Here is a 57,671-nt window from a genome sequence, read left to right on the forward strand (position 1 = left end):
CGGTGCGCGTTCTCGCGTATACCGCGTTGCCTTCCAGGCAGTTATCAAAGCTGGTCAGTATGCTTACCGTGACCGTCGTCAACGTAAGCGTCAGTTCCGTCAACTGTGGATTGCGCGTATCAACGCAGCAGCACGTCAGAACGGTATTTCTTACAGCAAATTCATCAACGGCCTGAAAAAAGCCTCTGTTGAAATCGACCGTAAGATCCTGGCTGATATCGCCGTATTCGACAAAGTCGCGTTCACCGCGCTGGTTGAAAAAGCGAAAGCAGCTCTGGCATAAGCCAGTGAAAAGAGGGAGCCTGGCTCCCTCTCTTTTATTTACTGTTCAGTGAGTTGACAATTGACCTGTAACCCTTTTCAATAAAGGATATTCGGTTTTACCACATAAGGTAACGCAAGCATGAACGCTGCTATTTTCCGTTTCTTTTTTTACTTTAGCACCTGATCCCAGGAGGCTAGCGCGTGAAAAACGAAACGAAAAACAGCGCAAAAAAGCCTCCTGATGGAGGCTTTTTTTGTATCTGAAATCGAGAGATTACGTCCAATGAACCGGTGTCTTCACCGACACAATGAGGAAAACCATGTCACATCTCGCAGAGCTGGTTGCCAATGCAGCGGCCGCCATTAACCAGGCGTCAGATGTTGCCGCGTTAGACAATGTACGCGTCGAATATTTGGGCAAGAAAGGGCATTTAACCCTTCAGATGACGACCCTACGCGATCTGCCGCCGGAAGAGCGTCCGGCAGCCGGGGCAGTCATTAACGCCGCGAAAGAGCAGGTACAACAGGCGCTTAACGCGCGTAAAGCCGAGCTGGAAAGCGCAGCGCTTAACGCCCGTCTGGCCGCTGAAACCATCGATATCTCCCTGCCGGGGCGCCGTATTGAGAACGGCGGTCTGCATCCGGTCACGCGTACCATTGACCGTATTGAAAGTTTCTTTGGCGAGCTTGGTTTTACCGTGGCGACTGGCCCGGAAATCGAAGATGACTACCATAACTTCGATGCGTTAAACATTCCGGGTCATCATCCGGCCCGCGCCGATCATGATACCTTCTGGTTTGACGCGACCCGTCTGCTGCGGACCCAGACGTCTGGCGTCCAGATCCGGACGATGAAAGCGCAGCAACCGCCGATCCGTATTATTGCGCCGGGCCGTGTATACCGTAATGACTACGACCAGACGCATACTCCGATGTTCCATCAGATGGAAGGTCTGATTGTTGATACCAACATCAGCTTCACCAACCTCAAAGGTACGCTGCACGACTTCCTGCGTAATTTCTTTGAGGAGGATCTGCAGATTCGCTTCCGTCCTTCTTATTTTCCGTTCACCGAACCTTCTGCGGAAGTGGATGTGATGGGTAAAAACGGCAAATGGCTGGAAGTGCTGGGCTGCGGGATGGTGCATCCGAATGTGCTGCGTAATGTCGGTATCGATCCGGAAATCTATTCTGGCTTCGCTTTTGGTATGGGGATGGAACGTCTGACCATGTTGCGTTACGGCGTCACCGACCTGCGTTCATTCTTCGAAAACGATCTGCGTTTCCTCAAACAGTTTAAATAAAGGCAGGATAAAACAATGAAATTCAGCGAACTGTGGTTACGCGAGTGGGTTAACCCGGCAATTGATAGCGATGCGTTGGCTAACCAGATTACGATGGCTGGCCTGGAAGTAGACGGCGTTGAGCCGGTCGCGGGAAGCTTCAATGGCGTTGTGGTTGGGGAAGTGGTTGAGTGCGCCCAGCATCCGAACGCTGACAAATTGCGTGTAACGAAAGTCAACGTCGGCGGAGAACGCCTGTTGGATATCGTCTGCGGCGCGCCAAACTGTCGTCAGGGGCTGAAAGTAGCGGTGGCCACCATTGGCGCCATCCTGCCGGGCGATTTCAAAATTAAAGCGGCGAAACTGCGCGGCGAACCGTCTGAAGGGATGCTGTGCTCCTTCTCCGAACTGGGGATTTCCGACGATCACAGCGGCATTATCGAACTGCCGGCGGATGCGCCGCTGGGTACCGATATCCGTGAATACCTGAAGCTCGACGACAATACCATCGAAATTAGCGTCACGCCGAACCGTGCGGATTGCTTAGGTATCATCGGCGTTGCGCGTGATGTGGCGGTACTGAACAAAGCGCCGCTCCAGGAGCCTGAAATGGCGCCGGTTACGGCAACCATCAGCGATACGCTGCCGATTACGGTAGAGGCCGCTGATGCGTGTCCACGCTATCTGGGCCGGGTGGTAAAAGGCATCAATGTTAACGCGCCGACGCCGCTGTGGATGAAAGAGAAACTGCGTCGCTGCGGTATTCGCTCCATCGATGCGGTGGTTGACGTCACCAACTATGTGCTGCTCGAACTGGGTCAGCCAATGCATGCTTTCGATAAAGATCGCATTGATGGCGGTATTGTCGTGCGGATGGCAAAAGAGGGTGAAACCGTCGTCCTGCTGGACGGTAGCGAAGCGACGTTAAATGCGGACACGCTGGTGATCGCCGATCACCATAAGGCGCTGGGGATAGCCGGTATTTTTGGCGGCGAACATTCCGGCGTGAACGGCGAAACGCAAAATGTGCTGCTGGAGTGTGCGTATTTTAATCCGCTGTCTATCACCGGTCGCGCTCGCCGCCACGGTCTGCATACCGATGCGTCTCACCGCTACGAGCGCGGGGTAGACCCGGCGCTGCAATATAAAGCGATAGAGCGCGCTACTCGTCTGCTTCTTGATATCTGTGGCGGTGATGCGGGTCCGATAATTGATGTGAGCAACGAAGCAACGTTGCCGAAACGCGCCACCATTACGCTGCGTCGCAGTAAACTGGATCGCCTGATCGGGCATCATATTGCGGATGAGCAGGTCAGTGATATTCTGCGTCGTCTGGGCTGTGAAGTGACCGAAGGGCAGGACGAGTGGAAAGCCGTGGCGCCGACCTGGCGTTTCGATATGGAGATTGAAGAAGATCTGGTGGAAGAGGTGGCCCGCGTTTACGGTTATAACAATATTCCGGACGAGCCAATCCAGGCCGGTTTAATCATGGGGACGCACCGTGAAGCCGATCTGTCGTTGAAGCGGGTTAAAACCATGCTGAACGACAAAGGCTATCAGGAAGTGATTACCTATAGCTTTGTCGATCCTAAAGTACAACAGCTTATCCATCCAGGCGCAGAAGCGCTGCTGCTGCCAAACCCTATCTCCGTTGAGATGTCGGCGATGCGTCTGTCTCTGTGGAGCGGATTGCTGACGACTGTGGTCTATAACCAAAACCGCCAGCAGAATCGCGTGCGTATTTTTGAAACCGGTTTACGTTTCGTTCCGGATACACAAGCCAATCTGGGTATTCGACAGGATCTGATGCTGGCTGGCGTGATTTGCGGCAACCGCTATGATGAGCATTGGAACCTGGCAAAAGAGACCGTTGATTTCTATGATTTGAAAGGCGATCTGGAAGCGGTATTGGATTTAACCGGCAAACTGGGTGATATCCAGTTTAAGGCGGAGATGAATCCGGCTCTGCATCCGGGACAGTCTGCGGCGATTTATCTGAAAGATGAACGTATTGGTTTTATTGGGGTTGTTCACCCTGAACTGGAACGTAAGCTGGATCTGAATGGTCGTACGCTGGTGTTTGAACTGGAATGGAATAAGCTCGCAGACCGTATCGTGCCGCAGGCGCGGGAGATTTCACGCTTCCCGGCCAACCGTCGCGATATTGCGGTTGTTGTTGCAGAAAACGTTCCCGCAGCGGATATTTTATCCGAATGTAAGAAAGTTGGCGTAAATCAGGTAGTTGGCGTAAACTTATTTGACGTGTACCGCGGTAAGGGTGTTGCGGAGGGTTATAAGAGCCTCGCTATCAGCCTGATCCTTCAGGATACCAACCGTACACTCGAAGAAGAGGAGATTGCCGCTACCGTCGCCAAATGTGTAGAGGCATTAAAAGAGCGATTCCAGGCATCATTGAGGGATTGAACCTATGGCGCTTACAAAAGCTGAAATGTCAGAATATCTGTTTGATAAGCTTGGGCTTAGCAAGCGGGATGCCAAAGAACTGGTTGAACTGTTTTTCGAAGAGATCCGTCGTGCTCTGGAAAACGGTGAGCAGGTGAAACTCTCTGGTTTTGGTAACTTCGATCTGCGTGATAAAAATCAACGTCCGGGGCGTAACCCGAAAACGGGTGAAGATATTCCTATTACAGCACGGCGCGTGGTGACCTTCAGACCCGGGCAGAAGTTAAAGAGCCGGGTCGAGAACGCTTCGCCCAAAGAAGAGTAATCAGATCCAGGCATAACATCCATCAGGGTGTATTGCGGCAGATACGCTGCCATCCCGAAAGTAGATCAGCGGGATGACAGCGTATCTGTTAGCCTGAAAGATGACTCGTATAACTAAAAAGGCCGCATTGCGGCCTTTTTTCTTTCAAGTAAAGGATACCCACCGTAAAATCACGCTACCTCTTTTCAGCTGAATGGATAACATGCTGACTTTTGCCCGCCAACAACAGCGACGAAACGTTCGCTGGCTTCTGAGCCTGTCACTGCTGGTGCTACTGGCTACATTTCTGAGCTTATGCGCAGGCGAACAGTGGATTGCCCCCGGTGACTGGTTAAGCGCCCGGGGAGAACTGTTTGTCTGGCAAATTCGTCTTCCCCGCACGCTTGCGGTATTGCTGGTTGGCGCTGCGCTGGCGCTATCGGGCGCTGTGATGCAGGCGCTGTTTGAAAACCCACTTGCTGAACCGGGCCTGCTCGGCGTTTCGAATGGGGCCGGTGTTGGGCTTATTGCCGCCGTCTTACTGGGGCAGGGGCAACTGCCTGGATGGGCGCTGGGACTGTGCGCTATAGCCGGCGCGCTCATTATTACGTTAATCCTGCTGCGTTTTGCGCGCCGCCATCTCTCTACCAGCCGCTTGTTGTTGGCGGGCGTCGCGCTGGGCATTATCTGTAGCGCGCTGATGACGTGGGCTATCTATTTTTCCACCTCTTTCGATCTGCGGCAATTAATGTACTGGATGATGGGAGGATTCGGCGGCGTTGACTGGCAGCAGAGCTGGCTAATGATTGCGCTCATCCCGGTACTGATCTGGATATGTTGCCAGTCGCAACCGCTGAATATGCTGGCGCTAGGGGAAACCTCGGCGCGGCAGCTTGGCCTGCCGCTGTGGTTCTGGCGCAATTTGTTGGTCGTCGCCACCGGCTGGATGGTGGGCGTCAGCGTGGCGATGGCGGGGGCGATTGGTTTTATCGGTCTGGTTATTCCGCACATCCTGCGCTTATGTGGTTTAACCGATCACCGGGTTTTACTTCCCGGCTGTGCGTTGGCCGGGGCTATCGCCCTGCTATTGGCTGATGTGATCGCCCGACTGGCGCTGGCGTCGGCTGAACTGCCTATCGGGGTGGTCACCGCCACATTGGGGGCACCAGTGTTTATCTGGCTGCTGCTCAAATCCGCGCGTTAGCGCATCGGTAAACAACTGCTTTCATCATTCGCAGTCTATGATTAAAGGCTAACGATGAAACCCGCTATTCTACCGACATCAGGGAGACACCATGCAAAACTCGCTTCTTAATACTCACGTTACGACGATTGATGGAGAGGTCACTACACTTGAAAAATACGCCGGAAAAGTGCTGCTCATTGTAAACGTCGCCTCCAGATGTGGTCTGACGCCGCAATATGAACAGCTGGAAAATATCCAGAAGGCGTGGGCAGATCAGGGGTTTGTCGTGTTGGGTTTTCCCTGCAACCAGTTTATGGGGCAGGAGCCAGGCAGCGAAGAGCAGATTAAAACCTATTGTGCCAGCACCTGGGGCGTCACGTTCCCGATGTTCAGTAAAATTGATGTGAATGGCGACGCGCGTCATCCGCTGTATCAAAAACTGATAGCCGCTGCGCCAACGGCAGTCGCGCCGGAGAAGAGCGGCTTTTACGAACGGATGGTAAGCAAAGGGCGTACGCCACTCTATCCGGATGATATTCTGTGGAATTTTGAAAAATTTTTGGTAGGCCGGGATGGTCAGGTGGTACAGCGTTTTTCGCCGGATATGACGCCTGAAGATCCTATTGTGATGGAAAGCATAAAAATCGCGTTGGCAAAATAATGTCTCAATTGATGCAATTAAAGGACGTCGCCGAGAGCACCCGCCTGGGGCCGCTTTCCGGCGAAGTAAGCGCAGGAGAGATCCTTCACCTTGTCGGGCCGAACGGCGCCGGAAAAAGCACGTTGCTGGCGCGTATGGCGGGGTTAACCTCAGGCGAGGGGAGCATCAGGTTTGGCGGAGCGCCGCTGGAGGCATGGGCGACGGCAACGCTTGCCCAACACCGCGCTTATCTTGCGCAACAGCAAAATCCGCCGTTCGCCATGCCGGTCTGGCATTACCTGACATTGCATCAACCGGATAAAACGCGAACCGGGCAGCTTAACGAGGTGGCCGATATGCTTGGATTGGGCGACAAACTGGGGCGAAGCGTGAATCAGCTTTCCGGTGGCGAGTGGCAGCGTGTTCGCCTTGCTGCCGTTGTACTACAAATTCATCCCAACGCTAATCCGGTCGGTCAATTATTGCTGCTTGATGAGCCGATGAACAGTCTCGATGTTGCGCAACAAAACGCTCTGGATCGGGTATTACATCATTTATGTCAGGCAGGAATTGCGATTGTGATGAGTAGCCACGATCTGAACCACACGCTGCGGCATGCGCATAAAGCCTGGTTATTAAAGCGCGGTAAACTCATCGCTTGCGGCCGCCGGGAAGAGGTGCTCACCCCCTCTTATCTGGCGCAAGCCTACGGTCTGCGCTTTCGACGACTCGACGTCGAGGGGCATCCAATGCTCATTTCGGCCACTTAAGTAAAATCGTTTCTTGAAAAGCAGGTAATTTCGACGCTAAATTAATACCAAAATAAAAACAGAGGATTGTTGCGGCATGCGTTTTTGGCTTCTTGTTATCACAGCATTGTTCCTGGCAGGATGCAGTACTCATCGGGCACCGGCGCCAAACGCCAGATTATCAGACTCCATTACCGTCATTGCGGGTCTGAACGATCAGTTGCAGTCCTGGCGCGGTACGCCATACCGTTACGGCGGCATGAGTCGCAGAGGCGTGGACTGTTCCGGCTTTGTGGTAGTCACTATGCGCGACAAGTTTGATTTGCAGTTGCCTCGTGATACGCGTGAACAATCAAAAATCGGCACCAGAATCGATAAAGATGAATTGCTGCCTGGAGATTTGGTTTTCTTTAAAACCGGTTCGGGCGAAAGTGGTTTACATGTTGGTATTTACGATACAAATAATGAGTTTATTCATGCCTCTACCAGTCGTGGCGTGATGCGTTCATCGCTGGATAATGTGTACTGGCGAAAAAACTTCTGGCAGGCACGGCGAATTTAACCTCGCAGACGATATAAATTTTATAGTCTATTTTTAACATACCGTCGGTTGAACTTATGACATCTGTTGTCATCATATATAATGATATAACCGTAGCATTTACAAACGTACTTTTATTAAAAACGGGCGTGCTCACGCCCTGTTAAAAGTACAACATTGGATATTGGTTTATAATCAGAGTAAGTTAAAAAAAGGAACCGGTTTACCGGTAAACAAGAAAAATGATGACGCTTCAATTAGTATCTGAAGTTACGTCTGTTTCCGTCCGTAGTGACTGGATGGCGAATAGCGCCCTAACCATGGGACTGGCGTAATGATTGCTTCACTTGATGAGCTTTACCATTCCGAACTCTTTTTCCTTCCCGTCATGGATGAAAACGCTCGGCTTGTTGGTTTAGAGATTATTGCAACGTTTGCCGCTGAAGACGGCGCCGTGCGGATGCCGACTGAGTTGGTAGCGCCTCGCCTTTCGGTGGAGGAACAATACTGTCTGTTTGTTGAAAAACTGGCGTTGTTAGAAACCTGTCAGCACTTTTTTATTCAGCATAAACTTATTGCATGGCTTAATTTACCGCCTGCAATTAGTGACTTATTATTAGATAGCGAACTTTTTTCCCGGGCAGCGCGCTTTCCGTTTCTTGAATTAGCTATAAATGAGAATTATCCTGGGTTAAACCAGGGCAAAAACAATGAAACGTTAGCTAATCTGGCAATGCATTTCCCATTAATGCTGGCAAATTTTGGGGCAGGCGAGGCGTCGACTAAAGCTATTTTCGATGGGCTTTTCAAACGAGTCATGTTGGATAAAAATTTTATTCAGCAGCGAGCTGAAATGATCTCATTCGAACCATTCATGCACGCTATCGTTGCCCAGCTCTCCTCCAGCTGCGAGTCGCTGATGATTGCCGGTATTGATACTGAGGCGATGTTTGCGCGCGCAGCGCCATTGGGGTTTAGCGCATTCCAGGGCGGACTATGGCCTCCGGTGCCAGTAAGCCAGCTCATTAAACTCGTTCAGCGATAACCTTTCTGTTTGCCGGTGTTTAACCGGTGATTAACCGTCTACACTGAAGACAGGAGGCCCTATGACCCTGTCTTTTACTGCCCGTTGGCGCGATGAACTGCCAGCAACGTATACCGCGCTTTTACCCACACCGTTAAAAAATGCGCGACTGATTTGGTATAACGACGAACTGGCGCAGCAGCTAGCCATTCCCGCTTCGTTATTTGACGCTACCAATGGCGCTGGCGTTTGGGGCGGCGAAACCTTATTACCCGGTATGTCACCTGTCGCGCAGGTATATAGCGGGCATCAGTTCGGCGTCTGGGCGGGACAACTCGGCGACGGACGCGGTATTTTGCTGGGCGAACAGCTCCTGGCGGATGGCTCGACCCTCGACTGGCATCTGAAAGGTGCCGGATTAACACCCTATTCGCGAATGGGGGATGGACGCGCCGTCCTGCGTTCAACCATACGAGAAAGCCTTGCCAGCGAAGCCATGCATTATCTGGGTATTCCCACTACGCGCGCGTTATCTATCGTAGCCAGCGATACGCCGGTTCAGCGAGAGACGCAGGAAACGGGCGCGATGTTAATGCGTCTGGCGCAAAGTCATATGCGTTTTGGTCATTTCGAACATTTCTACTACCGCCGTGAGCCGGAAAAAGTTCAGCAACTGGCTGATTTCGCTATTCGTCATTACTGGCCGCAATGGCAGGATGTCCCGGAAAAATATGCTTTGTGGTTTGAAGAGGTGGCGGCGCGAACCGGAAGACTCATCGCCGAGTGGCAAACCGTCGGTTTTTCGCACGGCGTTATGAATACGGATAACATGTCGATTCTGGGGCTGACCATCGACTATGGCCCCTTTGGTTTTCTCGACGACTACGATCCCGGCTTCATTGGTAACCATTCCGATCATCAGGGACGTTACCGCTTCGATAATCAACCGTCGGTGGCGCTGTGGAATTTACAACGTCTGGCGCAGACGTTAACTCCTTTTATTGAGATCGACGCGTTAAACAGAGCGCTGGATCGTTACCAGGACGCGTTGTTAACGCACTATGGGCAGCGAATGCGCCAGAAGCTGGGCTTCTTTACCGAGCAAAAAGACGATAACGCTTTACTGAATGAATTGTTTAGTCTGATGGCGCGCGAAGGGAGTGATTATACCCGTACATTTCGGATGTTAAGCCATACGGAGCAACAGAGCGCTTCCTCGCCGTTGCGGGATACGTTTATCGATCGCACGGCGTTCGATGCCTGGTTCGACCGCTACCGGGCGCGATTGCGCACAGAGGCGGTGGATGACGCGCTGCGCCAGCAGCAGATGCAACGCGTGAATCCTGCGGTTGTGTTGCGCAACTGGCTGGCGCAACGCGCGATAGATGCGGCTGAACAAGGAGACATGGCGGAACTGCATCGGTTGCATGAAGTTTTACGTCAACCTTTTACCGATCGAGATGATGACTATGCCAGCCGACCGCCGGAGTGGGGAAAGCGGCTGGAGGTCAGTTGTTCAAGTTAGCCTGATGCCAGCAGCATCGTCTGCTGGCGGAGCGTTATTTGGTTAACAGTAGCTTACCAGCCTGAGTTTTACGCAACAGATACTCCTGACCATTGTGATCGATAATGACCTTGCCGTCCGGACCTAATAGCGACTGACTGTTGACGCGCCGTTCAGCGGCAGGGAGAAGCGTTTCATTGTCTATTTCCTTAGGGTGAGGCAGCTCGGTGTTATCCATACGCGACATGTTATTTATTAATAATCAAACTCACAATGATTATTATTATCAATAATTAATGCGATGACAGCAAGTGCTAATTCTGTGGAGTGATATACGCGCGCGGAGAGAAAAGGGCGGGTAAAGCATCGAAAAAACACCCATCCCGGCAGGATGGGCGAGCTATTAAAAGCGGCTATCTACCGCCGCGGCCAGTTTTTCCAACAGAACTTCCGTATCTTCCCAGTTCAGGCAGGGATCGGTAATGGACTGACCATAGATTAATGGTTGACCGCTGATAATTTTTTGCGTGCCTTCCCGTAAAAAACTCTCGGCCATAATCCCGGCAATTGCCGTGGAGCCATTACGAATCTGCTGGCAAATATCATCACATACCTCCAACTGGCGGCGATGCTGTTTTTGACAGTTGCCGTGGCTGAAGTCGACGACCAGATGTTCCGGCAGATCAAATTCATGCAACGTGTCGCAGGCGGCGGCAATATCTTCAGCGTGGTAGTTAGGTTTTTTACCGCCGCGCATGATGATGTGCCCATACGGGTTGCCACTCGTTTGGTAGATGGTCATCTGTCCGTCTTTATCCGGCGAGAGAAACATATGGCTGGCGCGGGAGGCGCGAATAGCGTCAACGGCAATGCGAGTATTGCCATCCGTACCATTTTTAAAGCCGACCGGACAAGAGAGCGCAGAAGCCATTTCCCGATGGATTTGGCTTTCGGTGGTACGCGCGCCAATCGCTCCCCAACTGATCAGATCGGCAATAAACTGGCCGGTGACCATATCAAGAAATTCTGTGGCGGTCGGTACTCCCAGTTCGTTCACCTGCAATAGCAAGCGACGCGCCAGTTCAAGCCCATAATTGACGCGGTAACTTCCATTCAAGTCAGGATCGGAAATCAGGCCTTTCCATCCCACGACGGTGCGCGGTTTTTCAAAATAGGTGCGCATGACGATCTCCAGACGCGCCTGATGCTTTTGGCGTTGTGCCTGGAGCTGCGTCGCGTATTCCATGGCAGCATTCAGATCGTGAATCGAACAGGGGCCAATGATGACCAGTAGCCGTGGATCTTCACCATTTAAAATCTTTTCTATCCGGCGTCGGGAGTCGGTAACGTGACTGGCGACGGAGGACGATACAGGATACCGCTGCGCGAGTTCGGTCGGTGTTACCAGGCTGTCGATACGCGCAGTACGGAGTTCGTCGGTTCTGTTCATTACAAGTCTCAGAAATTTGTTGCTTCAACGGCAGGACTACCGGGAAGTGATGGGCATCACGATAAACCAATCCCTGCTGATTTCAAGTGCGAGGCGTGTCACACCTCGCAGGCAGAACAGCATGATAACAAAAACCAAACCATTAAACTAGTTTGCTAGTACATTCTGCGGTTAAGCCCCATAATATCGAGAATCTTGGTGGCTATCTCTTCAACGGAATAATTGGTGCTGTTCAGGCAGGGGAGCTGATTCTTACGATACAGCGCTTCGACCTCCGCCACTTCCATGCGGCACTGACGCAACGAGGCATAGCGACTGTTTTCACGGCGTTCTTCGCGAATAGCCGCCAGGCGTTCAGGGTCAATTGTCAGGCCGAACAGTTTATGTTGTAGCGGTTTTAACGATGTGGGCAGCGTCAAATTATCCATATCATCGGCGATGAAAGGGTAGTTAGCCGCACGAATGCCGAATTGCATCGCCAGATAGAGGCTGGTGGGCGTTTTTCCACAGCGCGAAACGCCAAGTAAAATGACCTGGGCCTGATCGAGGTTGCGCAATGAAATGCCATCATCATGCGCCAGGGTATAATCGATAGCGGCAATACGCGCGTCATACTTATTCAGGTTACCCGGATTAAGCCCATGAGTACGATGAGCGATCGGCGTCGGATCCAGTTTCATCTCCTGCTGAAGCGGCGCTACCAGCGCCTGAACGATATCCTGGCAGAAACCTTCGCTCTGTAAGATGATGGCGCGAATTTCAGGTAAAACAATCGAGTAAAATACCAGCGGGCGAACGCCGGTTTGCTGATAAATGGCGTCAATTTGGTCTTTGACGGCGCGGGCGCGACTTTCGTTCTCCACGAATGGCAGCGTGATGCTGCTGATCGTCACCGGAAACTGCGACATGACCGCGTGACCCAGGACCTCGGCGGTGATGGCGGTACCATCAGAAATATAGAAAACATGGCGATCAACAACATTATCCATTCTGTTCATCCTGAAGAGTAAACATAATTATCTGAAAGCATAAATTAAAAGTAACGGGAAACGTATAACTTGTCGCTTATTTTATAAAATGACAGGCGCTTTTTATAATTAATGAAAAGCATGTTTCATTTCCTGGAAACGCAGTTTATATCGGGGGGGATTAAGGGAATGCCGTGCTATGCGCGGGTTTGCGCAACTACGTAAACAATCTGAAAAAATGAAAAAATAAATTTGCTTGAACGATTCACCGTTTTTTTCGCGGGTTTAAGTATGCCAGGATAAATACGCAACTATGTGTTTCTTAAACTCGTTCATTTATCACAAAAGGATTGTTCGATGTCCAACAATGGCTCGTCACCGCTGGTGCTTTGGTATAACCAACTCGGCATGAATGATGTAGACAGAGTTGGGGGCAAAAATGCCTCCCTGGGTGAAATGATTACTAACCTTTCCGGCATGGGCGTATCCGTTCCGAATGGTTTTGCAACCACTGCCGATGCGTTTAACCAGTTTTTGGATCAAAGCGGCGTAAACCAGCGCATTTATGAGCTGCTGGATAAGACAGATATTGATGATGTCTCCCAGCTGGCGAAAGCGGGCGCGCAGATCCGCCAGTGGATTATCGACACTCCTTTCCAGCCGGCGCTGGAAAACGCCATCCGCGATGCCTATGCGCAGCTTTCGTCGGATGATGAAAATGCCTCTTTTGCCGTGCGTTCCTCCGCCACGGCGGAAGACATGCCAGATGCTTCGTTTGCGGGTCAACAGGAAACGTTTCTTAACGTTCAGGGCTTCGATGCGGTACTGGTGGCAGTGAAACACGTATTTGCTTCTCTGTTTAACGATCGCGCCATCTCTTATCGCGTTCACCAGGGATATGATCATCGCGGCGTAGCGCTTTCCGCTGGCGTGCAGCGGATGGTTCGCTCCGATCTCGCCTCGTCAGGGGTGATGTTCTCTATCGATACCGAATCCGGTTTTGACCAGGTGGTCTTTATCACCTCGGCATGGGGACTGGGCGAAATGGTGGTGCAGGGCGCGGTTAACCCGGATGAATTTTATGTCCATAAGCCAACCCTGGCGGCAGGCCGTCCGGCCATCGTACGCCGCACCATGGGGTCGAAAAAAATCCGCATGGTTTACGCCGCCACCCAGGAGCACGGCAAGCAAGTGAAGATTGAAGATGTGCCGCAGGAACAGCGCGACATTTTCTCGCTCACCAACGAAGAAGTGCAGGAACTGGCGAAACAAGCGGTGCAGATTGAGCAGCACTATGGTCGTCCGATGGATATCGAATGGGCGAAAGACGGTCATACCGGTAAGCTCTTTATTGTGCAGGCACGTCCGGAAACCGTGCGCTCCCGTGGCCAGGTGATGGAGCGTTATACGCTACATGCGCAGGGGAAAATCATTGCCGAAGGTCGCGCCATTGGGCATCGTATTGGCGCGGGTACGGTGAAAGTTATTCACGATATCGGCGAAATGAACCGTATTGAGCCTGGCGATGTGCTTGTCACCGATATGACCGACCCGGACTGGGAACCGATCATGAAAAAAGCGGCGGCGATTGTCACTAACCGTGGCGGGCGCACCTGTCATGCGGCAATTATCGCCCGCGAATTGGGTATTCCGGCGGTAGTCGGCTGCGGCGACGCCACCGAACGCATGAAAGATGGCGAAAAAGTAACCGTCTCCTGCGCAGAAGGTGATACCGGTTATGTGTATGCCGACATGCTGGATTTCAGCGTAAAAAGCTCCAGCGTAGATACCATGCCAGAGCTACCGCTGAAGGTTATGATGAACGTCGGCAACCCGGACAGGGCATTTGACTTTGCCTGCCTGCCGAATGAAGGCGTAGGTCTGGCGCGACTGGAATTCATCATTAACCGTATGATTGGCGTTCACCCGCGTGCGCTGCTGGAGTTTGACGACCAGGATGCCGCGCTGCAAAACGACATTCGTGAGATGATGAAAGGGTTTGACTCGCCGCGTGAATTTTACGTTGGTCGACTGACGGAAGGGATCGCGACGTTAGGCGCCGCCTTCTACCCGAAACGCGTTATCGTTCGTCTGTCTGACTTTAAGTCCAACGAATACGCCAACCTGGTCGGCGGCGAACGCTATGAGCCGCATGAAGAAAACCCGATGCTGGGCTTCCGCGGCGCGGGTCGTTACGTCGCAGAAAGTTTCCGCGATTGTTTTGCGCTGGAATGCGAAGCGGTGAAACGCGTGCGCAACGATATGGGCCTTACCAACGTCGAAATCATGATCCCGTTCGTGCGGACGGTCGACCAGGCGAAAGCGGTCATCGAAGAGCTGGCGCGCCAGGGGCTTAAACGCGGCGAGAACGGGCTGAAGATCATCATGATGTGCGAGATCCCGTCCAATGCCTTGCTGGCTGAACAGTTCCTCGAGTATTTTGATGGCTTCTCGATTGGTTCTAACGACATGACGCAGCTGGCGCTGGGGCTGGATCGCGATTCCGGCGTGGTGTCTGAACTGTTTGACGAGCGTAACGACGCGGTGAAAGCGCTGCTGTCTATGGCGATCCGCGCGGCGAAAAAACAGGGCAAATATGTTGGAATTTGTGGTCAGGGTCCGTCCGACCATGAAGACTTTGCCGCCTGGCTGATGGAAGAGGGGATCGACAGCCTGTCGCTGAACCCGGACACCGTGGTTCAGACCTGGCTGAGTCTGGCGGAACTGAAGAAGTAAACCGCGACCAGATAACGCTATGCTTATCCGGCCTGCACAAGAAACATGTTGTGTAGGCCGGATAGGGCGTAAGTTGCCCGACGCCTGCATAATGCCGGGTCAGGCGTTGTGCAGAATCATTAATACACTGCGTAGATCATTTACGGCGATTTGCCCCGGCGCTGAAGCCTGCTTCACCGCGCCAAACGTGGCGGCAGAGCCAAACACTTCCCCTGCCAGACGTGAAATGACCCCCTCTTTCGCCATTGACATAGTAATTACCGGACGGTCGGCGTAATGTTGCTGCATCTCCAGCGTGGCAGTGAGTAACGTTAATACATCATGCTTGCTTTGCGGCATAACGGCAATCTTGGGAATATCCGCGCCGAGCGCTTGCATTTTACGTAGCCGCAGAACCATTTCCTCTGCGGACGGCGTCTGGTGAAAATCGTGGTTAGACATCACGACATAAACATTATGCGCATGGGCATAATCGACAGTGGCTTTAACGTCAGCATCACCGGTAAATAGCTCAAGATCGATCATATCGACCAGGCCGCTGTCGATTGCGGCACGATTAAGCGTGAGATAATGCTGAGTGGTTATTGTCTGCTCGCCGCCTTCTTTGGCGCTGCGGAAAGTAAACAGTAACGGAATGTCAGGCATCGCATCGCGGATAACACGCGCAGCGGTAAGAACGGATTGAGTCGATGCGATATCCATAAAGTGATCCACGCGCCACTCCAGAATATCGAATGTAGCTTCGCGGTAGGCTAGCGCCTCTGCTTTCACGCTATTGATGTCTCTTCCCATCAACGACACGATAATTTTGGGCATCCCTTCGCCAATGATAAGATTTTTTACGGTGACGGTTTTCATGCGTGTCCTGTCAGTTTTTTTTCTTCTTGCCATTATGAACGGTGAGGCTGGCCGCTTGAAGTAAAAAAAAGCCCATCGTAGGAGACGGGCAAAGACTACACACAGCAATTCGTTGTTTCACTCAGGGGATTTCCATGCTTATAAATCAATGTGTTGATTTATAACCGTGTGCTAATAGTAGGCATGAGCACTTTTTGCGTCGATCAGATTCGTCTCAATAGTTTAAAAACTGTAACGGATTTGCGACAGAAATGAGATGCGGCGGGGAACAGACGGGCGAATCAAAATGAGGGGTGCGTTGAATTGATAAACGTCGCTAAAGCATCGGGCGGCGATGCCGCCCGACGGGATTATGACTGCTTGTTGGCTTCCTCGATGTCATCCAGCTCTTCAAGGATCTCCTCTGGTTCATTCGTCGGCGCCGGAACTTCATGTACCCATGCGGAGAACAAACGCCAGGTCACGGCCAGAAGCACCGGTCCAATAAACAGACCAATCATACCGAATGCAATCAGTCCGCCGATTACCCCGGAAAGGATCAGAAGCAGCGGTAAATCGGCGCCCATGCGGATGAGTACCGGGCGAATCACGTTATCCAGAGTGCCGACGACGGCGCTCCAAACCAGCAGCACGGTGCCCCAGGTGGTGTCGCCTGTCCAGTAAAGCCAGATAATGGCTGGAATCAATACCGGCAACGGCCCCAACTGAACCAGACACGAAAGGATCATCACTACCGTCAACAGGGTAGCGTAAGGCACGCCGGAAATCGCCAGCCCGACGCCGCCAAGTACCGCCTGTACCAGCGCGGTGACCACCACGCCAAGCGCCACGGCGCGGATCGCCTGGGCAGCCAGCAGAACCGCCGCATCGCCGCGTTTAGCCGCGAGACGACAGGCAAAATGGCGTATTCCCATCGCCACTTGTTCGCCGCGCCAGTAAAGCAGGGCGCTAAACAACAGCATCAGGGCGCAGTGCATCATAAAGCGTCCGATATGCGCCGCCTGACCGACAAACCAGGTCGTGGTTGTGCCGATATAAGGCCGCACTTTCGCCATAATAGCGCTACCGCCCATATCCAGCAGGCTATGCCATCCGGCATACAGTTTGGCGCCAACCAACGGAATATTATTTAACCATGCCAGATCGGGTAGCGTCATATCGCCGCCGGTCACTGCATGGATGAGCGGGCCGCTACCGTCGACAATGCTGTTCACCAGCAAGGCGACGGGAATAACGAAGAGTAGCACTAACAGCAGCGTCATGACCAGTACGGCAAGCGAGCGGCGGCCCCACAATATTTTTTGTAATTTCAGCAAAACGGGCCAGGTTGCGATAACAATCGTACCTGCCCATGCAAACCCCAAAATAAAAGGCTGTACTATCCACAAACAGGCCACAATCATGATGGCTAAAAACAGCACCGATAGCAGCACTTGCGCAATATCCCTGGGCTGACGAACATTTACCATAAATACTTTTCACCTTTGTCTTTGCGCCAGAACGTTGGCGCGACGTGAACATGCAAACCACACCCTATAATGATGAGCAATTTCAGCGGTTTTTAACAGGCCGATTCTGCATGTAATTCTGTTGGGCGCACAGGAAAAAAATGTGATACAACAAATAACGCAACACGCAAACGATTAAGCATCCCTTCCTGTGCGTAGACCGCTCGCGCTCGCCGGGTTGGGCGCCACCGTTCACAACATAGACCGCAGGAAAAGGTCAATATAATGATTCCACAAATTTCTCAGGCACCCGGCGTCGTTCAGCTGGTGCTCAATTTTTTGCAGGCGCTGGAGCAGCAAGGGTTTACGGGCGATACGGCAACCAGCTATGCCGACCGTCTGACAATGTCGACCGATAACAGTATCTACCAGCTTCTTCCCGATGCTGTTGTGTTTCCCCGTTCTACGGCGGATGTCGCGCTTCTTGCCCGTCTGGCGGCGGAGCCGCGCTTTACGTCGCTGATATTTACCCCGCGAGGCGGCGGTACTGGCACGAATGGCCAGGCGCTAAACCAGGGCATTATTGTTGATATGTCCCGCTATATGAACCGCATTATTGAAATTAATCCTGAAGAGGGATGGGTGCGGGTAGAGGCGGGGGTGATAAAAGATCAGCTTAATGAGGCGTTAAAGCCGTATGGCTATTTTTTTGCGCCGGAACTTTCCACCAGTAATCGCGCCACGCTTGGCGGTATGATTAATACCGATGCCTCTGGTCAGGGTTCGCTGGTCTATGGAAAAACGTCAGATCACGTCTTAGGCATACGGGCCGTATTGTTGGGGGGTGATATCCTTGACACACAATCGATGCCCGTAGAGCTTGCCCGGACGCTGGGTGAAAACACGACGATGCCAGGCCGCATCTATCAGACCGTCTATCAGTCCTGCCTGGAAAACCGTCAACTTATCTTCGATAGCTTTCCAAAGCTCAATCGCTTCCTGACAGGCTACGATTTACGCCACGTCTTTAACGATGACATGACCCGCTTCGATCTTACCCGCATCTTAACGGGGTCGGAAGGGACGCTGGCGTTTATTACTGAAGCCCGGCTGGATATTACCCCGATACCCAAAGTCCGCCGTCTGGTGAATGTAAAATACGACTCCTTTGATTCCGCGCTGCGTAACGCCCCTTTTATGGTTGATGCGCGCGCCTTATCCGTCGAGACGGTCGATTCCAAAGTCCTTAACCTCGCGCGGGAAGATATTGTCTGGCACTCCGTTAGCGAATTGATTACCGATGTGCCGGATAAAGAGATGCTTGGCCTGAATATCGTGGAATTCGCGGGTGACGATGAAGCGCTTATTGACGGGCAGGTCGAGGCGCTGTGCCACCGGCTGGATGGCCTGATGGCGCGTGCGGAAGCGGGCGTGATCGGCTGGCAACTTTGTACCGATTTGACGGGTATTGAGCGTATTTACGCGATGCGTAAAAAAGCGGTAGGGCTGCTGGGTAATGCGAAAGGCGCAGCCAAACCGATTCCTTTTGCGGAAGATACCTGCGTGCCGCCTGAACATCTGGCCGATTACATCGCCGAATTTCGCGCTCTGCTGGATGGTCATGGCTTAAGTTACGGCATGTTCGGCCACGTGGATGCCGGGGTGCTGCATGTGCGTCCGGCGCTGGATATGTGCGATCCGCAGCAGGAACTGCTGATGAAACAGATCTCCGATGAGGTCGTCGCACTGACTGCCAGATACGGCGGGCTGTTGTGGGGCGAGCATGGAAAAGGTTTTCGTGCGGAATACAGCCCGGCCTTTTTCGGCGAAGTCCTGTATGGCGAGCTGCGCAAAATAAAAGCGGCTTTTGATCCGCATAATCGACTTAACCCGGGTAAAATCTGTCCACCGCAGGGGATAGAGGCGCCGATGATGAAGGTGGATGCGGTAAAACGCGGCACCTGGGATCGGCAAATCCCGCTGGCGGTGCGGCAGACCTGGCGCGGCGCTATGGAGTGTAATGGTAACGGCCTGTGCTTTAATTTCGATGCGAAAAGCCCGATGTGCCCGTCGATGAAAATTAGCCTTAACCGGATCCACTCGCCGAAAGGGCGGGCGACGCTGGTGCGGGAATGGCTCCGACTATTGGCCGATCGCGGCGTCGATCCGTTGAAACTGGAAAAGGAGTTGCCAGAAAAACGCGCCAGCTTACGCACGCTGATTGCCCGCACCCGGAATAGCTGGCACAAACGCAAAGGCGAGTATGATTTTTCCCATGAAGTTAAAGAGGCCATGTCCGGCTGTCTGGCATGTAAAGCCTGTACGACCCAGTGTCCGATTAAAATCGATGTTCCGGAGTTTCGTTCACGTTTCTTACAGCTTTACCATACGCGTTATCTGCGCCCGGTACGCGATCATCTGGTGGCGACGGTCGAGACCTACGCGCCGCTGATGGCGCGTGCGCCAAAGACCTTTAACTTTTTTATTAACCAACCGGTGGTTCGTAATCTGGCGAAAAAACATATCGGTATGGTGGATTTACCTCTGCTTTCTGCCCCTTCATTGCAACAGCAACTGGTGGGCCATCCGTCTGCCAATATGACGCTTGAGCAACTGGAGCGCATGAGCGCCGAGCAAAAAGCGAAAACGGTACTGGTGGTTCAGGATCCGTTTACCAGCTACTACGACGCTCGGGTCGTAGCGGACTTTATCCGCCTGGCGGAAAAACTGGGCAGGAGACCGGTATTGTTGCCGTTCTCACCGAATGGTAAGGCGCAGCATATTAAAGGTTTTCTTAATCGCTTTGCGAAAACGGCGAAAAAAACCTCTGAGTTCCTTAATCGGATCGCCGCGTTGGGGATGCCGATGGTGGGCGTCGATCCGGCGCTGGTACTGTGTTATCGCGACGAATACAAACTGGCGCTGGGCGAACAGCGCGGCGATTTTCATGTGTTGTTGGTGAATGAATGGTTGGCGCAGGAAATAAATGCAAGACTGTCCGTCGAGGTGAGCGGCGAACCGTGGTACTTTTTTGGTCATTGTACGGAAGTCACGGCGTTACCCGGCGCGCCTGCGCAGTGGGCCGCCATCTTTGCCCATTTTGGCGCGAAGCTGGAAAATGTCAGCGTAGGCTGTTGCGGTATGGCGGGCACTTATGGACATGAACTCACCAATCATAAAAATTCGCTGGGAATTTATGAGCTATCCTGGCATCAGGCGATGCAACGTCTACCGCGAAACCGCTGCCTGGCAACCGGCTATTCCTGCCGAAGCCAGGTTAAACGCATTGAAGGTACGGGCGTGCGTCACCCGTTGCAGGCATTACTGGAGATTATAGGTTGATCTGGAAACGTGAAGTGACCCTCGATGCGCTTAATGCGATGGGGGAAGGGAATATGGTTGGCCTGCTTGATATCCGCTTTGAGCATATTGGGGACGATACGCTGGAAGCGACAATGCCCGTCGATCATCGCACCAAACAGCCGTTCGGCTTGCTGCATGGCGGAGCGTCTGTGGTGCTGGCGGAAAGTATCGGCTCGGTCGCAGGCTATCTGTGTACGCAGGGGGAGCAAAAGGTGGTGGGGCTGGAGGTGAATGCCAACCATGTACGGTCGGCGCGTCAGGGGCGCGTACGAGGCGTCTGTAAAGCGTTGCATACCGGGGCTCGCCATCAGGTCTGGCAGATAGAGATCTTTGATGAACAGGGACGTCTGTGCTGTTCTTCGCGCCTTACTACGGCGATTGTGTGACGTTGTCACCATAAAAGTGTGATGCATATTGCTTTTGGTCAAAATGTGCGCAGAAAAAGGTGATATACTGTGCACGTTTACACATAAGCGAGGATGATATGTCTACTGATTTAGACCCAACCCAACTGGCGATTGAATTTTTACGCCGTGATAAAACCGAACTTTCTCCCGCGCAGTATTTGAAGCGTTTAAAACAGCTGGAGTTAGAGTTTGCCGATCTCCTCACCCTCTCTGCAACCGAACTGAAAGAAGAGATCTATTTCGCCTGGCGGTTGGGCGTGCATTAATAAAGTCTGTGTAGGCCGGATAAGGCGTTAGCCGCCATCCGGCTATGTTACCAGGCAATCTCACCAGACCCTGTCCCCAGGTAATAGATAATCCTCTTGATTTTGTTTAAAAAAAATACAGATCGCCATTTGTGCTAAAAAGGCGCGCTCTCTTTATGAGATTATTCTTATGCCCCTTCAAGAGCTAAGCCATTAAGAGTGCCGGAGATAAGCGCCGGATGGGGCCGGAACCCTTAAGCCTGTATTGAACAGACTTAAGGGTTTTTCTTTTCCGGGCGCGTAAAAAACTAAGGTCTGTCAATAACCGCTGGCATGTCGTCAGCCGTATGATTATTCAAAATACGGTTAGCCAGCGCACCTGACATCATCGATCCGTTAACGTTCAGTGCCGTGCGGGCCATATCAACGATAGGTTCGATGGCAATAAAAATACCGACCAGCGCAACGGGAAAATTCAACGTCGACAGGACAATCAGCGCCGCGAACGTACCACCGCCGCCGACGCCGGCTACACCAATAGACCCTAGCGCAATGGCAGGTAACATCGCGGCCAGAAAATGCAGCGAGAGCGGATCAATGCCGATGGTGGGCGCAATCATCGCTACCATAATAGCCGGATAAATCCCGGCGCAGCCATTTTGCCCCATACTGGAGCCAAACGAGGCGGAAATATTGGCAATGGTGCTTTGTACGCCAAATTTTTCCTGGGCGGAAATGGCCAGCGGGATAGAGGCTGCGCTGCTGCGGGAAACAAACGCAAAGGTTAAGACGGGCCACACCATTCTGAAATAACGCGCTGGATTATTACCGCTGAGGATCAGCAAGATGGCGTGCACGATAAACATCATGAAAATCGCGATGTAACAGGCGCCGATAAAACCAAGTAAGCTGGCGAATTGTTCAAGGCGGTATGATGAAAATACGGTGGTCATTAATGCCATGACGCCATAGGGCGTTAATGCAATAACGATACGTACCATCTTCATGACCCAGATCTGAATAGCGTTAATGCCTGCGCTTAATTTCTGACCTTCTTCCGGCGCCTCTTTTTTGACCTTTAACAGGGCGATCCCCGCTATTAGCGTGAAGATAACGATGCCGATAACGGAAACACTTCTGGCCCCCGTAAGATCAAGAAAAATATTAGTCGGAATCAGCGATGTCACTAACTGGGGAATCGACACCGCAGCAGTCTTATTGACTTCTTCCGTAGTTAACATTGACGGCATGTGCACAAAAGCGCTGGCATCAAGCCCCAGCACATGAGCGGTCAGTAATCCGATAAAACCGGCAGCCATCACCAGGCATAACAGGCATCCGACGATCGTCAGCGACATTTTTCCGATGCCGGCGCTATTTTCCAGTTTATTGATGGCGGAAAGAATAGAAATAAAAATTAGCGGTATAGCGACCAGTTTTAACAGGTGGACGTAACCATTGCCGACGATGCTGTACCATTCGATAATAGTTTTAGTGTGATTTGCTGAAATTAAATGCAGAGATAAACCAATAACAGCCCCTAAAAAGATAGCGATAAAAACGCTTTTCGACAGGGAATCGCTTTTTTGATTAATTCTCAAGATGACCCACGAGAAAACCAAAAAAAGTGCGATATACGCGAGCGTAACAACCATATTTTAAGCCTCTTGCCTCATTCAGCACCTGAAATGCCGGAAAGAGTTTACATAAACCTATAGCTCAAACTGAGTTATAGAACCGCAGCGGATTATAAAGAGCGCAACGCCAGGTATCCATACAAAAAATGGGGTTCTGACCTCGCCGCCCGGCAATGTCGACAGCCTATTAATTAAATAGTCATTTTCTATACATCTTTTCGTTTTTGACCTGCCAGAACGGTTAACATCTTATAAATTATTATTTATCAAAAGGTTAAGTGGTTTTTTGTCTGTCGTATGACCTGGCGGACAGGGTCTATGCTTAATAAAAGGCGCTCAATATGACCATTTGTTGGAAAGCCCCTGCGGTTAAGGGGTTGAAGTGATAATCATTATCACTAACATGCTGTTATATCCTGGTGATTTAGAACGCGAGGTAACTCTATGGAATTGCATTCAGACACGTTTAACCCGGAGGACTTCCCCTGGCAAGGGCTGACGCTAACGCCAGCGGCGGCAGCGCACATACGTGAACTGGCAGCAAAGCAGCCGGGCATGTTGGGCGTGCGGTTAAGCGTAAAACAGACGGGATGTGCCGGATTTGGCTATGTTCTGGATACCGTTCGGGAGCCGGATAAAGACGATCTGGTTTTTGAAGCCGAAGGCGCAAAGCTTTTCGCACCGTTACAGGCGATGCCTTTTATTGACGGAACAGAAGTGGATTACGTACAGGAAGGGCTGAACCAGTTATTTAAATTTCATAACCCCAAAGCCCAGAATGAATGCGGCTGCGGCGAAAGTTTTGGGGTATAGGCGGTACTATGTCTCGTAATACTGAAGCAACGGAAGAGGTCGGCATCTGGACAGGCGGACGCCTTAATTACAAAGAAGGATTTTTCACGCAACTACCCACTGATGAACTGGCAAAAGGCATCAGCGAAGAGGTGGTGCGCGCGATTTCCGCAAAGCGTAACGAACCTGAGTGGATGCTGGAATTTCGTCTCAATGCCTATAGAGCCTGGCTGGACATGGATGAACCGCACTGGCTGAAGGCGCACTACGATAAACTGAACTATCAGGACTACAGCTATTACTCTGCGCCATCATGCGGAAACTGCGACGATAGCTGCGTTTCCCAGCCGGGAGCGGTACAGCAAACGGGCGCGAATACCTTTTTGAGTAAAGAGGTTGAAGACGCCTTCGAGCAACTTGGCGTTCCGGTTCGCGAAGGGAAAGAGGTCGCCGTCGATGCGATTTTTGATTCGGTCTCCGTAGCGACCACATACCGTGAAAAACTGGCGGAACAGGGCATTATTTTCTGTTCTTTTGGCGAAGCGATACACGATCACCCTGACCTGGTCAGGAAATATCTTGGCACCGTCGTGCCGGGGAACGATAACTTTTTTGCCGCGCTGAATGCGGCAGTCGCTTCCGATGGGACATTTATCTATGTTCCCAAAGGCGTGCGTTGCCCGATGGAGTTATCCACCTATTTTCGCATTAACGCCGAGAAAACCGGTCAGTTTGAGCGCACGATTCTGGTGGCGGATGAAGGCAGCTATGTGAGTTATATCGAAGGCTGCTCCGCGCCCGTACGCGACAGTTATCAGCTCCACGCCGCGGTAGTGGAAGTCATCATCCATAAAGATGCTGAAGTAAAATATTCCACCGTACAAAACTGGTTCCCGGGCGACAACAACACGGGCGGCATTCTGAACTTTGTGACCAAGCGGGCGTTGTGCGAAGGGGAAAACAGCAAGATGTCGTGGACCCAGTCGGAAACCGGTTCGGCGATTACCTGGAAATACCCGAGCTGTATCCTGCGCGGTGATAATTCTATCGGCGAGTTCTATTCCGTTGCGCTGACCAGTGGACATCAGCAGGCTGACACCGGCACCAAAATGATCCATATCGGTAAAAACACGCGCTCAACCATTATCTCAAAAGGCATTTCCGCCGGCCACAGCCAGAACAGCTACCGTGGGCTGGTAAAAATTATGCCGACGGCGACCAACGCCCGAAATTTCACCCAATGCGACTCCATGTTGATTGGCGCGGACTGCGGCGCGCATACGTTCCCGTATGTTGAATGCCGCAATAACAGCGCGCAGCTGGAGCACGAAGCGACAACATCACGCATCGGTGAAGATCAGCTTTTCTATTGTCTGCAACGCGGCATCAGCGAAGAAGACGCTATTTCGATGATCGTCAACGGTTTCTGCAAAGACGTTTTCTCGGAACTGCCGCTGGAGTTTGCCGTTGAAGCGCAAAAACTGCTGGCGATTAGCCTTGAGCACAGCGTCGGTTAATGATGAAGGAAAACCCATGTTAAGCATTAAAGATTTACAGGTCAGTGTGGAAGAAAAAGCGATTTTGCGTGGCCTGAATCTGGAGATTCGCCCCGGCGAAGTTCACGCCATTATGGGGCCGAACGGTTCCGGGAAAAGCACGCTCTCCGCCACCCTGGCGGGACGTGAAGATTACGAGGTCACCGGCGGCTCGGTTACGTTCAAGGGTAAAGATCTGCTTGAACTGTCGCCGGAGGAACGGGCGGGCGAAGGGATTTTTATGGCCTTCCAGTACCCGGTAGAAATCCCCGGCGTCAGTAACCAGTTTTTCCTGCAAACCGCGCTGAATGCCGTGCGCGCCTACCGCGGGCAGGCGTCGTTGGATCGCTTTGATTTTCAGGATCTGATGGAAGAAAAGATCGCATTGCTGAAAATGCCGGAAGATTTGCTGACCCGTTCGGTAAACGTCGGTTTTTCCGGCGGGGAGAAAAAGCGCAATGATATTTTGCAAATGGCGGTGCTGGAGCCGGAACTGTGCATCCTTGATGAGTCTGACTCCGGACTGGATATCGATGCGTTGAAAATTGTGGCGGAAGGCGTCAACGCGTTACGCGACGATAAACGCGCTTTTATTATCGTGACCCACTATCAGCGCATACTGGACTACATCAAGCCTGATTACGTCCATGTCCTCTATCAGGGGCGAATTGTCCGATCCGGCGATTTTACTCTGGTCAAACAACTGGAGGAGCAGGGTTATGGCTGGCTTACCGAACAGCAGTAAAGCGCTACAGCAATGGCAGCATCTCTTTGAAGAAAAAGGAGAAAGTCGAACTGAGCAGGCAAGACAACATTTACAACAGATGTTACGTCTGGGATTGCCGAAGCGTAAACATGAAGACTGGAAATACACGCCGCTGGAGGGCTTAACCCATAGCCAGTTTATCCAGCAGTGTGCGACTATCAGCGCCGCACAGCGTGATGCGCTGGCGCTGCAAATCGATGCCGTGCGGCTGGTGTTTGTCGACGGTCGGTTTATGCCAGAGCTTAGTGATAGCACGCAAAACAGCGGATTTGACGTTAGCGTCAGGGATGAACGCCAGACGCTTGCCGCGCCGGTACATCCCGAGGTTTTTCTGCATCTGACGGAAAGCCTGGCGCAATGTGTCACGTATATACAGGTACGGCGAAATCAGCGTCCGACCAGGCCGCTACTGTTAATGCATATCACGCAGGGCGTGGATGGCGACGAGCTGAATACCGCGCATTATCGCCACCATCTGGCGCTGGCGGAAGGCGCGGAAGCGACGGTTATTGAGCATTATGTCAGCCTTACAGCGGCAAAACATTTTACCGGCGCGCGTCTGACGATGAACGTTGCAGACAATGCGCAACTGCGTCATATCAAACTGGCGTTTGAAAATGCGTCCAGCTATCACTTTGCGCATAACGATCTTCTGCTGGCGACAGACGCCTCGGCGTTTAGCCACAGTTTTCTGCTGGGCGCCGCAGTACTACGTCACCACAGCAGCTCACAACTGAATGGCGAAAACGCGACGCTTCGACTGAATAGTCTGGCGATGCCGGTGAAAAATGAAGTCTGCGATACGCGGACATGGCTGGAACATAACAAAGGTTACTGTAACAGCCGCCAGTTGCACAAGACCATCGTCAGCGACAAAGGACGCGCGGTCTTTAATGGCCTGATTAACGTGGCGCAACACGCCATTAAAACCGACGGCCAGATGACCAATAATAACCTGTTGTTGGGGAAACTGGCTGAAGTCGATACCAAACCGCAATTGGAGATCTATGCCGATGACGTGAAGTGCAGCCACGGCGCGACGATCGGGCGTATTGACGATGAGCAGATGTTTTATCTGCAATCACGCGGCATCAGGCAGCAGGAGGCGCGGCACATGATTCTTTACGCGTTTGCCGCAGAGTTAACGGAAGCTATCCATGATAGCGCCCTTAAACAGCAGATGCTGGCGCGAATCGGCCAGCGACTGCCCGGAGGCCTGGTATGACATTTCCTGTAGAAAAAGTACGGGCGGATTTTCCCATACTGCAGCGTGAAGTTAACGGCCTGCCGCTGGCTTACCTGGACAGCGCAGCCAGCGCTCAAAAACCCAATCAGGTGATTGACGCTGAATCTGCCTTCTACCGTCACGGCTATGCTGCGGTACATCGGGGTATCCATACGTTAAGCGCGCAGGCGACCGAAAGCATGGAGAATGTGCGTAAGCAGGCGTCGCGGTTTATTAACGCCCGCTCCGCAGAAGAACTGGTTTTCGTGCGCGGTACGACGGAGGGCATTAACCTTGTCGCCAACAGTTGGGGAACGGAAAATATTCGCGCCGGGGATAACATTATTATCAGCGAGATGGAGCATCACGCTAACATCGTTCCCTGGCAGATGCTGTGTGAGCGCAAAGGCGCTGAACTGCGCGTGATCCCATTGCATCCTGACGGTACGCTGCGGCTGGAGACCTTAGCTGCGCTGTTCGATGACCGGACCCGACTGCTGGCCATTACTCATGTTTCCAATGTGCTGGGGACGGAAAACCCACTGCCGGACATGATTGCGCTGGCGCGCCAGCATGGAGCGAAAGTGCTGGTGGATGGCGCCCAGGCCGTGATGCACCATGCTGTTGACGTCCAGGCGCTGGACTGCGATTTTTACGTTTTCTCCGGCCATAAACTTTACGGGCCGACCGGCATCGGCATTCTGTATGTTAAAGAGGCGTTGCTGCAAGAAATGCCGCCGTGGGAAGGGGGCGGGTCGATGATTTCGACCGTCAGCCTGACGCAGGGAACGACATGGGCGAAAGCGCCCTGGCGTTTTGAGGCGGGAACGCCGAATACTGGCGGCATCATCGGTCTGGGCGCGGCAATTGACTATGTGACGTCGCTGGGACTGGATAAGATTGGCGATTATGAGCAGATGCTGATGCGCTATGCGCTGGAGCAACTGGCGCAGGTGCCTGATATCACGCTGTATGGTCCGGCGCAGCGGTTGGGCGTCATCGCGTTTAATCTGGGTAAACACCATGCTTATGACGTCGGCAGCTTTCTTGATAATTACGGTATCGCGGTACGAACGGGGCATCACTGCGCGATGCCGCTCATGGCCTGGTATGGCGTGCCGGCAATGTGCCGGGCTTCGCTGGCGATGTATAACACCCATGAAGAAGTGGACCGACTGGTGGCAGGATTAACGCGTATCCACCGCTTATTGGGATAACAGTGAGGTTTTATGGCTGCGCTACCGGATAAAGAAAAATTGCTGCGTAACTTTACGCGTTGCGCTAATTGGGAAGAGAAATATTTATATATTATTGAGTTGGGGCAGCGCCTGGCGGAGTTAAATCCGCAGGATCGCAATCCGCAAAATACGATTCATGGCTGTCAGAGCCAGGTGTGGATCGTGATGCGGCGAAACGCCAACGGCATTATCGAATTGCAGGGCGACAGCGACGCGGCGATCGTTAAAGGCCTTATGGCGGTGGTATTTATTTTGTACCACCAAATGACGGCGCAGGATATTGTGCATTTTGATGTCCGGCCATGGTTCGAAAAAATGGCGCTTACGCAGCACCTCACGCCTTCTCGTTCTCAGGGGCTGGAAGCAATGATTCGCGCAATTCGCGCTAAGGCCGCCACTCTTAGCTAAACTGTACAGACAGCGTTCTACCTGATGTCAAATCCTTTGTCGGACGGCGACGTCGCTTTATTCAGAGTGGACAGAGCGTATATTTTGTTGTTCTGATAAGCGAAGCGCTACCAGTCGTCGCAGAGGGCATCACCAGGAATACAGGAGGTTTGGTATGAAACGTGCGTCTTTCATTACGCTAACTATTATCGGCGCGTATAGCGCGTTACAGGCAGCCTGGGCGGTTGATTATCCATTACCGCCCGAAGGCAGCCGTCTTATTGGTCAGAATCAAACCTATACCGTACAGGAAGGTGATAAAAACCTGCAGGCTATCGCCCGGCGTTTTGATACGGCGGCGATGCTCATTCTTGAAGCGAACAATACGATTGCGCCGGTGCCTAAGCCCGGTACGCTAATTACCATTCCCTCGCAGATGCTATTGCCGGATGCGCCCAGGGAAGGCGTTATCGTCAACCTCGCGGAGCTACGGTTGTATTATTATCCGCCGGGAGAAAACCGCGTTCAGGTATATCCCATCGGCATCGGTTTGCAGGGGCTGGAAACTCCCATCATGGACACCCGGATAGGGCAAAAGATCCCCAACCCGACGTGGACGCCGACGGCGGGCATACGCCAACGTTCGCTTGAGCGGGGGATCTCGCTGCCGCCGGTGATCCCTGCCGGGCCAAATAACCCGCTGGGACGCTATGCGCTGCGTCTGGCGCACGGTAATGGGGAATATCTCATTCATGGCACCAGCGCGCCGGATAGCGTGGGTCTGCGCGTGAGTTCCGGTTGCATTCGCATGAACGCGCCGGACATCAAAGCGTTATTTGCGCAGGTCAGAACGGGGACGCCGGTAAAAGTGATTAACCAGCCGGTGAAATTCTCTGTCGAGCCGAATGGCATTCGTTATGTAGAGGTACACAGGCCGCTATCGCCGGAAGAAGAGCAAAACGTGCAGACGATGCCCTACGTGTTGCCTGCGGAATTTACCGCATTCAGAAACGCGCAAGGGGTGGATAGTCGCCTGGTCGATAAGGCGCTATACCGGCGAGCCGGGTATCCTGTCAGTGTGAGCGCCGGGCAGACGCCAGCGGTAAATACGACCGCAGTCGAATCCGCTCAGAACGGTTTTGTCGGGGAAGAGGGGCAAACGCGCGCGACGCAGTAGCCTTCGCAGCAAACGACGGACAAAAAAATGGCGCACGATGTGCGCCATTTTTATTACGCAGGTACTATTACTTACGGTATTTAGTAGCCTGGTTGTCCAGACGCTGGTTAGCGCGAGCTGCGTCGTCTTTAGCAGCCTGAACGTCGGAACGCATTGCGTTCACGTCGTTGCTCAGCTGGTCAACTTTAGCGTTCAGAGTCTGAACGTCAGAAGACAGCTGATCGATTTTAGCGTTGCTGGAGCAACCAGCCAGCAGAGTAGAACCCAGGATTACCGCGCCCAGTACCAGTTTAGTACGATTCATTATTAATACCCTCTAGATTGAGTTAATCTCCATGTAGCGTTACAAGTATTACACAAACTTTTTTATGTTGAGAATATTTTTTTGATGGGAATGCACTTATTTTTGATCGTTCGCTCAAAGAAGCATCGAAATGCATGAAAGTCCCTAAAAAACCGAAAGAAAACAGGGGGCTTCCATCGGATTCTTCTTAGATAATCCGCAATTAGATAGTAAAATCCGATTTGATTTTTTTATTAATAGTGGCTATCGATTAAATAAAAAAAGCGCCGGAAGGGCGCTTTTTTAAACAAATTAATTCACACAACAATTATTACAGTACGTGAACAGAGGCGGTGTTAGTGGTGCCGCTTGGAACCAGCGCGCCGGAGACCATCACTACGACGTCGCCTTTCTGGGCGAGGCCGCTTTGCAGGGCGACATCTTTGCCCAGACGGTAGAAATCATCAGTAGAATTGATTTCTTTCACCAGCTGCGATACCACGCCTTTGCTCAGTACTAACTGACGGGCGGTCACTTCATTGGTGGTCAATGCCAGGATGGTGGCGTCCGGGAAGTATTTACGCACGGCGCGAGCGGATTTACCGCCCTGGGTCGCTACCACGATCAGCGGCGCTTCCAGTTTTTCGGCAGTTTCTACCGCACCGCGGCATACCGCTTCCGTAATGCGCAGTTTACGGCTGTCGTTGTTGTAGTCCAGACGGCTGTTCATGACACGGTCGGTACGTTCGCAGATGGTCGCCATGATAGAAACGGCTTCCAGCGGGTATTTCCCTTTTGCGGATTCGCCGGACAGCATAACCGCATCCGTACCGTCGAGGATGGCGTTCGCAACGTCGCCTGCTTCTGCGCGGGTCGGACGCGGGTTTTTGATCATAGAATCCAGCATCTGAGTCGCGGTGATCACGACTTTACGTGCGCGGATACATTTTTCGATCATCATTTTCTGCGCAAAAATCACTTCTTCAACCGGGATTTCTACGCCCAGGTCGCCACGCGCAACCATGATGCCGTCGGAAGCTTCGAGAATTTCATCGAAGTTGTTCAGGCCTTCCTGGTTTTCGATCTTAGAGATAATCTGGATGTTTTCGCCGCCGTGGGCTTTCAGATGCTCGCGAATTTCGACAACGTCAGAACGTTTACGGATAAAGGACGCCGCAACAAAGTCAACGCCCTGTTCGCAACCGAAGATCAGGTCCTGTTTGTCTTTTTCAGCCAGCGCCGGCAGAGCAATAGAAACGCCCGGCAGGTTAACGCCTTTGTTCTCGCCCAGATCGCCGTTGTTCAGCACCTTACAAATTACTTTATTGCCTTCGATGGCGGTCACTTCCATACCGATCAGACCATCGTCAACCAGGACGGTGTTGCCAACGCTCAGGTCGCTGGTGAAGCCTTCATAGGTGACGGCAACGATTTCATTATTACCGACCACGGATTTGTCGGTGGTAAAAGTGAAGGTTTGACCCGCTTTCAGCGAAACGTCGTTACCGCCTTCCAGTTTAATGGTGCGGATTTCTGGTCCTTTAGTATCAAGCAGAATAGCGGCTTTTTTACCAGTTTTGCTCATCACGTTGCGCAAGTTCTGGATACGCTGACCGTGTTCTGCATAATCGCCATGAGAGAAGTTCAGACGCATCACGTTCATGCCCGCGTCCAGCATTTTGCTTAACATCTCTTCGGATTCGGTTTTCGGACCGATAGTACAAACAATTTTCGTCTTTTTCATGACAGTCTTAGTCTTTAAGTTGAGGAGGATATGGAAATCTGGCTTCGGGCGCGCACGGCCCGGAAGCTAAGCCTGTGTTGCTAAAGTGATGATGCCTCGCTCTAAGGATAGGTGACATCGAAAGAGCGTGCAGAGGAATGTGTGCTCGCGTTTCAGCCCAACGGGAAGGGGATAATTTTAGTCGTTGAGTTTTACAGTCCAATGCGCTGAAACCATTCAAGAGACAATTGGCGCGCATTATACGCTGAAATTTACAAAAAAGGAAAATGAAAACCCTGTTTCAAAAGACATCTGTGCAGATCCACAACGGTTTGTTATTACGCTGTTTACGATGTCGCTGGCGATGACGCCGCCCGAACAGGGGCGGCGTTGCGCAACAGCGGGTGTTGTTGCGCATAATGTCAATCGAGCAACTTTTTGCCTTCCAGGTCGATGGCGATGTTTTGGTTGTGTGCTTTTCGATAGCACAGAATCGCTATCCCGATCGCCGCCCAGCTAATTCCGAGTATCAGAGCGTGAATGTTCATGTTTAAACAGACGTAGCCGATGACGATCATCCCCATGATCGGCGAAATGACATGGGCGAAAATGCGCCGCTGGGCTTTCATCCGGAAATTGAACAGAATAAACACACACAGGTTCACGACAAAAAAAGCGAAAAGCGCGCCAAAGTTCACCAGCGTGGAGATAGATTCAATCTTGCCGGAAAACAGGTAGCTGAGCAGCAGGGTGACGCCGCCGGTAAACAGAATGGCATAATCCGGCGTTTTACGCGTGGTATGGACGTGAGCGAGGAAGGCGGGCAACATTCGGTCGCGCCCCATTGAAAATAGCACTCTGGACACCGCCGTTTGCGCGGTAATAATGTTGCCGACGGCGCACACAAACGCCACAATGATGGAAAACGCCACTTTGAGCCAGATACCGCCAACGTTGCCGGCAATGGTGAAAAATGCTTCATTCGTCGCATTACCTTCCGCGAAGCGGTCGACATTACCGGTGGCGAACGCCGCAAACGCCACAACGATAATAAACAGTACCGTCGCCAAAACTAACGCTAACAGCGTTGCTTTACTGACGGCGCGTCCCCCGCCTTCGCTTTCTTCACTTAATGTACTGATAGCGTCAAAGCCGAGAAAGTTCAGCGCAGCCACCGAAATCGCCGTCGCGATGAGCCCTGGGGTGAACCACTGTGAATCGAAAAAAGGCCGGAAGGAAAGCGTTATCTGACTACTGTCCAGCATCAACAGACGGACAATGAGCAGAACGAAAATCGCCAGAATACCGAGTTGAATAAAGACCAGTAACTTATCAAATTTCGCCGTTTGCTGTATCCCGAGATAGTTGACTCCGGTGCCAATAGCCACATAAATCAACGGCCAGACCCAGACCGGGATTTGCGGTAAAATAGCGTGGACCGCGACGCCGCCCAGCACTGCCACGAGCGTAGGGAACAAAAGATAATCCAACAGTAATATCCATCCGGTCAGAAACCCTACGGCGGGATTAATGCATACGCCAGCATACGCATAGGCCGAACCCGACGAGGAGATATGCTGCGATAAGGTAGAGTAGCTGTACGCGGTAAAAAACATCGCGATCGCGCCAATAATATAAACCAGCGCAACCATACCGTGCGAAAGATTATAAACGACGCCATAAAGAGAGACTGGCGCGATAGGCACCATAAACACCAGACCATAAAGCACTAAATCGGTAAGAGACAATTTTTTGACTTTTTTCATGATAAATACCTTAATGGCTTTTTATGCCAGATCGCGTAAAAACGCGCTTACCGCTGCGAGGCAGGGCGCGATATTTTCTTCATGTGGGTTATGGCTGCTGCCGGGAATAGTGACCGCGCGGCAGTCTGAAATGTGAGAGAGCAGCGGAGAGACGACGCGCTCGGTTGCCTGATCGTTTTCGCCGCGTAATACCAGAACAGGACAGCGTATCTGGCACAAATGGGGCGTAATATCCCAGTCGGCAAGTTTGCCATTTGCCGCCAGTTCATTGGTTCCCCATAAAATGTGATAACCCGTAGGGTCGGCGGCGAACTGCGCATTAGATCGCTGAACATGAACGGCTTCTTCCGCGAGGGTATAAACGTGCCTGGCATAATAAGCGACCAGCTGTTCCGGTGGGTTTTGATAAATGACGGCGGGCATAATGACGTTTTTGATATCGTCATCGGACATTGGCGTCAGAGCGTTAAAGAGCCGTATGCCTTCCTGTTGCCACAGGGCGATACTGGCCGGCGAACTGGCCAGTATCGTCCCGCGAAGCCCGGCAGGCTGTAAGCAGGCGTGCTCTGCGGCAAGCATTCCGCCCCAGGAATGTCCCAGTATCGAATACCCGTGCCCAATACCCAGGTGATGAATTAATTGGGTTAATTGACGGAGATAACGCGCAATAGTCCAGAAAGACGCGTCGGCATGAGGAAAATGCGTTGAACGACCGCAGCCATATTGATCGTAAAATATTACCATGCGCCCGTCATCAGCCAGACGGCGATAATTTAATAAATAATCAAAGCCGCCAGAAGGGCCGCCGTGAAGGATAATGAGCGGCGTGAGTAATGATTTTCTGTCTCCATAAATCCGATAGCTTGTCAATATGTTTTCAGAAAACATTTCGCCATAGAGATAAGTATCATTCATATTCTTAATGACTCAGTGTGTGGCAGGGCAGGCGAAATTTATATTCGCCTGGATAATATTATTTTTTTATTGTGTGTAAAACATTACACCAGAAGGTGGCGTAATGTTCCCATTGCAGAAACTGCGGACTTCCCCAGTGCGGCGAACAATCACTGGCAAAGCAACATACTTTCCCTTTATGGTAAGTACCCATAACTAACAGTGGATCGCCATTAATTTCAGCAAGGACCTGACTATTTTCTTTGGCGATAAGCTTGTTATAGCCCAACAGCGGCGGCCATTCGCTAAATGGCTGGGTAATAACATGCTCTACCGCAGTATTTACTGCTTTACATCCTTGCGGTAGTTCTACGCGGTCATCTACATCCAGCATATCAACCGGCAATACCTCCGCCAGAACCGTATTTTTATAATTGGCTTTTGCTTCTATTCCCGTAAAGGATAAATACCCGCCGATCATCAACAGACCGCCGCCCTCAGCAACATAATCCGCGATAAGTTGTAATGCATCAGGAATAATATCCATATTATAAAAGGTTCTGTTTTGTAGCAGGAACGTATTGCTACCGATATCACTGATGACGATCGCATCATAGCAGGCTAATGCTTCGGCGGTTTGTGGAAAACGAGTTTGCACAATATGGGCAGGCATGTAGTCCACATCGATATTACCCTGGCGTAAGCAGGATAATAAATAGTCTGCGCCTTCTTCATATTTGCTCGATGTAAAGCTATCAAAACCTTTAGAGTGAATCATATGAATGTGCCAGGATTCGCCAATAAATAAAATTTTCATTATGTCACCTGTTAATTAATGTTAATGACTTTATTAGATTGGGTACGCATTCGATGTAAAACCTGCAAGTGCTGAGGCATACTCGACGCACCGACTTGTTCCACCGCCAGAGAAGCGAAAGCGGAGGCATATTGAATGGCTGCGACCATGTCTGCTTGTCGCGCCAGCGCGGCGGCTAAGGCGCCATTAAAAGCGTCACCGGCCCCGGCGGCATCTTTTACCACGGCGCTCCACGCAGGAATATACAACGTGCGGGCGTGCTCACAGAGCAGAGAACCACGGGCGCCAAGGGTAATGATGACTTTTTTCACCCCGGATTGCAGAATAATATTTCCGGCTTTTTTCGCATCATTAATATCAGTAATGGTTACGCCGGATAAAAAAGAGGCTTCAGTTTCATTCGGCGTGATGATGTCAATATCAGATAATAAATGCGTCACCTGTTTCGTATAGGGGGCAGGATTCAGCATGATCATTTTATTTTCTTGTTTGCCCAGGCGAATAAATTCAGTCAACGCTTCAATGTTCGTTTCGAGCTGCATTAACATAACGTCAGACTCGGCGATATAACGGTGTTGCTCGTTAATCTCTTGCGTGGTGAGCATCATATTGGCGCCAGGGTAGATGGCGATAATATTATCGCCATCTACGGCGGAGACATAGATCAATGCGCTACCGGTGGGCGCTTTATCTGTTTGATACGCGCTGTATGAGGTGATGCCTGATTGAATAATATGATTCATAGCAAATGCGCTGAACTGATCTTTGCCCACTTTAAAAATAAAATGCGCCGCAGCGCCGGCATTGTTTGCCGCTAAAGCCTGGTTGGCTCCTTTACCGCCAGGATAGAATCCAAATTGACTGGCCAGAATGGATTCTCCGCTTTGTGGAAACCACGGCACGGTTGCTGAAACATCAATATTGAATGAGCCTAAAACACACACCTTGCCTGCTTTTTTTGTGTTTTCCCGGCGCAGTTTTGCATCCTGATGGATTGGCGTGGCGATAGTGCTGGAGATATCAATCTTATTTTCAGTGATAAGCTTACTCAGCGCGTCACGGTTTAAAATCCCTCCGCCATAGCAACGCTGAAGCATACCTGATTTCTGGAAATAGCGTAGATCGGAACGAATAGTCTCCTGGCTAACCTTATAAAGGTCTGAAAGTTTACTGACGCTAACACTATTATCCTTTATCAGTAAATTAATGATGGCATGACGTCTTTCTTCTTTAAACATATTGCCTCCGGGTAGTGAGTTGAATTGTATTTATGGCAATGTTGTCATGCGGTGAATTCAATCACAGATTATGCGGTCAACCGGAAGTAACCCCAAATGAATGTCAATAATCAGAAGCGCAGTCAATGTGTTAAATATTAATTGCTTACAGAAGGGGAAAATAGTTTTGTGAGTGTTGTCATATATTTTCTATGTAATATGACGGGGTGAACGTAAAATAGTTGGGCTTGCACGATTCAGTGAGTATATGCAGCCGGACAGCGTTCGCTTATCAGTCGCTACCCTCGACGAAATAAGACGATATCGCTCTCCGGCCCTGGGGTTATATACGCTCGATTTTTGCCGGTAGCCCCTGACGTACCGCCGCGCCAGAAACCCAGTCGAGCCAGGTGTTGGTAATGTTTCTTGTCGGATCGGCAAAGCCCAGATCGTTAAGATTTATGCCTGCCCTGATTTGTGGATCATACGGCATAGGCACGCCATCCAGAGAGTGCTGCGTTGCGCCCATCTCGCGGTGATCATATCCGTGTTCGATGGCGATGACGCCTGGCATCACGCCATTTAACAAACTGATTTGCGCCACGACCTGACCGCCCGGCGTAATGATCCGTACCCGATCGCCATGTTGCAGCCCATAACGCTCGCCGTCTTGCGGATTCAGCGCCACCAGGTTTGCTGGCTTCACATGGTGTAAGCGCGGGATGACGGCTGTTGAGCTGGACATGGTATTTGATTTAAATGAAATCAGTTTCAGCGGCCATTGCCCAATGGGAAACTGGTCGTCAATCGCACGACCATCTGACAAACGCGCCGGATACCAGACCGGGCAACCGCTGAAACGCTCCCCGGTGATGGCGTGACGGTGGGCGGCGACATCTGCATTCCAGATCTGTAAGGGTTTTTTCCACTCGTTACCTAACCGTTGCTCCGTATAGCCGCTATCCTCGGGCGCAAACCGGCCGCCACGCGAGTAGATAAACGCCACGCGATCGACCTCATCAGCTTTAAGCGTGTGCTGAATTGCTGGCAGAATGCGGCTGACGCCGGTAAGCGAAATATCTTCCTGATTTGCCGGCGCGACCGGCGTCTTGCCCATAAAGGCGATATTAGCGGCTACGCGCAGATAGAAATCTTCCGCCCGGTTCAGTGGAAAAGTATTGCCCTGCGGATCGGTTATCGCCCGGTCGCCGAAGCCGGGCAGATGGAGCCGTTTTGCTACCGCAATACAAAATGCTTCCATTGAGACAGGTTGCCCGTCCGCCGTTCGGTGAGTGGCGGGGGCGACAACCGGCCAGCGGGCGGTAGTGGCTTTACTGGCTACGCCGCCCCAGGGTGCCGTAAAGCCCCAGCTCTCAAAATTGTGCGTATCCGGCACAATGTAATCCGCCAGCGCCGTCGTTTCATTCATAAAGGCGTCAATCGCGATAAAGAGCGGCAATCGGCGAGGGTCTTTTAGCTTTTCTTCCGCCACGGCGCGTAGACCGGGAACACCGTAAAACGGGTTGCTCATATTGGAAATCCAGGCTTTAAGCGGATAAGGATAGCCTTCGAGCGCGGAGGTCAACAGTTCGGTAAGCTGGCCTGCCACAAAGGGATACCACGGCGCTTTGGCTGGATAAGGGGATTGCCCGCCGGCAATTTTGTCGCGGTATTCTTCCGATGCTTCATAAGCGGTTTTGCTACGGGCAATACTCAACCCGGACGGTTTCACTTTTCCGGCAAAACTGTTCATGTTGTAGCGGGGGCCGTCGCTAACGCCGTTGAATTTGCCGCCGCCGACAAAGACGCCGCCGGACAAGCTGAGGTTGCCGATCAGCGCGTTAAGCATCATGACCGACCAGGCGTTATAAAACCCATTGCCGGCCATCATGCCGCCGTGACTGATGACCGCGGCTTTACGTCCGTGACCGGTAAAGGTTTCCGCCAGCGCGATAATTTGCGCTTCCGGCACGCCGCACTGTTCGCTGTATTGCGCCAACGAGAGCTTTTCTGCCGCCTCTTTCAGGCGTTGCAACCCGCTCTTCACCGTGACCCGTTGGCCGTCGGCGAGCGTAACGTACTGCGTCACGAAAAGCCGTGCCTGTCGGCAAGTGGACGCATCGACCAACTCGCCGTCGGTATTCAGCACGACAGGGGTCTCTTCGCCATCGGGCGTAAGATGGCGCAGCGTCAGGTGTTGTCCGGCAAGCGTCGGCAGTTCATCCGCAATGACCAGGTGCGTGGCGTTGGTCCAACTTTGCTCGCCGGCCTGCTGCATCGCCTGTACGCCGGGAATCGCCAGATAATCAGCATTATAACGTTGATTATCCATGATCCAGCGGATCATCCCCATTGCCAGCGCCGAATCGCTGCCGGGCATGACCGGTTGCCAGCGACCGCGAGGATCGGCGAGCACCGTTGATAAGGGCAGGGCAGGGGCGACCACGACGTATTGAAAATTCTCACGCAGCCGGGCGCTCGCCAACTGACGCGCCTGGCGTTTAAACGGATTGCCGGACTGTGCCGGGGAGGTGCCCATAAAGAGCGCAAACTCCACGTTTTCCCAGTCGGGTTTGACATGCGGGTTTTTATCCAGATCGCCCATCAGCGCCCCGGAGCCGGCCCGGTAAGCCAGTCCACAGTAGGCGCCATGCGCGCCGAAATTTTTGCTGCCGAAGCTATTTAGCGCAAAACGACGCAGAAACGCATCGCGGCCTTCGTCGCTGGTATTCGTGACCAGTAACTGATTGGTTTTGGGCCCGAAACTGGGGTGCTTTGCGTCAATTGGCGTATCCGGCGCATGAATCGCGCGCAGTCCGTCCACATGACCCTCGCCAAACAGATCGCCGCCTTCCACGACTTCTTCAATAAGCTGCTCAAAGCTGATGCGCTGCCATTTCCCTTCGCCGCGTTTACCCACGCGTTTCATCGGTTCAAGCAGTCGCAGCGGACTGTACAGGCTTTCCAGCAGCGTGGCGCCGCGCGCGCAGGCGGTTGAGCGGGCGTCAAGACCGCTTTCTCCCGCCAGTTGCTCCATGGCTTCGCTAAAAGGGACGGACGAGTCAATCGGGTGTTCCTGCGACAAGGGGTGATAGGGATTGCCGGCGATGCGTATCACTTTGCCATCGGCATTAACCCGGGCGCGGATACCGCACTGTGTCCAACAGCCGAAGCATTGCGTCATGGCGATGGTTTGTTGTGGATTTTGCTGCCAGTGCGTTTGCGCCTGCGCCTCCGGAATTAACGCATTGCCAAAGATGCGGTCGCGCGTTACCTTGCCGGACGTCCCGTTTAACAGGCCATCAATTGCGCGTTTCGCCACATCACGGTAGCTCAGACCAAAAGTGACCATCCCACCGACGGCGAGACCGACTTTTAGCCACTGACGACGGGTTAAATTAGCCATGTTGTAATCTCCTGGTGAGTCCGTTCAGCGTTTCACGAATAATAATCAGTAGCGCTATCCACAGGCCGAAGGTGCCGAGAATAGCCAGCCAGCCATCCGTTCCGCCTGGTAACGAGTAAGGGTTAAATTGCGCGTTGAACTTGGGTACGGTTTGTACCTGAATCAACAATGTCCAGCGCATCAGCCAACATAGCGCCAGCGCGCTCAGAACCAGCAGGACGCGTCTTAGCTCCGATAACGGATGACGTAGCGCCAGGCTACAGAACAGCAGTGTGAATACCCACAGCGCTAGCCAGCCGACAGCGTAATATTTGGCTGACAGGGCGACGGTAATCCACTGACGGATTGCCGTGCCGGAAAGCGTATCGCCGCTGACCCACATGGCCACAACCAGCCCCAGCGCCGCCAGCGTCCAGAGTTGTCCCCACAGTATTTTTGGCAGCCTTACCGAGTCGCGTCGGGCGGCGACAATCATCAGCGCGAAGAACGCCTGTAAGGCGCTAAGAAACATCGCCACGGGGAAGGCGTAGCTAAACCAGATTGGGCGCGCCAGCACAACGGAGACTTCGCGGCCGGTATAAATCAACAGGCCCACCGCGCAAAGCGCGCTGGCTAACGCCAACCATTTAGTGACGTTGTAACTTTTATTGAATAATCGTTTTATTTGCTGCGCCAGGAACCACAGAGCGAGAAATCCGGTAAACAGCGGCAGGAACAACGCTCCCCAGGGCATCCACGACCAGGGCGTCGGCCAGGCATAGAAATGCCAGACGCGGGCGGTCTGGTGCAGATCCGCCGTCAGCGCCAGCGGTGCGGTAATCGCACAGGTAATGGCAATCAGTAATGCCCGATTTTCTTCTGTTGCGGCGCCTTTTTTCCGCCAGTGAAGATAACAGGCAAACAGTGCGGCGCAGGCGGCAATGCCAATAAAAAAGAAATATTGTACCGCCCACGGCAGCCAGCTAATGTCCTGCGGGTGAGCCAGCACTTCTTCAATGATGAGTGAATGCCTCATTCAGACCTCCTGCCAAAGCGCGGGCTGCGCACGGCCCATTAATGGGGTGACAAAGGCGTCGTCCAGACCCAGGTAGAAAACATGGGGCGACGTGCCGTTTTCCGGCTTTAATACCTTGATAGCGTCGCGATGTTGATGAAGCATGGTGGCGATGCGGCTATGGGGATCTTTGATATCGCCAATAATACGCGCGCCGCCGACGCAGGACTCTACGCAAGCGGGTAACAGCCCGGCTTCCAGACGATGGACGCAAAACGTGCATTTATCGGCAGTTTGCGTTTCATGATTGATAAATCGAGCGTCGTAAGGACACGCCTGGACACAATAGGCGCAGCCGACGCAGCGTTTGTTATCCACCACCACAATGCCGTCTTCCCGCTGAAAGGTGGCTTGTACCGGGCAGACCGGCACACAGGGGGGGTTATCGCAATGGTTGCACAGACGCGGCAATAGCACATTCGTGACTTCCTGACTACCTTCACGCTGGACCTGGTATTGGTTCACCATCGTACGAAATGCGCCCTGCGGCGTTTGGTTTTCAATAGTGCAACTTACGGTACAGGACTGACAGCCGATACAACGCCGCAGGTCGATAAGCATGGCGTAACGGTGTCGGGGAGAGCCTTCATGCCGCTCCGGCGAAAAAGGAAATTTCGCTTCAGCCAGCGGAACCAGCGAGGCGCCAGCGGTCAGGACGCCGAGTTGCTGGAGAAATAGCCGTTTACTGCTGTCCATATTGACTCCCGTCCACATTGCCAACAATGAAACATTTGTCACGATGTTGGTTCATGTGTAATGAATAAAAAATGTTGATGATTTACAGTGTAAAAATCGAGACGGGGTGCACTCTATTGTGGTTAACCACATACCCGGCTTGTTGTTGATCTAAAACAACATAATTGACAGGGATATTGGGGTGAGAGGTAAAACCGTAAGGCGCCTGGCGGTGTTGGCGGCAGTAGGGCTACTTTGTCATGGCGCGTGGGCAGGGACGTGGAATATCGGTATTTTGGCTATGCGCGGCGAGGCGTCTACGCGTAGCCACTGGCAACCGTTGGCAAAGACATTAAGCCAACAGCTTCCAGGCGAAACCTTTCACATCCAGCCGCTGGATCTGCATCAAATGCAGGAGGCCGTTAACCAGGGAACCGTGCAGTTTGTGATAACCAACCCGGCGCAATTTGTCCAACTGAACAGCCATGCGCCGCTGCGCTGGTTAGCTTCCCTGCGCTCCACGCGCGATGGGAAAGCGGTGAGTAATGTTATTGGCAGCGTGATTTTGACCCGGCGCGATAGCGGCATCACCACGGCGCATGATCTCATCGGTAAGACCGTCGGCGCGATTGATGCTCAGGCATTTGGCGGCTATTTATTAGGCTATAAAGCGCTCAGCGACGCGGGCTTACGCCCGGAGCGCGACTTTCATCTCCGTTTTACCGGATTCCCTGGCGATGCCTTAGTCTATATGCTGCGCGAAAAAGCGGTGCAGGCGGCAATTGTGCCAGTGTGCCTGTTAGAAAATATGGATCAGGAAGGCTTGATTAATAAAAAGGACTTTATCGCGCTGCTTTCCCGACCGACGCCCCTGCCTTGCTTAACCAGTACGCCGTTATATCCTGACTGGTCGTTCGCGGCGCTACCTGCGGTAAGCGATGCGTTGGCGGATCGCGTAACGCGAGCGCTATTCAACGCGCCCGCCGCCGCGTCATTTCACTGGGGCGCGCCAGCGTCGACCAGTCAGGTGGAAGCGTTGCTGCGTGATGTTCGTCAGCACCCTCAGCAGCGTCGACTGTGGCTGGATGTCAAAAGTTGGTTAATCCAGCACCAGCTAATGGTCGGCGGCGTGATTCTGGCGTTCCTGTTGCTCACGCTCAATTATATTTGGGTCATGCTGCTGGTGCGTCGACGTGGAAAGCAACTGGAACGTAATAGCGTAGTTCTTCATCAGCATGAGCGGGCGCTGGAAACCGCCCGGCAAATGAGCGTGTTGGGTGAAATGACCTCCGGGTTTGCCCATGAGCTTAATCAGCCGCTTTCCGCGATTCGACATTATGCCCAGGGGTGCCTGATTCGACTGCGCGCTGCAGATGAACAGCATCCCTTGCTGCCGGCGCTGGAGCAGATTGACCAGCAGGCGCAACGCGGTGCGGATACTCTGCGTAACCTGCGTCACTGGGTCAGCCAGGCGCAGGGCAACCCGGTGCTAACCGAAGCGTGGAAGGCCATAGCCATTCGGGAGGCGATTGATCATGTCTGGCAATTGTTGCGTATGGCGCAACAGTTTCCGACAGTGACTCTGCATACCGAGGTTAGCGCTGCGCTGCGCGTAACGCTGCCGTCAGTGCTGCTGGAACAGGTGCTGGCGAATATCATTCTTAATGCGGCTCAGGCGGGCGCCACCCATTTATGGGTCGTTGCTGAACGCACTGAAAACGGCATCAGTATTGTTTTACAGGATAACGCCGGGGGAATCGATGAGGCACTATTACGTCAGGCGTTTCAGCCGTTTATGACCACCCGTAAAGAGGGGATGGGCTTAGGGCTGGCGATTTGCCAGCGGCTGGTGCGGTATGGGCGGGGCGATATCAGCATCAGGAACCAGACCGCGCCGGATGGTCTGTCGGGAACGGTGGTCACGATACATTTCTTACATGAACATGGGGGCAGGGATGGCGACAATTCATCTACTGGATGATGATACGGCGGTCACTAACGCGTGCGCGTTTTTACTGGAAAGTCTGGGATATGACGTAAAATGCTGGACGCAGGGGGCGGATTTTTTGGCGCAGGCCAGTCTGTATCAGGCCGGGGTCGTATTACTGGATATGCGAATGCCGGTACTGGATGGGCAGGGCGTTCATGATGCGTTGCGCCAGTGCGGAAGTACCCTGGCGGTTGTTTTTCTTACCGGGCATGGCGATGTACCGATGGCCGTGGAGCAGATGAAACGCGGCGCCGTCGATTTTCTGCAAAAACCGGTATCGGTAAAACCGCTACAGGCGGCGCTGGAGCGTGCGCTGATGGTTTCATCGGCAGCGGTGGCGCGCCGTGAGATTATACTGTGTTACCAGCAGTTGACGCCGAAAGAGCGTGAGCTGGCCAGCCTGGTGGCAAAAGGATTTATGAACCGTGAAATTGCGGAAGCGATGAATATCGCGGTGCGTACCGTAGAGGTGCACCGCGCCAGAGTCATGGAAAAAATGCAGGCCGGTAGCCTGGCGGAACTGATTAGGCGTTTCGAAAAAATGGCCTCGCCAGAGACCAGAATACGAACAACGTATGAACCATGAATAATAAACTGCGTTATTTCTTTGATTTGCATCAAATTTTGTTTAATAGAGAAGACTGTTATATTCTGTTGGTTTGATCTGGCGACGAGTAAAACGTATGACAAAACCGACAAAAGATGACGAGCTGTACCGCGAGATGTGCCGGGTGGTGGGCAAGGTCGTGCTGGAAATGCGCGATTTGGGGCAGGAGCCTAAATATATTGTTATTGCGGGCGTGTTAAGAACCGCGCTGGCGAATCAACGCATCCAACGTAGCGCGTTAGAAAAACAGGCTATGGAAACCGTGATTAACGCTCTGGCGCGGTCATAGCCGCTATCAGGGTGGCAATAACGAAATCGCCTTTGAATTGTCGCGATTGTCACCATGGCGGGCGGGTTGCCCGCCATTAGCGATGCGCAGGGTTATCAGTTGATGGCTAAGCGCAGCCCTAATGTATCAGGGTACGGCTCAAAATAATTCTGGCTGCGTAGATAGTCATCCGGATGTTCCGCCAGATAGTGCTTCAGCAGCGTTAACGGTGCCAGGATAGGTAGTCGGCCCGCCCGGTAGCCGAGAATCACCTCGCGTAATTCCGCGCGTTGCCTGCTGTTCAACGCGCGGTGAAAATAGCCCTGGATATGCATCAGCACATTGGTGTGATTTTTACGTGAAGCGGGATGGCGCAGGATAGCCATCAGTTTTTCTCTGTATCGGACAAAGAAGGCATCCAGATCGTCCCACTCATGCAGACGCGCGACGAAAGGGCCAATTTCGCGGTAGCCGGCCTGGTGGTGGGCGAGAAGCTGAAGTTTGTATCGGCTATGAAACGCGAGCAAACTGTGACGACTCAAGCCCTGCGCGCGTAGCGCATTTAATTCATGTAGCGCGAAGATACGTGCGATGAAATTCTCGCGTAGTACCGGATCGTGCAGGCGACCATCTTCCTCTATCGGCAGCCAGGGATATTTGTCCATCATCGCGGCGGTAAACAGCCCCGTGCCAGCTTTGCGGCCCCTGTTACCCTTTTCATCATACAGGCGAACGCGCTCCATTCCGCAACTGGGCGATTTTGCACACACAATAAACCCCGCCAGTTCGCCTATTGTTGGCAGAAACCGATCGGTAAAGGCATTCATTCGCTCGGTAACGTCATCGTGCGGGGCATGGCTATAACGCATCCGAATGTCGCCACAGGTCGTCTGGATAAGACGCAGCGCAGGGCGAGGCACGGGCAGGCCGATCGCCACCTCCGGGCAGATCGGTTTGTAGTCCACCCACGGTGCCAGAGAGTTCATGACAAAATCCATACGCTTATGTCCGCCATCAAAGCGTACCGCGGCGCCAGTCAGACATCCGCTAATGCCGACTACGGGTTTGTTATTCATGATTGCCCCTTATTGAAAGTACGACGACTGACGCCAATGGCGCAAAATGTTATCTCACGCTGATTTAAAACTTACACAACTTTGTTTTTTTGTCTAAGTTTTCGCGGGAATTTTTTTGACGTAGTTAAATATCAATAAGATAGAATAAGGGGAAGAAATCTATTTCAGCGCTTATAGTGTGATAACCTCCAGCGAAGCGACCACGTTGCGCCACTGGGCAAGCTGTTTTTTCTGCCCGGTAGTGAGCTTTCCGGTGGTCACCAGGAACCATTTTCTCTGGGCGAACAGCTCGGGCGCCAGCATGGCTGGTGGAGAGGGAAGCACATTGAGCCGCAGCTCTTGTCCGGTACGAGTCAACGCTTCCAGCCAGATTTCACAGTGATCCGAGAGATGCCATCCGCTAATAAAGGCATTGTTGCCAGGCGCTTTTCTGTCGCCTTCAAGGCAAAAAGAGGTGTAGGCAATAATGATGCCATCCAGTATTTCGCGCAGCGTCATCACGGCGGGAAGATGCGCGGACACTTTGCTGCGCAACGGACGCAATAAATGGGTCACCAGTTCTGCGCGAGGATATTCCCGGCCACAGTCATAAATCAACTGCCGCAGCGCGTCAATTCGCCCTTCGTGGAGATGTTGAAGCATCGTCTCCTGAATCGTTATCCAGTTATCGCCCAGGCGAATGACCGGACGCGATAGTAAGGGTTTGACCTGGCTTATCGGTACGCCTTTTCTCACCCAGTCGAGGATGCTAAGCGCTTGTCGAATATCGTCATCGCTGTATAAGCGATGCCCGCCATCAGTACGCTGCGGTTTCAATAAACCATAGCGTCGCTGCCATGCCCTTAGCGTGGCGGCATTGATACCGCATAGTCTGGCAAATTCGCCGATAGAATACGACATGGTAAAGCCCGTTAAATAAGGGGATTCTACTATATCATGATTAAATGAAGACTAAGGTAGTGATAAATGGTGCGGCATACCAGGGCATCCGTATGGATTTTGTCGATGATGAGCAATACTGCGTGGCGTAAGGCTCATCAAAATATGACCAATGCTTAATACCATCGGATGCCCCTGGTTAATACTCTATTAACCTCATTCTTCGGGCGCAGTTAAGTAACTCTGTCACTTTATGAACCTGTAGCTTTCTCATCATATTCATCCGATGTGTTTCGACGGTTTTTATACTGATATGTAGCTTTTCGCTGATCCCATGATTGGTATACCCCTCGTCAATAAGTTTAAGAACCTGACGCTCGCGCAAAGTAAGCAGTTGATGATTGGTCGTGTCAGCGTTTAATTCAGCCAGGATAGCTTCCCGATTCAACGTCGGGTCAATGTAACGCTTGTTTACTGCTACTGTTTGCAATGCCGCTAACAGAACTTGCTGACTACTGCTTTTTAAAACATAGCCATTAGCACCTGCGGCTAAAGTTTTAATGGTCATATACTCTTGTTGGTATGCTGTGTAAACCAGAATATTCATTGCTGGCCAACGCTGATGTAATTGGGGAATGATATCCAGGCCATTGATGCCAGGTAAACTAAGATCAAGGATAAGTATGTCAGGCTCGTATGCGCAACAGGCATTATAAACCTCAAGACCATTTTTAACATGTTCTACAATTTTAAAATGAGGCCAGGGTAGTAAGGCATTCATAATGCCGTTAATGATGATTTCATGATCGTCTACTAATAAGATCTTATATTCTTTCATTTTGCTGCCCTCGCGAAAATTAAGATAATATTAAGTAATGGTGTAGTTTTTGAAGATTATACGTATTTTCTGGCGTAAGTCGGTTAGTTCCTCCAGCGCGATGATTTTCCCCATTTTTACGCGATTCTCAATGTCTATGACATAGCATACCAATTCAGTCTGCCCTATTTGACCTAAACAGCCTTTTAATGTGTGAATTAACTGATCGATTTTTTTTCCAGCCGATACGGCATTTTCAATATCAGCCAGCAAGAGGTCCAGTGATTGGAAAATCCTGCTATTAATGACCATATCATCTGTCGCCAGTAGCGCTGAGCAGCGACTCGGATCCTGCTCCTGTAGCTCTATATTTCGCAAAAGTTGATATTCTGCGGCAATACTGATATAGCGAGCTAAGGTAGCCAACGTCACTGGTTTGGTAATGTAATGATGAATCCCATTTTTTTTACAACGATGAATATCTTCTGTCGCTACGCTAGCGGATAGCGCCACAAACATGCAGTCAGGATCTAAATTATTCGGCTCATCGTGCCATAATTGTACACATTCAATACCATCTATTTCTGGCATTCTAATGTCAATCAGTACTAAATCGAATCGCTGCTGTTGTGATAAAGTCAGAGCCTCGTTACTACTGGCGGCAATAGTGACGTGTTGGCCCAGGCTGACAAGCATTTTGCCGATGATATCCCGATTAATATCGGCATCATCAACCAAAAGAATCTGCAACTGCCAGGGTGGTAACAAATTATTTATTACTGGTATATTTGGTGTACACAATATTAACTGTTGCGCCAGGTCGTAAAGTTTTCCGGGGAAATACAAAAGCTCTGCGTTGAGAAGCGCATTTTGCTGGTGGGGTGGCTCGCCGCGTATTCCCCAGCAAGCCAGTTGGCGATGCAGGCAGAACGGCGCTGACAGTGTCCCTTTAATTGGTTGAGGCGGCTGGTATTCTTGTAAGGGTAATACTAGCGAGACACAGGTTCCAACCCCGGGGACACTTTTTAGTGTCAGATTACCGCCCATCATTTTAGCCAGGCTTGACGCAATAGTCAGTCCAATTCCTGTACCTTGCGAATTTGTGTCTGCTTGATAAAAAGCAGTAAAGATTTGAGACTGCTGCTGTATTTCAATCCCTTTACCGCTATCGCTAACCAGAAATATTAATTGTTCCTCATGACGCTTGACCGTCAGACGTATCCCTCCGGTTTCGGTAAATTTTACCGCGTTCCCGAGTAAATTAACCAAAATTTGCCGTAAACGGATACTGTCGGTATGAAAATAGAGAGGGACATGTTGACCGACAAAAGTACGTAATGACAGTTTTTTGCTTTGCGCCGGCCCCTGGATGGTTTGCATTGCCTGGTCCAGTAACGGCAGTAACGCTGTTTCTTCCATATGTAATGTGAAATGACCAGACTCGATGCGTGAAAAATCCAGCAGATTATTAATAATAGCTAACAAAGACAGTGTACAATTCCTGGCGGTATCAGCTAATCCTTGCTGCTCTATGTTTAAAGGGGTGGTTTGTAATAATTCAATCGCACCGAGTACGCCATTCATCGGAGTACGTAACTCATGACTTATTACCGTAAGATGAATGCTTTTACGTTTGTTAGCTTGCTCAGCGCGTTTTTTTGCTTCATTTAGCGCCTGGGTGCGCTCTGCGACTTTGTTTTCCAGATTGTCGTATTGGACTTGTAGAGTATCAAGCAGTTGGTTAAAAGCACCGGCAATACTATCTAATTCATCCAGTCGTTGTGCTGGTAAACGTGTGCTCAGCGGTGCAGTTGCGGTTTTATTAATGACATCGACAAAACGCCATAACGGTTTGGCCAGTGAGCGATGTAGTAACCAACAAAAAGCCGACGTCATCAACACCAATGCTGTTAATGTAAAGGGGATTTGTTGAAGGATAATTTTTAAGATGCGATTATGTAGATTACCGTATGGGTACAGCGTAACCAGACTCCATCCGGGGCCATGCAAGGTTGTGCGTAATATCAGAAATCCGGGAATTTGCTGCCATCCATCATGCAGCGTTACATTTTCTAACTGTGTACGTATTTTTTGCGGGATGTATGAAAACGGCAATAAGTGGTTGTTTTGATCCAGCCATACTCGAATACTATCATCTAATGGCAGGTGGCTCTTAGTAATGAGATCAGGAAGTTTAACCGTCACCCCAAAAAATACGCCTTGCTGATCGGCAACCGCAACGGAAGCGTGCCATCCTTTGCCGTTTATGTATTCTGGTTCACTCCAGTAAAACCCGGCATGGGTTGGGTATAAAGGAAAGCTTTTTCGCGTTAAAGGCTGTAGAGTTGAATAATCTGAAGGGTTATCAGTAGATAATAACGAAATCTCATTTTTATGGTTAAGAATAAAACTATCGCGACGAAAGCTTTTTTCATCGATATCAGAGGACTGCAGAAAGATACGGTGCTTCTCTCCGTTTAGCGTCGGCGTGCAATTTGAAGGACCGACAGAAAGATGCCGGCTCACCTCAGGGAAAATATCGTTATGATGAATCTCAGTCGCTAATGAGCATTGATACATTAAGTTTTTAGCGTCACGCTCAGCCTCTTCAAATCGTTGATTGCTTAGTACAATATTCATCTCGGATAGAACAGATAAGTCCTCTATTATATGCTGCCGTTTCTGAACCATTGATATATAAGCTGCAATAAGCACAGATAGCAGCCAAATAATTATTGTTGTTAATAAAAATAAAAAAGTTAGCCTGATTACTAAAGATGTTTGCAGCGTATTCTTGAGATTGAGCAAATTCATAATGCTTTCCTTCAGTTGCCTGTTGCAAAATCTTTGGCACTTGATCACTATCGCAGTACATATAGTTTCATCAGAAGATTAATCGATGGTGTTATCATTAGGAAGGTAAATTTCTTCATATATAACCCAGTCGATGACTACAATTACTTTTTAATAAAGCGGTGATGTAAAAACATCGTAACAGTTTATTTAATAAATAATTTTTCAAATTGTAATTTTTTATGTCAATACTGAAAGTGTAATTGTGAATTTATCGGAAAATCCGAATGATAGAATCGCCTGTCACAAGGTGTATGTAGACAGCATCTTGATATTGTACAAGAAGAGTATAGTCGAAATAAATGTGAATCAGGCTTTTTACGGATGTGGTTGTGAGCGAATTTGATAGAAACTCTCATTTATGTCTGAGGAGGGATTCATGCTGGCAGTTTTAAAAGGCATTCCATTAATTCAGGATATCAAGGCCGAAGGTAATAGCCGATCCTGGATAATGACTATTGATGGGCATCCTGCCAGAGGAGAAATTTTCTCAGAAGCATTTTCTATTTCTTTGTTCTTAAATGACCTGGAAAGCTTACCTAAGCCTTGTCTTGCCTATGTGACACTACTGCTTGCAGCACACCCGGATGTCCATGATTATGCTATACAGCTCACAGCGGATGGAGGATGGTTAAACGGTTATTATACCACAAGTAGTAGCTCTGAGCTTATTGCTATTGAGATAGAAAAACACCTGGCTTTAACTTGCATTTTAAAAAATGTAATACGCAATCACCATAAACTTTATTCGGGTGGGGTATAAAATGGTAGTAAATAAACGTTTAATTTTAATTTTACTATTTATACTCAATACGGCAAAGAGTGATGAGTTATCATGGAAAGGTAATGACTTCACCCTTTATGCCAGACAAATGCCATTAGCAGAGGTTTTACATCTGCTCTCAGAGAACTATGATACGGCTATTACTATTAGCCCATTGATAACAGCTACATTTAGTGGAAAAATTCCGCCTGGACCACCGGTCGATATTTTGAATAACCTGGCAGCACAATATGATTTGCTTACCTGGTTTGATGGCAGCATGTTATATGTATATCCTGCATCGTTATTAAAACATCAGGTTATCACTTTCAATATCTTATCTACTGGGCGGTTCATTCATTACTTACGCAGCCAGAATATCCTTTCATCACCGGGATGCGAGGTTAAAGAAATTACCGGTACCAGCGCTGTGGAGGTGAGCGGTGTTCCCAGTTGCCTGACCCGTATTAGTCAATTAGCTTCAGTGCTGGATAATGCGTTAATCAAACGAAAAGACAGTGCGGTGAGTGTAAGTATATATACGCTTAAGTATGCCACTGCGATGGATACCCAATACCAATATCGCGATCAGTCCGTCGTGGTTCCTGGGGTCGTGAGTGTATTGCGTGAGATGAGTAAAACCAGCGTCCCGGCGTCATCGACGAACAATGGTTCACCCGCTACACAGGCATTGCCCATGTTTGCTGCCGACCCACGCCAGAATGCAGTGATCGTTCGTGATTATGCGGCCAATATGGCCGGGTATCGGAAACTCATCACAGAATTAGATCAACGCCAGCAGATGATAGAGATTTCGGTGAAAATTATCGATGTTAATGCTGGAGATATTAACCAGTTAGGCATCGACTGGGGAACGGCAGTGTCGCTGGGTGGCAAGAAAATTGCGTTCAATACAGGTTTGAATGACGGTGGAGCTAGCGGTTTTTCAACGGTAATCAGCGATACCTCAAACTTTATGGTGCGTTTGAATGCCCTGGAAAAAAGCTCTCAGGCTTATGTACTTTCCCAGCCATCTGTGGTGACTTTAAATAATATCCAGGCTGTGCTGGATAAGAATATTACTTTCTATACCAAACTGCAGGGAGAAAAAGTGGCTAAACTTGAATCCATCACTACGGGTTCTTTGTTGCGCGTTACACCTCGCTTGTTAAATGACAATGGCACGCAAAAAATAATGCTTAATCTTAATATTCAGGATGGACAACAAAGTGATACGCAAAGCGAAACAGACCCGCTGCCCGAAGTGCAAAATTCTGAAATTGCTTCGCAGGCCACATTATTGGCCGGACAAAGTCTATTGCTGGGAGGATTTAAACAAGGTAAACAAATCCACTCGCAAAACAAAATTCCTTTATTGGGCGATATTCCTGTCGTAGGTCATTTGTTTCGCAATGATACGACTCAAGTACATAGTGTAATCAGGCTTTTTTTGATTAAAGCCTCAGTAGTAAATAATGGCATATCTCATGGTTAATCCAAAGAGTTCATGGAAAATACGTTTTTTAGGTCACGCCTTACAAGGCCGGGAAGTATGGCTGAATGAAGGTAACCTGTCACTGGGGGAGAAAGGATGCGATATTTGTATTCCGCTTACTATAAATGAAAAAATTATTCTGAGAGAACAGGCAGATAGTTTATTTGTTGATGCCGGGAAAGCCAGAGTTAAAGTTAACGGCCGCAGATTTAATCCAAATAAGCCGCTACCATCCAGTGGGGTTTTGCAGGTTGCGGGAGTGGCTATCGCGTTTGGTAAACAGGATTGTGAACTTGCTGATTATCAAATACCCGTTTCCAGATCAGGGTACTGGTGGTTGGCTGGCGTATTCTTGATTTTCATCGGTGGAATGGGTGTCCTGTTAAGTATTGGCGGTCAGCCTGAAACGGTAAATGACTTACCTTTGCGGGTTAAGTTTTTATTAGACAAAAGCAATATTCATTATGTGCGGGCGCAATGGAAAGAAGATGGCAGCCTGCAGTTGTCCGGTTATTGCTCGTCAAGCGAACAGATGCAAAAGGTGAGAGCGACTCTCGAATCATGGGGGGTCATGTATCGGGATGGTGTAATCTGTGATGACTTATTGGTACGAGAAGTGCAGGATGTTTTGATAAAAATGGGTTACCCGCATGCTGAAGTATCCAGCGAAGGGCCGGGAAGCGTGTTAATTCATGATGATATACAAATGGATCAGCAATGGCGTAAGGTTCAACCATTACTTGCAGATATTCCCGGGTTATTGCACTGGCAGATTAGTCATTCTCATCAGTCTCAGGGGGATGATATTATTTCTGCGATAATAGAGAACGGTTTAGTGGGGCTTGTCAATGTTACGCCAATGCGGCGCTCTTTTGTTATCAGTGGTGTACTGGATGAATCTCATCAACGCATTTTGCAAGAAACGTTAGCAGCATTAAAGAAAAAGGACCCCGCTCTTTCTTTAATTTATCAGGATATTGCGCCTTCTCATGATGAAAGCAAGTATCTGCCTGCGCCAGTGGCTGGCTTTGTACAGAGTCGCCATGGTAATTACTTATTACTGACGAATAAAGAGCGTTTACGTGTAGGGGCATTGTTACCCAATGGGGGAGAAATTGTCCATCTGAGCGCCGATGTGGTAACGATTAAACATAATGATACTTTGATTAACTATCCATTAGATTTTAAGTGAGTGGAAAATGACAACTCTGACCCGGTTAGAAGATTTGCTGCTTCATTCGCGTGAAGAGGCCAAAGGCATAATTTTACAATTAAGGGCTGCCCGGAAACAGTTAGAAGAGAACAACGGTAAGTTGCAGGATCCGCAGCAATATCAGCAAAACACCTTATTGCTTGAAGCGATCGAGCAGGCCGAAAATATCATCAACATTATTTATTATCGTTACCATAACAGCGCACTTGTAGTGAGTGAGCAAGAGTAAAGTAAAAATATCTTAGAGCCTATCCCACCAGGCGTTAATTGGCGCAGCCAGCCTGGACACGGATAGCGCGCAAAAACCGGAGCGTACACGTAGTACGTGAGGTTTGACTCGCTACGCTCGCCCTTCGGGCCGCCGCTAGCGGCGTTCAAAACGCTAACGCGTTTTGGCGAGCACTGCCCAGGTCCAAAATGGCAAGTAAAATAGCTCTAATGGGATAGGCTCTTAGTTAGCACGTTAATTATCTATCGTGTATATGGAGGGGAATGATGATAAAGAAAAAGGCTGCGTTTAGTGAATATCGTGATTTAGAGCAAAGTTACATGCAGCTAAATCACTGTCTTAAAAAATTTCACCAAATCCGGGCTAAGGTGAGTCAACAGCTTGCTGAAAGTGCAGAGAGCCCCAAAAAGAGCAGAGAGACAGAGAGTATTCTTCATAACCTATTTCCACAAGGCGTTGCCGGGGTTAACCAGGAGGCCGAGAAGGATTTAAAGAAAATAGTAAGTTTGTTTAAACAACTTGAAGTACGACTGAAACAACTTAATGCTCAAGCCCCGGTGGAGATACCGTCAGGAAAAACAAAAAGGTAAAGCATAATGTCTTCAGGAAACATCTTATGGGGAAGTCAAAACCCTATTGTGTTTAAAAATAGTTTCGGCGTTAGCAACACTGATACCGGGGGGCAGGATGACTTATCCCAGCAAAATCCGTTTGCCGAAGGGTATGGTGTTTTGCTTATTCTCCTTATGGTTATTCAGGCTATTGCAAACGATAAATTTATTGAAGTCCAGAAGAACGCTGAACGTGCCAGAAATACCCAGGAAAAGTCAAATGAGATGGATGAGGTGATTGCTAAAGCAGCAAAAGGGGATGCTAAAACCAAAGAGGAGGTGCCTGATGACGTAATTAAATACATGCGCGATCACGGTATTCTCATCGATGGTATGACCATTGATGATTATATGGCTAAATATGGCGATCATGGGAAGCTGGATAAAGGTGGTCTACAGGCGATCAAAGCGGCTTTGGATAATGACGCCAACCGGAATACCGATCTTATGAGTCAGGGGCAGATAACAATTCAAAAAATGTCTCAGGAGCTTAACGCTGTCCTTACCCAACTGACAGGGCTTATCAGTAAGTGGGGGGAAATTTCCAGTATGATAGCGCAGAAAACGTACTCATGAAAAAAGACCCGACCCTACAACAGGCACATGACACGATGCGATTTTTCCGGCGTGGCGGCTCGCTGCGTATGTTGTTGGATGACGATGTTACACAGCCGCTTAATACTCTGTATCGCTATGCCATGCAGCTTATGGAGGTAAAAGAGTTCGCCGGCGCAGCGCGAATTTTTCAATTGTTGACGATATATGATGCCTGGTCATTTGACTACTGGTTTAGGTTAGGGGAATGCTGCCAGGCTCAAAAACATTGGGGGGAAGCGATATACGCCTATGGACGCGCGGCACAAATTAAGATTGATGCGCCGCAGGCGCCATGGGCCGCAGCGGAATGCTATCTCGCGTGTGATAACGTCTGCTATGCAATAAAAGCGCTAAAGGCCGTGGTGCGTATTTGCGGCGAGGTCAGTGAACATCAAATCCTCCGACTACGTGCAGAAAAGATGTTACAGCAACTTTCTGACAGGAGCTAAAAATGAATCGAATTCACAGTAATAGCGATAGCGCCGCAGGAGTAACCGCCTTAACACATCATCACTTAAGCAATGTCAGTTGCGTTTCCTCGGGTTCGCTGGGAAAGCGCCAGCATCGTGTGAATTCTACTTTTGGCGATGGCAACGCCGCGTGTCTGCTGTCAGGGAAAATTAGTCTTCAGGAGGCAAGCAATGCGTTGAAGCAACTGCTTGATGCCGTACCCGGAAATCATAAGCGTCCATCATTGCCTGACTTTTTGCAGACCAATCCCGCGGTTTTATCAATGATGATGACGACATTAATACTCAGCGTCTTTGGTAATAACGCTCAATCGTTATGCCAACAGCTTGAGCGGGCAACTGAGGTGCAAAATGCATTACGTGATAAGCAGGTAAAGGAGTATCAGGAGCAGATCCAGAAAGCGATAGAGCAGGAGGATAAAGCGCGTAAAGCGGGCATTTTTGGCGCTATTTTTGACTGGATCACCGGCATATTTGAAACCGTGATTGGCGCCTTAAAGGTTGTGGAAGGTTTTCTGTCCGGTAATCCCGCAGAAATGGCTAGCGGGGTAGCTTATATAGCCGCAGGTTGTGCAGGAATGGTTAAAGCCGGAGCCGAAACGGCAATGATGTGCGGTGCTGACCACGATACCTGTCAGGCAATTATTGACGTGACAAGTAAGATTCAATTTGGTTGTGAAGCCGTCGCGCTGGCACTGGATGTTTTCCAGATTGGCCGTGCTTTTATGGCGACGAGAGGTTTATCTGGCGCAGCTGCAAAAGTGCTTGACTCCGGTTTTGGCGAGGAAGTGGTTGAGCGTATGGTTGGTGCAGGGGAAGCAGAAATAGAGGAGTTGGCTGAAAAGTTTGGCGAAGAAGTGAGCGAAAATTTTCTCAAACAATTTGAGCCGCTTGAACGTGAAATGGTTATGGCGAATGAGATGGCAGAGAAGTCTGCCGAGTTTTCTCGTGAGGTAGAAAATAATATGACGCGAAGCGCGGGAAAAAGCTTTACGAAAGAGGGGGTGAAAGCCATGGCAAAAGCAGCGGCAAAAGAAGCCCTGGAAAAATATGCGCAAGAAGGGGGAAAATTTCTGTTAAAAAATTTTCGTAAGAAAGTTCTCTGGAATATGTTCCAAAAAATCCTGTATGCCTTACTGAGGGATTGTTCATTTAAAGGCTTACAGGCTATCAGATGTGCAACCGAGGGTGCCAGTCAGATGAATACTGGCATGGTTAACACAGAAAAAGCGAAGCTCGAAAAGAAAATAGAGCAATTAATAACTCAGCAACGATTTCTGGATTTCATAATGCAACAAACGGAAGACCAAAAAAAGATAGAACAAAAACGCTTAGAGGAGCTTTATAAGAGTAGCGGTGCCGCGCTTAGAGATGTATTAGATACCATTGATCACTATAGTAGCGTTCAGGCGAGAATAGCTGGCTGTCGCGCTTAATCTGAGGATAAAAATATGGAAGCGAGTAACGTAGCACTGGTATTACCAGCGCCTTCCTTGTTAACGCCTTCTTCCAGTCAAGCTCCCTCCGGGGAGGGAATGGGTACTGAATCAATGCTTCTGTTATTTGATGATATCTGGACGAAGCTAATGGAGCTTGCCAAAAAGTTGCGCGATATCATGCGCAGCTATAACGTAGTAAAACAACGGCTGGGCTGGGAACTGCAAGTCAATGTTTTACAGACGCAAATGAAAACAATTGATCAAGCGTTTAAAGCATCAATGATTACTGCGGGTGGCGCAATATTGTCGGGAGTGCTGACGATAGGATTAGGGGCTGTAGGCGGGGAAACCGGTCTTATAGCGGGTCAAGCCGTAGGCCACACAGCTGGGGGCGTCATG

General features: G+C 50.7%; 54 protein-coding genes, 1 other RNA gene and 1 other annotated feature (2 of these 56 running past the window's edge). Of the genes, 34 read left to right on the forward strand and 21 right to left on the reverse strand.

Going from position 1 to position 57,671, the window contains the following annotated elements:
- From rplT to selO, 11 genes are all read left to right on the forward strand, one after another.
- Positions 1-283, forward strand: the 3' portion of a protein-coding gene (gene rplT / locus NA624_RS01510; protein ID WP_000124850.1) for a 50S ribosomal protein L20. Its footprint begins 74 nt before the window's first position; the window shows 283 of its 357 coding nt (coding positions 75-357); its start codon lies off the left edge, out of view; the stop codon is at positions 281-283.
- A gap of 115 nt (positions 284-398) precedes the next feature.
- Positions 399-522 (forward strand) — a sequence feature (Phe leader region).
- A complete protein-coding gene (gene pheM, locus NA624_RS01515; protein WP_001386830.1) occupies positions 404-448 on the forward strand; it encodes a pheST operon leader peptide PheM in 45 nt (14 codons plus the stop codon). It overlaps the preceding feature by 45 nt.
- Positions 523-584: 62 nt before the next feature.
- Positions 585-1,568: a phenylalanine--tRNA ligase subunit alpha gene (gene pheS, locus NA624_RS01520; RefSeq protein ID WP_000018570.1), complete on the forward strand. Its 984-nt coding sequence runs from the start codon at positions 585-587 to the stop codon at positions 1,566-1,568.
- 15 nt (positions 1,569-1,583) lie between these two features.
- On the forward strand, positions 1,584-3,971 hold the full coding sequence (gene pheT / locus NA624_RS01525) for a phenylalanine--tRNA ligase subunit beta (RefSeq protein ID WP_000672403.1): 2,388 nt from the start codon (positions 1,584-1,586) through the stop codon (positions 3,969-3,971).
- Positions 3,972-3,975: 4 nt separating this feature from the next.
- A complete protein-coding gene (gene ihfA / locus NA624_RS01530; protein ID WP_001229266.1) occupies positions 3,976-4,275 on the forward strand; it encodes an integration host factor subunit alpha in 300 nt (99 codons plus the stop codon).
- Positions 4,276-4,477: 202 nt separating this feature from the next.
- Entirely contained in the window at positions 4,478-5,458 is a 981-nt protein-coding gene (gene btuC, locus NA624_RS01535; protein ID WP_000954976.1) for a vitamin B12 ABC transporter permease BtuC, read from the forward strand.
- Positions 5,459-5,549: 91 nt separating this feature from the next.
- Positions 5,550-6,101, forward strand: a complete 552-nt coding sequence (locus tag NA624_RS01540; RefSeq protein WP_001181570.1) for a glutathione peroxidase — start codon at positions 5,550-5,552, stop codon at positions 6,099-6,101.
- Positions 6,101-6,850, forward strand: a complete 750-nt coding sequence (gene btuD, locus NA624_RS01545; protein WP_000080613.1) for a vitamin B12 ABC transporter ATP-binding protein BtuD — start codon at positions 6,101-6,103, stop codon at positions 6,848-6,850. The genes NA624_RS01540 and btuD overlap by 1 nt, the downstream gene beginning before the upstream one ends.
- 76 nt (positions 6,851-6,926) lie before the next feature.
- Entirely contained in the window at positions 6,927-7,391 is a 465-nt protein-coding gene (locus NA624_RS01550; RefSeq protein ID WP_001213256.1) for a C40 family peptidase, read from the forward strand.
- A gap of 313 nt (positions 7,392-7,704) precedes the next feature.
- Positions 7,705-8,415, forward strand: a complete 711-nt coding sequence (gene ydiV, locus NA624_RS01555) for an anti-FlhDC factor YdiV (RefSeq protein ID WP_000561993.1) — start codon at positions 7,705-7,707, stop codon at positions 8,413-8,415.
- Between the two features lie 61 nt (positions 8,416-8,476).
- Complete coding sequence (selO, locus tag NA624_RS01560; protein ID WP_000175666.1) at positions 8,477-9,919, forward strand: protein adenylyltransferase SelO; 1,443 nt, start codon at positions 8,477-8,479, stop codon at positions 9,917-9,919.
- 34 nt (positions 9,920-9,953) lie between these two features.
- On the opposite strand, the gene hemP is transcribed toward selO, so the two are convergent.
- From hemP to ppsR, 3 genes are all read right to left on the reverse strand, one after another.
- Entirely contained in the window at positions 9,954-10,145 is a 192-nt protein-coding gene (gene hemP / locus NA624_RS01565) for a hemin uptake protein HemP (RefSeq protein ID WP_000089117.1), read from the reverse strand.
- A gap of 156 nt (positions 10,146-10,301) precedes the next feature.
- Positions 10,302-11,348, reverse strand: a complete 1,047-nt coding sequence (gene aroH, locus NA624_RS01570; RefSeq protein WP_001082187.1) for a 3-deoxy-7-phosphoheptulonate synthase AroH — start codon at positions 11,346-11,348, stop codon at positions 10,302-10,304.
- Positions 11,349-11,503: 155 nt separating this feature from the next.
- On the reverse strand, positions 11,504-12,337 hold the full coding sequence (gene ppsR / locus NA624_RS01575; protein ID WP_000370994.1) for a posphoenolpyruvate synthetase regulatory kinase/phosphorylase PpsR: 834 nt from the start codon (positions 12,335-12,337) through the stop codon (positions 11,504-11,506).
- Positions 12,338-12,673: 336 nt separating this feature from the next.
- Here ppsR and ppsA point away from each other — a divergent pair, with 336 nt between their 5' ends.
- Positions 12,674-15,052 carry a phosphoenolpyruvate synthase gene (gene ppsA, locus NA624_RS01580; protein ID WP_000069333.1) on the forward strand — a complete coding sequence of 793 codons (2,379 nt, stop codon included), beginning with the start codon at positions 12,674-12,676 and terminating at the stop codon, positions 15,050-15,052.
- A gap of 99 nt (positions 15,053-15,151) precedes the next feature.
- Here ppsA and aroD read toward each other — a convergent pair whose 3' ends face one another.
- From aroD to ydiK, 3 genes are all read right to left on the reverse strand, one after another.
- Positions 15,152-15,910 (reverse strand): type I 3-dehydroquinate dehydratase, encoded by a 759-nt coding sequence (gene aroD, locus NA624_RS01585; protein ID WP_000860215.1) that lies wholly within the window; start codon positions 15,908-15,910, stop codon positions 15,152-15,154.
- A 60-nt stretch (positions 15,911-15,970) separates the two neighbouring features.
- Positions 15,971-16,078: antisense sRNA RprA (rprA, locus tag NA624_RS01590), an RNA gene on the reverse strand.
- A gap of 182 nt (positions 16,079-16,260) precedes the next feature.
- Positions 16,261-17,379, reverse strand: coding sequence for an AI-2E family transporter YdiK (gene ydiK, locus NA624_RS01595; protein ID WP_000248615.1), 1,119 nt, complete (start codon positions 17,377-17,379; stop codon positions 16,261-16,263).
- Between the two features lie 264 nt (positions 17,380-17,643).
- Here ydiK and ydiJ point away from each other — a divergent pair, with 264 nt between their 5' ends.
- The 3 genes from ydiJ (at position 17,644) to NA624_RS01610 (ending at position 21,394) form a co-directional block, all read left to right on the forward strand.
- Entirely contained in the window at positions 17,644-20,700 is a 3,057-nt protein-coding gene (gene ydiJ, locus NA624_RS01600) for a D-2-hydroxyglutarate dehydrogenase YdiJ (RefSeq protein ID WP_000612900.1), read from the forward strand.
- Positions 20,697-21,107 (forward strand): 1,4-dihydroxy-2-naphthoyl-CoA hydrolase, encoded by a 411-nt coding sequence (gene menI, locus NA624_RS01605; RefSeq protein WP_000637926.1) that lies wholly within the window; start codon positions 20,697-20,699, stop codon positions 21,105-21,107. The genes ydiJ and menI overlap by 4 nt, the downstream gene beginning before the upstream one ends.
- A gap of 98 nt (positions 21,108-21,205) precedes the next feature.
- Positions 21,206-21,394, forward strand: a complete 189-nt coding sequence (locus tag NA624_RS01610; protein WP_001537749.1) for a YdiH family protein — start codon at positions 21,206-21,208, stop codon at positions 21,392-21,394.
- A gap of 287 nt (positions 21,395-21,681) precedes the next feature.
- Here NA624_RS01610 and NA624_RS01615 read toward each other — a convergent pair whose 3' ends face one another.
- Positions 21,682-23,028 (reverse strand): L-cystine transporter, encoded by a 1,347-nt coding sequence (locus NA624_RS01615; RefSeq protein ID WP_000261870.1) that lies wholly within the window; start codon positions 23,026-23,028, stop codon positions 21,682-21,684.
- Positions 23,029-23,454: 426 nt separating this feature from the next.
- On the opposite strand from NA624_RS01615, the gene sufA reads away from it, so the two are divergent.
- The 7 genes from sufA (at position 23,455) to ldtE (ending at position 30,130) form a co-directional block, all read left to right on the forward strand.
- Positions 23,455-23,823: a Fe-S cluster assembly scaffold SufA gene (gene sufA, locus NA624_RS01620; RefSeq protein ID WP_000418969.1), complete on the forward strand. Its 369-nt coding sequence runs from the start codon at positions 23,455-23,457 to the stop codon at positions 23,821-23,823.
- 8 nt (positions 23,824-23,831) lie between these two features.
- Positions 23,832-25,319: a Fe-S cluster assembly protein SufB gene (gene sufB, locus NA624_RS01625; protein WP_000089383.1), complete on the forward strand. Its 1,488-nt coding sequence runs from the start codon at positions 23,832-23,834 to the stop codon at positions 25,317-25,319.
- Positions 25,320-25,335: 16 nt separating this feature from the next.
- The gene (sufC, locus tag NA624_RS01630; RefSeq protein WP_000948902.1) at positions 25,336-26,082 is read left to right on the forward strand and encodes a Fe-S cluster assembly ATPase SufC; all 747 of its coding nucleotides are present in this window, start codon (positions 25,336-25,338) and stop codon (positions 26,080-26,082) included.
- A complete protein-coding gene (gene sufD, locus NA624_RS01635) occupies positions 26,057-27,328 on the forward strand; it encodes a Fe-S cluster assembly protein SufD (protein WP_000907924.1) in 1,272 nt (423 codons plus the stop codon). The genes sufC and sufD overlap by 26 nt, the downstream gene beginning before the upstream one ends.
- Positions 27,325-28,545, forward strand: coding sequence for a cysteine desulfurase SufS (gene sufS / locus NA624_RS01640; protein WP_000143859.1), 1,221 nt, complete (start codon positions 27,325-27,327; stop codon positions 28,543-28,545). The genes sufD and sufS overlap by 4 nt, the downstream gene beginning before the upstream one ends.
- A 12-nt stretch (positions 28,546-28,557) precedes the next feature.
- The gene (gene sufE, locus NA624_RS01645; RefSeq protein WP_000729470.1) at positions 28,558-28,974 is read left to right on the forward strand and encodes a cysteine desulfuration protein SufE; all 417 of its coding nucleotides are present in this window, start codon (positions 28,558-28,560) and stop codon (positions 28,972-28,974) included.
- 154 nt (positions 28,975-29,128) lie between these two features.
- Positions 29,129-30,130, forward strand: coding sequence for a L,D-transpeptidase LdtE (ldtE, locus tag NA624_RS01650; RefSeq protein WP_000817056.1), 1,002 nt, complete (start codon positions 29,129-29,131; stop codon positions 30,128-30,130).
- 67 nt (positions 30,131-30,197) lie between these two features.
- On the opposite strand, the gene lpp is transcribed toward ldtE, so the two are convergent.
- The 10 genes from lpp to ttrB all read right to left on the reverse strand — a co-directional run bounded on the left by lpp (position 30,198) and on the right by ttrB (position 41,986).
- Positions 30,198-30,434, reverse strand: coding sequence for a murein lipoprotein Lpp (lpp, locus tag NA624_RS01655; protein WP_001082307.1), 237 nt, complete (start codon positions 30,432-30,434; stop codon positions 30,198-30,200).
- Between the two features lie 310 nt (positions 30,435-30,744).
- Positions 30,745-32,157, reverse strand: coding sequence for a pyruvate kinase PykF (gene pykF, locus NA624_RS01660; RefSeq protein WP_000751447.1), 1,413 nt, complete (start codon positions 32,155-32,157; stop codon positions 30,745-30,747).
- 7 nt (positions 32,158-32,164) lie between these two features.
- Positions 32,165-32,395, reverse strand: a complete 231-nt coding sequence (gene ynhH / locus NA624_RS01665) for a protein YnhH (protein ID WP_418143684.1) — start codon at positions 32,393-32,395, stop codon at positions 32,165-32,167.
- Positions 32,396-32,558: 163 nt separating this feature from the next.
- Positions 32,559-33,902: an APC family permease gene (locus NA624_RS01670; protein WP_000756083.1), complete on the reverse strand. Its 1,344-nt coding sequence runs from the start codon at positions 33,900-33,902 to the stop codon at positions 32,559-32,561.
- A 21-nt stretch (positions 33,903-33,923) separates the two neighbouring features.
- On the reverse strand, positions 33,924-34,817 hold the full coding sequence (locus NA624_RS01675; RefSeq protein ID WP_001000511.1) for a proline iminopeptidase-family hydrolase: 894 nt from the start codon (positions 34,815-34,817) through the stop codon (positions 33,924-33,926).
- A 58-nt stretch (positions 34,818-34,875) separates the two neighbouring features.
- On the reverse strand, positions 34,876-35,613 hold the full coding sequence (locus tag NA624_RS01680; RefSeq protein WP_000697187.1) for a glutamine amidotransferase: 738 nt from the start codon (positions 35,611-35,613) through the stop codon (positions 34,876-34,878).
- Positions 35,614-35,624: 11 nt separating this feature from the next.
- Positions 35,625-36,851, reverse strand: coding sequence for a PfkB family carbohydrate kinase (locus tag NA624_RS01685; protein ID WP_000471823.1), 1,227 nt, complete (start codon positions 36,849-36,851; stop codon positions 35,625-35,627).
- Positions 36,852-37,173: 322 nt separating this feature from the next.
- Entirely contained in the window at positions 37,174-40,236 is a 3,063-nt protein-coding gene (gene ttrA, locus NA624_RS01690; protein WP_439040247.1) for a tetrathionate reductase subunit TtrA, read from the reverse strand.
- Positions 40,229-41,251 carry a tetrathionate reductase subunit TtrC gene (ttrC, locus tag NA624_RS01695; protein WP_001216438.1) on the reverse strand — a complete coding sequence of 341 codons (1,023 nt, stop codon included), beginning with the start codon at positions 41,249-41,251 and terminating at the stop codon, positions 40,229-40,231. Before ttrC ends, ttrA begins: the two co-directional genes overlap by 8 nt.
- Positions 41,252-41,986 carry a tetrathionate reductase subunit TtrB gene (ttrB, locus tag NA624_RS01700; RefSeq protein ID WP_001551708.1) on the reverse strand — a complete coding sequence of 245 codons (735 nt, stop codon included), beginning with the start codon at positions 41,984-41,986 and terminating at the stop codon, positions 41,252-41,254.
- A 181-nt stretch (positions 41,987-42,167) separates the two neighbouring features.
- Here ttrB and ttrS point away from each other — a divergent pair, with 181 nt between their 5' ends.
- The 3 genes from ttrS to fumD all read left to right on the forward strand — a co-directional run bounded on the left by ttrS (position 42,168) and on the right by fumD (position 44,851).
- Positions 42,168-43,946: a tetrathionate respiration histidine kinase TtrS gene (gene ttrS, locus NA624_RS01705; protein WP_001214416.1), complete on the forward strand. Its 1,779-nt coding sequence runs from the start codon at positions 42,168-42,170 to the stop codon at positions 43,944-43,946.
- Positions 43,921-44,541, forward strand: coding sequence for a tetrathionate respiration response regulator TtrR (gene ttrR / locus NA624_RS01710; protein WP_000190926.1), 621 nt, complete (start codon positions 43,921-43,923; stop codon positions 44,539-44,541). Before ttrS ends, ttrR begins: the two co-directional genes overlap by 26 nt.
- Positions 44,542-44,638: 97 nt before the next feature.
- The gene (gene fumD, locus NA624_RS01715; protein ID WP_000165779.1) at positions 44,639-44,851 is read left to right on the forward strand and encodes a fumarate hydratase FumD; all 213 of its coding nucleotides are present in this window, start codon (positions 44,639-44,641) and stop codon (positions 44,849-44,851) included.
- Positions 44,852-44,946: 95 nt separating this feature from the next.
- Here the strand turns inward: fumD and mlrB are convergent, their stop codons facing one another.
- From mlrB to NA624_RS01735, 4 genes are all read right to left on the reverse strand, one after another.
- Positions 44,947-45,906 (reverse strand): transcriptional regulator MlrB, encoded by a 960-nt coding sequence (mlrB, locus tag NA624_RS01720; RefSeq protein ID WP_001060725.1) that lies wholly within the window; start codon positions 45,904-45,906, stop codon positions 44,947-44,949.
- Between the two features lie 171 nt (positions 45,907-46,077).
- The gene (locus NA624_RS01725; protein ID WP_000122319.1) at positions 46,078-46,806 is read right to left on the reverse strand and encodes a MerR family transcriptional regulator; all 729 of its coding nucleotides are present in this window, start codon (positions 46,804-46,806) and stop codon (positions 46,078-46,080) included.
- Between the two features lie 178 nt (positions 46,807-46,984).
- Positions 46,985-47,623, reverse strand: a complete 639-nt coding sequence (locus NA624_RS01730; protein WP_000666335.1) for a two component system response regulator — start codon at positions 47,621-47,623, stop codon at positions 46,985-46,987.
- Between the two features lie 30 nt (positions 47,624-47,653).
- Complete coding sequence (locus NA624_RS01735) at positions 47,654-50,416, reverse strand: two component system sensor kinase (protein ID WP_001050759.1); 2,763 nt, start codon at positions 50,414-50,416, stop codon at positions 47,654-47,656.
- 400 nt (positions 50,417-50,816) lie between these two features.
- On the opposite strand from NA624_RS01735, the gene spiC reads away from it, so the two are divergent.
- The 9 genes from spiC to sseD form a co-directional block, all read left to right on the forward strand.
- Complete coding sequence (spiC, locus tag NA624_RS01740) at positions 50,817-51,218, forward strand: SPI-2 type III secretion system protein SpiC (protein WP_001562740.1); 402 nt, start codon at positions 50,817-50,819, stop codon at positions 51,216-51,218.
- Between the two features lies 1 nt (position 51,219).
- Positions 51,220-52,713, forward strand: coding sequence for an SPI-2 type III secretion system protein SpiA (gene spiA, locus NA624_RS01745; protein ID WP_000261289.1), 1,494 nt, complete (start codon positions 51,220-51,222; stop codon positions 52,711-52,713).
- Positions 52,694-53,905 carry a SctD family type III secretion system inner membrane ring subunit SsaD gene (ssaD, locus tag NA624_RS01750; protein WP_000323782.1) on the forward strand — a complete coding sequence of 404 codons (1,212 nt, stop codon included), beginning with the start codon at positions 52,694-52,696 and terminating at the stop codon, positions 53,903-53,905. Before spiA ends, ssaD begins: the two co-directional genes overlap by 20 nt.
- 7 nt (positions 53,906-53,912) lie before the next feature.
- Complete coding sequence (gene ssaE, locus NA624_RS01755; RefSeq protein WP_000210202.1) at positions 53,913-54,155, forward strand: YscE family type III secretion system co-chaperone SsaE; 243 nt, start codon at positions 53,913-53,915, stop codon at positions 54,153-54,155.
- A gap of 263 nt (positions 54,156-54,418) precedes the next feature.
- The gene (sseA, locus tag NA624_RS01760; protein WP_000972856.1) at positions 54,419-54,745 is read left to right on the forward strand and encodes an SPI-2 type III secretion system chaperone SseA; all 327 of its coding nucleotides are present in this window, start codon (positions 54,419-54,421) and stop codon (positions 54,743-54,745) included.
- Between the two features lie 6 nt (positions 54,746-54,751).
- The gene (sseB, locus tag NA624_RS01765) at positions 54,752-55,342 is read left to right on the forward strand and encodes an SPI-2 type III secretion system translocon protein SseB (protein ID WP_000094428.1); all 591 of its coding nucleotides are present in this window, start codon (positions 54,752-54,754) and stop codon (positions 55,340-55,342) included.
- A complete protein-coding gene (sscA, locus tag NA624_RS01770; RefSeq protein ID WP_000711022.1) occupies positions 55,339-55,812 on the forward strand; it encodes a SycD/LcrH family type III secretion system chaperone SscA in 474 nt (157 codons plus the stop codon). Before sseB ends, sscA begins: the two co-directional genes overlap by 4 nt.
- A gap of 2 nt (positions 55,813-55,814) precedes the next feature.
- The gene (sseC, locus tag NA624_RS01775) at positions 55,815-57,269 is read left to right on the forward strand and encodes an SPI-2 type III secretion system translocon protein SseC (protein WP_001079765.1); all 1,455 of its coding nucleotides are present in this window, start codon (positions 55,815-55,817) and stop codon (positions 57,267-57,269) included.
- Positions 57,270-57,284: 15 nt separating this feature from the next.
- On the forward strand, positions 57,285-57,671 hold the 5' portion of the coding sequence (sseD, locus tag NA624_RS01780; protein ID WP_000388320.1) for an SPI-2 type III secretion system translocon protein SseD. The gene runs 201 nt beyond the window's last position; 387 of the gene's 588 nt are visible here — the first part of the coding sequence; the start codon lies at positions 57,285-57,287; the stop codon falls past the right edge of the window.

It is taken from the genome of Salmonella sp. NW38 (assembly GCF_051807745.1).
In the GTDB taxonomy this organism is placed as follows: domain Bacteria; phylum Pseudomonadota; class Gammaproteobacteria; order Enterobacterales; family Enterobacteriaceae; genus Salmonella; species Salmonella enterica.

Excerpts from the sequence above, each read along its gene's own strand:
- sufB (WP_000089383.1), top strand. The coding sequence starts at position 23,832 with ATGTCTCGTAATACTGAAGCAACGGAAGAGGTCGGCATCTGGACAGGC.
- ttrB (WP_001551708.1), bottom strand. The coding sequence starts at position 41,986 with ATGGACAGCAGTAAACGGCTATTTCTCCAGCAACTCGGCGTCCTGACC.
- selO (WP_000175666.1), top strand. The coding sequence starts at position 8,477 with ATGACCCTGTCTTTTACTGCCCGTTGGCGCGATGAACTGCCAGCAACG.
- aroH (WP_001082187.1), bottom strand. The coding sequence starts at position 11,348 with ATGAACAGAACCGACGAACTCCGTACTGCGCGTATCGACAGCCTGGTA.
- NA624_RS01540 (WP_001181570.1), top strand. The coding sequence starts at position 5,550 with ATGCAAAACTCGCTTCTTAATACTCACGTTACGACGATTGATGGAGAG.
- ttrC (WP_001216438.1), bottom strand. The coding sequence starts at position 41,251 with ATGAGGCATTCACTCATCATTGAAGAAGTGCTGGCTCACCCGCAGGAC.
- sseA (WP_000972856.1), top strand. The coding sequence starts at position 54,419 with ATGATGATAAAGAAAAAGGCTGCGTTTAGTGAATATCGTGATTTAGAG.
- NA624_RS01735 (WP_001050759.1), bottom strand. The coding sequence starts at position 50,416 with ATGAATTTGCTCAATCTCAAGAATACGCTGCAAACATCTTTAGTAATC.
- ssaE (WP_000210202.1), top strand. The coding sequence starts at position 53,913 with ATGACAACTCTGACCCGGTTAGAAGATTTGCTGCTTCATTCGCGTGAA.
- ppsR (WP_000370994.1), bottom strand. The coding sequence starts at position 12,337 with ATGGATAATGTTGTTGATCGCCATGTTTTCTATATTTCTGATGGTACC.
- sseC (WP_001079765.1), top strand. The coding sequence starts at position 55,815 with ATGAATCGAATTCACAGTAATAGCGATAGCGCCGCAGGAGTAACCGCC.
- NA624_RS01725 (WP_000122319.1), bottom strand. The coding sequence starts at position 46,806 with ATGTCGTATTCTATCGGCGAATTTGCCAGACTATGCGGTATCAATGCC.
- NA624_RS01550 (WP_001213256.1), top strand. The coding sequence starts at position 6,927 with ATGCGTTTTTGGCTTCTTGTTATCACAGCATTGTTCCTGGCAGGATGC.
- sseB (WP_000094428.1), top strand. The coding sequence starts at position 54,752 with ATGTCTTCAGGAAACATCTTATGGGGAAGTCAAAACCCTATTGTGTTT.
- spiC (WP_001562740.1), top strand. The coding sequence starts at position 50,817 with ATGTCTGAGGAGGGATTCATGCTGGCAGTTTTAAAAGGCATTCCATTA.
- spiA (WP_000261289.1), top strand. The coding sequence starts at position 51,220 with ATGGTAGTAAATAAACGTTTAATTTTAATTTTACTATTTATACTCAAT.
- pykF (WP_000751447.1), bottom strand. The coding sequence starts at position 32,157 with ATGAAAAAGACGAAAATTGTTTGTACTATCGGTCCGAAAACCGAATCC.
- ldtE (WP_000817056.1), top strand. The coding sequence starts at position 29,129 with ATGAAACGTGCGTCTTTCATTACGCTAACTATTATCGGCGCGTATAGC.
- mlrB (WP_001060725.1), bottom strand. The coding sequence starts at position 45,906 with ATGAATAACAAACCCGTAGTCGGCATTAGCGGATGTCTGACTGGCGCC.
- ydiV (WP_000561993.1), top strand. The coding sequence starts at position 7,705 with ATGATTGCTTCACTTGATGAGCTTTACCATTCCGAACTCTTTTTCCTT.
- pheT (WP_000672403.1), top strand. The coding sequence starts at position 1,584 with ATGAAATTCAGCGAACTGTGGTTACGCGAGTGGGTTAACCCGGCAATT.
- ihfA (WP_001229266.1), top strand. The coding sequence starts at position 3,976 with ATGGCGCTTACAAAAGCTGAAATGTCAGAATATCTGTTTGATAAGCTT.
- ydiJ (WP_000612900.1), top strand. The coding sequence starts at position 17,644 with ATGATTCCACAAATTTCTCAGGCACCCGGCGTCGTTCAGCTGGTGCTC.
- lpp (WP_001082307.1), bottom strand. The coding sequence starts at position 30,434 with ATGAATCGTACTAAACTGGTACTGGGCGCGGTAATCCTGGGTTCTACT.
- NA624_RS01615 (WP_000261870.1), bottom strand. The coding sequence starts at position 23,028 with ATGGTTGTTACGCTCGCGTATATCGCACTTTTTTTGGTTTTCTCGTGG.
- ttrR (WP_000190926.1), top strand. The coding sequence starts at position 43,921 with ATGGCGACAATTCATCTACTGGATGATGATACGGCGGTCACTAACGCG.
- hemP (WP_000089117.1), bottom strand. The coding sequence starts at position 10,145 with ATGTCGCGTATGGATAACACCGAGCTGCCTCACCCTAAGGAAATAGAC.
- btuC (WP_000954976.1), top strand. The coding sequence starts at position 4,478 with ATGCTGACTTTTGCCCGCCAACAACAGCGACGAAACGTTCGCTGGCTT.
- btuD (WP_000080613.1), top strand. The coding sequence starts at position 6,101 with ATGTCTCAATTGATGCAATTAAAGGACGTCGCCGAGAGCACCCGCCTG.
- sufE (WP_000729470.1), top strand. The coding sequence starts at position 28,558 with ATGGCTGCGCTACCGGATAAAGAAAAATTGCTGCGTAACTTTACGCGT.
- sufA (WP_000418969.1), top strand. The coding sequence starts at position 23,455 with ATGGAATTGCATTCAGACACGTTTAACCCGGAGGACTTCCCCTGGCAA.
- aroD (WP_000860215.1), bottom strand. The coding sequence starts at position 15,910 with ATGAAAACCGTCACCGTAAAAAATCTTATCATTGGCGAAGGGATGCCC.
- sufS (WP_000143859.1), top strand. The coding sequence starts at position 27,325 with ATGACATTTCCTGTAGAAAAAGTACGGGCGGATTTTCCCATACTGCAG.
- NA624_RS01685 (WP_000471823.1), bottom strand. The coding sequence starts at position 36,851 with ATGTTTAAAGAAGAAAGACGTCATGCCATCATTAATTTACTGATAAAG.
- NA624_RS01670 (WP_000756083.1), bottom strand. The coding sequence starts at position 33,902 with ATGAAAAAAGTCAAAAAATTGTCTCTTACCGATTTAGTGCTTTATGGT.
- ydiK (WP_000248615.1), bottom strand. The coding sequence starts at position 17,379 with ATGGTAAATGTTCGTCAGCCCAGGGATATTGCGCAAGTGCTGCTATCG.
- fumD (WP_000165779.1), top strand. The coding sequence starts at position 44,639 with ATGACAAAACCGACAAAAGATGACGAGCTGTACCGCGAGATGTGCCGG.
- ttrA (WP_439040247.1), bottom strand. The coding sequence starts at position 40,236 with ATGGCTAATTTAACCCGTCGTCAGTGGCTAAAAGTCGGTCTCGCCGTC.
- pheS (WP_000018570.1), top strand. The coding sequence starts at position 585 with ATGTCACATCTCGCAGAGCTGGTTGCCAATGCAGCGGCCGCCATTAAC.
- sufC (WP_000948902.1), top strand. The coding sequence starts at position 25,336 with ATGTTAAGCATTAAAGATTTACAGGTCAGTGTGGAAGAAAAAGCGATT.
- NA624_RS01675 (WP_001000511.1), bottom strand. The coding sequence starts at position 34,817 with ATGAATGATACTTATCTCTATGGCGAAATGTTTTCTGAAAACATATTG.
- sufD (WP_000907924.1), top strand. The coding sequence starts at position 26,057 with ATGGCTGGCTTACCGAACAGCAGTAAAGCGCTACAGCAATGGCAGCAT.
- NA624_RS01680 (WP_000697187.1), bottom strand. The coding sequence starts at position 35,613 with ATGAAAATTTTATTTATTGGCGAATCCTGGCACATTCATATGATTCAC.
- NA624_RS01730 (WP_000666335.1), bottom strand. The coding sequence starts at position 47,623 with ATGAAAGAATATAAGATCTTATTAGTAGACGATCATGAAATCATCATT.
- sscA (WP_000711022.1), top strand. The coding sequence starts at position 55,339 with ATGAAAAAAGACCCGACCCTACAACAGGCACATGACACGATGCGATTT.
- ynhH (WP_418143684.1), bottom strand. The coding sequence starts at position 32,395 with ATGCGCGCCAATTGTCTCTTGAATGGTTTCAGCGCATTGGACTGTAAA.
- NA624_RS01610 (WP_001537749.1), top strand. The coding sequence starts at position 21,206 with ATGTCTACTGATTTAGACCCAACCCAACTGGCGATTGAATTTTTACGC.
- ppsA (WP_000069333.1), top strand. The coding sequence starts at position 12,674 with ATGTCCAACAATGGCTCGTCACCGCTGGTGCTTTGGTATAACCAACTC.
- ssaD (WP_000323782.1), top strand. The coding sequence starts at position 52,694 with ATGGCATATCTCATGGTTAATCCAAAGAGTTCATGGAAAATACGTTTT.